The 57,671-nt window shown below is 64.5% G+C and carries 49 protein-coding genes and 3 pseudogenes (2 of these 52 running past the window's edge); 23 read left to right on the top strand and 29 right to left on the bottom strand.

All coding sequences use genetic code 11. From position 1 onward, the window contains the following. Nucleotides 1-265: the 5' portion of a hypothetical protein gene (locus tag NMP03_RS07685; protein ID WP_256507890.1), read on the bottom strand. The gene continues 134 nt to the left of window position 1, outside the view; 265 of the gene's 399 nt are visible here — the first part of the coding sequence; its start codon is at nucleotides 263-265; its stop codon lies off the left edge, out of view. Between the two features lie 542 nt (nucleotides 266-807). Between NMP03_RS07685 and NMP03_RS07680 the strand changes: the two genes are divergently transcribed. After that, entirely contained in the window at nucleotides 808-1,731 is a 924-nt protein-coding gene (locus NMP03_RS07680; protein ID WP_256507889.1) for a LysR family transcriptional regulator, read from the top strand. Between the two features lie 58 nt (nucleotides 1,732-1,789). On the opposite strand, the gene NMP03_RS07675 is transcribed toward NMP03_RS07680, so the two are convergent. Both NMP03_RS07675 and NMP03_RS16200 read right to left on the bottom strand, forming a co-directional pair. Further along, complete coding sequence (locus NMP03_RS07675; RefSeq protein WP_256507888.1) at nucleotides 1,790-2,269, bottom strand: hypothetical protein; 480 nt, start codon at nucleotides 2,267-2,269, stop codon at nucleotides 1,790-1,792. A gap of 9 nt (nucleotides 2,270-2,278) precedes the next feature. Beyond that, nucleotides 2,279-2,419 (bottom strand): annotated as a pseudogene (locus tag NMP03_RS16200) (hypothetical protein); the annotation flags it as partial. 66 nt (nucleotides 2,420-2,485) lie between these two features. Between NMP03_RS16200 and NMP03_RS07670 the strand changes: the two are divergent. From NMP03_RS07670 to ccoS, 14 genes and pseudogenes are all read left to right on the top strand, one after another. After that, on the top strand, nucleotides 2,486-3,232 hold the full coding sequence (locus NMP03_RS07670; RefSeq protein ID WP_256507887.1) for a hypothetical protein: 747 nt from the start codon (nucleotides 2,486-2,488) through the stop codon (nucleotides 3,230-3,232). 13 nt (nucleotides 3,233-3,245) lie between these two features. Beyond that, nucleotides 3,246-4,133 carry an alpha/beta fold hydrolase gene (locus tag NMP03_RS07665; RefSeq protein WP_256508055.1) on the top strand — a complete coding sequence of 296 codons (888 nt, stop codon included), beginning with the start codon at nucleotides 3,246-3,248 and terminating at the stop codon, nucleotides 4,131-4,133. Nucleotides 4,134-4,698: 565 nt separating this feature from the next. Further along, a complete protein-coding gene (locus NMP03_RS07660; protein WP_256507886.1) occupies nucleotides 4,699-5,196 on the top strand; it encodes a BLUF domain-containing protein in 498 nt (165 codons plus the stop codon). Between the two features lie 127 nt (nucleotides 5,197-5,323). Next, nucleotides 5,324-5,956 carry an SOS response-associated peptidase family protein gene (locus tag NMP03_RS07655; RefSeq protein WP_256507885.1) on the top strand — a complete coding sequence of 211 codons (633 nt, stop codon included), beginning with the start codon at nucleotides 5,324-5,326 and terminating at the stop codon, nucleotides 5,954-5,956. A 21-nt stretch (nucleotides 5,957-5,977) separates the two neighbouring features. After that, nucleotides 5,978-6,358 (top strand): hypothetical protein, encoded by a 381-nt coding sequence (locus NMP03_RS07650; RefSeq protein WP_256507884.1) that lies wholly within the window; start codon nucleotides 5,978-5,980, stop codon nucleotides 6,356-6,358. A 235-nt stretch (nucleotides 6,359-6,593) separates the two neighbouring features. Further along, nucleotides 6,594-6,728 (top strand): annotated as a pseudogene (locus NMP03_RS07645) (5-aminolevulinate synthase); the annotation flags it as partial. A gap of 239 nt (nucleotides 6,729-6,967) precedes the next feature. After that, entirely contained in the window at nucleotides 6,968-8,617 is a 1,650-nt protein-coding gene (gene ccoN / locus NMP03_RS07640) for a cytochrome-c oxidase, cbb3-type subunit I (RefSeq protein ID WP_256508054.1), read from the top strand. 10 nt (nucleotides 8,618-8,627) lie between these two features. After that, nucleotides 8,628-9,359 carry a cytochrome-c oxidase, cbb3-type subunit II gene (ccoO, locus tag NMP03_RS07635; RefSeq protein ID WP_256507883.1) on the top strand — a complete coding sequence of 244 codons (732 nt, stop codon included), beginning with the start codon at nucleotides 8,628-8,630 and terminating at the stop codon, nucleotides 9,357-9,359. Next, nucleotides 9,356-9,523, top strand: coding sequence for a cbb3-type cytochrome c oxidase subunit 3 (locus NMP03_RS07630; RefSeq protein ID WP_256507882.1), 168 nt, complete (start codon nucleotides 9,356-9,358; stop codon nucleotides 9,521-9,523). The genes ccoO and NMP03_RS07630 overlap by 4 nt, the downstream gene beginning before the upstream one ends. Next, nucleotides 9,516-10,445 (top strand): cytochrome-c oxidase, cbb3-type subunit III, encoded by a 930-nt coding sequence (gene ccoP / locus NMP03_RS07625; RefSeq protein WP_256507881.1) that lies wholly within the window; start codon nucleotides 9,516-9,518, stop codon nucleotides 10,443-10,445. Before NMP03_RS07630 ends, ccoP begins: the two co-directional genes overlap by 8 nt. A gap of 98 nt (nucleotides 10,446-10,543) precedes the next feature. Beyond that, nucleotides 10,544-11,962 carry a cytochrome c oxidase accessory protein CcoG gene (gene ccoG, locus NMP03_RS07620; RefSeq protein ID WP_256507880.1) on the top strand — a complete coding sequence of 473 codons (1,419 nt, stop codon included), beginning with the start codon at nucleotides 10,544-10,546 and terminating at the stop codon, nucleotides 11,960-11,962. Beyond that, a complete protein-coding gene (locus NMP03_RS07615; protein ID WP_256507879.1) occupies nucleotides 11,959-12,417 on the top strand; it encodes a FixH family protein in 459 nt (152 codons plus the stop codon). The genes ccoG and NMP03_RS07615 overlap by 4 nt, the downstream gene beginning before the upstream one ends. Further along, on the top strand, nucleotides 12,414-14,555 hold the full coding sequence (locus NMP03_RS07610) for a heavy metal translocating P-type ATPase (protein ID WP_256507878.1): 2,142 nt from the start codon (nucleotides 12,414-12,416) through the stop codon (nucleotides 14,553-14,555). Before NMP03_RS07615 ends, NMP03_RS07610 begins: the two co-directional genes overlap by 4 nt. Then, a pseudogene (gene ccoS, locus NMP03_RS07605) lies at nucleotides 14,552-14,701 on the top strand (cbb3-type cytochrome oxidase assembly protein CcoS); the annotation flags it as partial. The gene NMP03_RS07610 and the pseudogene ccoS, both read left to right, overlap by 4 nt. Nucleotides 14,702-14,832: 131 nt before the next feature. On the opposite strand, the gene NMP03_RS07600 reads toward ccoS, so the two are convergent. The 6 genes from NMP03_RS07600 to NMP03_RS07575 form a co-directional block, all read right to left on the bottom strand. Beyond that, nucleotides 14,833-16,050, bottom strand: a complete 1,218-nt coding sequence (locus tag NMP03_RS07600) for an NnrS family protein (protein WP_256507877.1) — start codon at nucleotides 16,048-16,050, stop codon at nucleotides 14,833-14,835. Between the two features lie 293 nt (nucleotides 16,051-16,343). Beyond that, nucleotides 16,344-18,560 carry an EAL domain-containing response regulator gene (locus NMP03_RS07595; protein WP_256507876.1) on the bottom strand — a complete coding sequence of 739 codons (2,217 nt, stop codon included), beginning with the start codon at nucleotides 18,558-18,560 and terminating at the stop codon, nucleotides 16,344-16,346. Further along, a complete protein-coding gene (locus NMP03_RS07590; RefSeq protein ID WP_256508053.1) occupies nucleotides 18,557-20,743 on the bottom strand; it encodes an ATP-binding protein in 2,187 nt (728 codons plus the stop codon). The genes NMP03_RS07595 and NMP03_RS07590 overlap by 4 nt, the downstream gene beginning before the upstream one ends. Nucleotides 20,744-20,862: 119 nt before the next feature. Next, nucleotides 20,863-22,974, bottom strand: coding sequence for a TonB-dependent receptor plug domain-containing protein (locus NMP03_RS07585; RefSeq protein WP_256507875.1), 2,112 nt, complete (start codon nucleotides 22,972-22,974; stop codon nucleotides 20,863-20,865). After that, on the bottom strand, nucleotides 22,971-23,504 hold the full coding sequence (locus tag NMP03_RS07580; RefSeq protein WP_256507874.1) for a YfiR/HmsC family protein: 534 nt from the start codon (nucleotides 23,502-23,504) through the stop codon (nucleotides 22,971-22,973). The genes NMP03_RS07585 and NMP03_RS07580 overlap by 4 nt, the downstream gene beginning before the upstream one ends. A gap of 298 nt (nucleotides 23,505-23,802) precedes the next feature. Continuing rightward, entirely contained in the window at nucleotides 23,803-24,225 is a 423-nt protein-coding gene (locus NMP03_RS07575; protein ID WP_256507873.1) for a hypothetical protein, read from the bottom strand. Between the two features lie 369 nt (nucleotides 24,226-24,594). On the opposite strand from NMP03_RS07575, the gene NMP03_RS07570 reads away from it, so the two are divergent. Next, complete coding sequence (locus NMP03_RS07570; RefSeq protein ID WP_256507872.1) at nucleotides 24,595-25,413, top strand: glycoside hydrolase family 16 protein; 819 nt, start codon at nucleotides 24,595-24,597, stop codon at nucleotides 25,411-25,413. A gap of 355 nt (nucleotides 25,414-25,768) precedes the next feature. Here NMP03_RS07570 and NMP03_RS07565 read toward each other — a convergent pair whose 3' ends face one another. Further along, a complete protein-coding gene (locus tag NMP03_RS07565) occupies nucleotides 25,769-26,416 on the bottom strand; it encodes a VOC family protein (protein ID WP_256507871.1) in 648 nt (215 codons plus the stop codon). Between NMP03_RS07565 and NMP03_RS07560 the strand changes: the two genes are divergently transcribed. Further along, nucleotides 26,415-27,839, top strand: a complete 1,425-nt coding sequence (locus tag NMP03_RS07560) for a DUF4139 domain-containing protein (RefSeq protein ID WP_256507870.1) — start codon at nucleotides 26,415-26,417, stop codon at nucleotides 27,837-27,839. The genes NMP03_RS07565 and NMP03_RS07560 overlap by 2 nt on opposite strands. Beyond that, complete coding sequence (locus NMP03_RS07555) at nucleotides 27,839-29,356, top strand: DUF4139 domain-containing protein (RefSeq protein ID WP_256507869.1); 1,518 nt, start codon at nucleotides 27,839-27,841, stop codon at nucleotides 29,354-29,356. The genes NMP03_RS07560 and NMP03_RS07555 overlap by 1 nt, the downstream gene beginning before the upstream one ends. 447 nt (nucleotides 29,357-29,803) lie before the next feature. Here NMP03_RS07555 and NMP03_RS07550 read toward each other — a convergent pair whose 3' ends face one another. The 10 genes from NMP03_RS07550 to NMP03_RS07505 all read right to left on the bottom strand — a co-directional run bounded on the left by NMP03_RS07550 (nucleotide 29,804) and on the right by NMP03_RS07505 (nucleotide 41,383). Next, on the bottom strand, nucleotides 29,804-31,537 hold the full coding sequence (locus NMP03_RS07550) for a hypothetical protein (RefSeq protein WP_256507868.1): 1,734 nt from the start codon (nucleotides 31,535-31,537) through the stop codon (nucleotides 29,804-29,806). Further along, nucleotides 31,534-33,243 (bottom strand): Hsp70 family protein, encoded by a 1,710-nt coding sequence (locus tag NMP03_RS07545; protein ID WP_256507867.1) that lies wholly within the window; start codon nucleotides 33,241-33,243, stop codon nucleotides 31,534-31,536. Before NMP03_RS07545 ends, NMP03_RS07550 begins: the two co-directional genes overlap by 4 nt. A 189-nt stretch (nucleotides 33,244-33,432) precedes the next feature. Next, the gene (locus NMP03_RS07540; protein ID WP_256507866.1) at nucleotides 33,433-33,945 is read right to left on the bottom strand and encodes an SRPBCC family protein; all 513 of its coding nucleotides are present in this window, start codon (nucleotides 33,943-33,945) and stop codon (nucleotides 33,433-33,435) included. After that, nucleotides 33,929-34,201 carry a hypothetical protein gene (locus NMP03_RS07535; protein ID WP_256507865.1) on the bottom strand — a complete coding sequence of 91 codons (273 nt, stop codon included), beginning with the start codon at nucleotides 34,199-34,201 and terminating at the stop codon, nucleotides 33,929-33,931. The genes NMP03_RS07540 and NMP03_RS07535 overlap by 17 nt, the downstream gene beginning before the upstream one ends. A 79-nt stretch (nucleotides 34,202-34,280) precedes the next feature. Continuing rightward, nucleotides 34,281-34,790, bottom strand: a complete 510-nt coding sequence (locus tag NMP03_RS07530) for a DUF6932 family protein (protein WP_256507864.1) — start codon at nucleotides 34,788-34,790, stop codon at nucleotides 34,281-34,283. Continuing rightward, complete coding sequence (locus NMP03_RS07525) at nucleotides 34,769-36,880, bottom strand: peptidase domain-containing ABC transporter (RefSeq protein ID WP_256507863.1); 2,112 nt, start codon at nucleotides 36,878-36,880, stop codon at nucleotides 34,769-34,771. Before NMP03_RS07525 ends, NMP03_RS07530 begins: the two co-directional genes overlap by 22 nt. Beyond that, complete coding sequence (locus NMP03_RS07520) at nucleotides 36,877-38,205, bottom strand: HlyD family secretion protein (protein ID WP_256507862.1); 1,329 nt, start codon at nucleotides 38,203-38,205, stop codon at nucleotides 36,877-36,879. The genes NMP03_RS07525 and NMP03_RS07520 overlap by 4 nt, the downstream gene beginning before the upstream one ends. Then, a complete protein-coding gene (locus tag NMP03_RS07515; RefSeq protein WP_256507861.1) occupies nucleotides 38,195-38,953 on the bottom strand; it encodes a GNAT family N-acetyltransferase in 759 nt (252 codons plus the stop codon). The genes NMP03_RS07520 and NMP03_RS07515 overlap by 11 nt, the downstream gene beginning before the upstream one ends. A gap of 123 nt (nucleotides 38,954-39,076) precedes the next feature. Next, entirely contained in the window at nucleotides 39,077-40,537 is a 1,461-nt protein-coding gene (locus NMP03_RS07510; RefSeq protein ID WP_256507860.1) for a radical SAM/SPASM domain-containing protein, read from the bottom strand. Between the two features lie 72 nt (nucleotides 40,538-40,609). Beyond that, nucleotides 40,610-41,383: a Cys-every-fifth RiPP peptide CefA gene (locus NMP03_RS07505; protein ID WP_256507859.1), complete on the bottom strand. Its 774-nt coding sequence runs from the start codon at nucleotides 41,381-41,383 to the stop codon at nucleotides 40,610-40,612. A 384-nt stretch (nucleotides 41,384-41,767) separates the two neighbouring features. On the opposite strand from NMP03_RS07505, the gene NMP03_RS07500 reads away from it, so the two are divergent. The 4 genes from NMP03_RS07500 to NMP03_RS07485 are packed head-to-tail and all read left to right on the top strand — an operon-like array spanning nucleotide 41,768 to nucleotide 43,935. Continuing rightward, nucleotides 41,768-42,169 carry a hypothetical protein gene (locus NMP03_RS07500; protein WP_256507858.1) on the top strand — a complete coding sequence of 134 codons (402 nt, stop codon included), beginning with the start codon at nucleotides 41,768-41,770 and terminating at the stop codon, nucleotides 42,167-42,169. Beyond that, the gene (locus tag NMP03_RS07495; protein ID WP_256507857.1) at nucleotides 42,166-42,588 is read left to right on the top strand and encodes an Ig-like domain-containing protein; all 423 of its coding nucleotides are present in this window, start codon (nucleotides 42,166-42,168) and stop codon (nucleotides 42,586-42,588) included. The genes NMP03_RS07500 and NMP03_RS07495 overlap by 4 nt, the downstream gene beginning before the upstream one ends. After that, entirely contained in the window at nucleotides 42,585-42,887 is a 303-nt protein-coding gene (locus NMP03_RS07490; RefSeq protein WP_256507856.1) for a hypothetical protein, read from the top strand. The genes NMP03_RS07495 and NMP03_RS07490 overlap by 4 nt, the downstream gene beginning before the upstream one ends. Further along, a complete protein-coding gene (locus NMP03_RS07485; protein ID WP_256507855.1) occupies nucleotides 42,856-43,935 on the top strand; it encodes a S41 family peptidase in 1,080 nt (359 codons plus the stop codon). Before NMP03_RS07490 ends, NMP03_RS07485 begins: the two co-directional genes overlap by 32 nt. Nucleotides 43,936-44,099: 164 nt before the next feature. Here the strand turns inward: NMP03_RS07485 and NMP03_RS07480 are convergent, their stop codons facing one another. The 9 genes from NMP03_RS07480 to NMP03_RS07440 all read right to left on the bottom strand — a co-directional run bounded on the left by NMP03_RS07480 (nucleotide 44,100) and on the right by NMP03_RS07440 (nucleotide 56,790). Beyond that, the gene (locus NMP03_RS07480; RefSeq protein ID WP_256507854.1) at nucleotides 44,100-46,100 is read right to left on the bottom strand and encodes a glycoside hydrolase domain-containing protein; all 2,001 of its coding nucleotides are present in this window, start codon (nucleotides 46,098-46,100) and stop codon (nucleotides 44,100-44,102) included. Beyond that, nucleotides 46,097-47,356, bottom strand: a complete 1,260-nt coding sequence (locus NMP03_RS07475) for a YdcF family protein (protein WP_406698361.1) — start codon at nucleotides 47,354-47,356, stop codon at nucleotides 46,097-46,099. Before NMP03_RS07475 ends, NMP03_RS07480 begins: the two co-directional genes overlap by 4 nt. Continuing rightward, nucleotides 47,350-49,806 carry a TonB-dependent receptor gene (locus NMP03_RS07470; RefSeq protein WP_406698433.1) on the bottom strand — a complete coding sequence of 819 codons (2,457 nt, stop codon included), beginning with the start codon at nucleotides 49,804-49,806 and terminating at the stop codon, nucleotides 47,350-47,352. The genes NMP03_RS07475 and NMP03_RS07470 overlap by 7 nt, the downstream gene beginning before the upstream one ends. Nucleotides 49,807-50,012: 206 nt before the next feature. Next, nucleotides 50,013-50,660: a hypothetical protein gene (locus tag NMP03_RS07465; protein ID WP_256507851.1), complete on the bottom strand. Its 648-nt coding sequence runs from the start codon at nucleotides 50,658-50,660 to the stop codon at nucleotides 50,013-50,015. A gap of 86 nt (nucleotides 50,661-50,746) precedes the next feature. Continuing rightward, nucleotides 50,747-51,925: a Gfo/Idh/MocA family protein gene (locus tag NMP03_RS07460; protein ID WP_256507850.1), complete on the bottom strand. Its 1,179-nt coding sequence runs from the start codon at nucleotides 51,923-51,925 to the stop codon at nucleotides 50,747-50,749. Between the two features lie 12 nt (nucleotides 51,926-51,937). Continuing rightward, nucleotides 51,938-53,203, bottom strand: coding sequence for a Gfo/Idh/MocA family protein (locus NMP03_RS07455; RefSeq protein ID WP_256507849.1), 1,266 nt, complete (start codon nucleotides 53,201-53,203; stop codon nucleotides 51,938-51,940). Then, nucleotides 53,190-54,017 (bottom strand): FAD:protein FMN transferase, encoded by an 828-nt coding sequence (locus NMP03_RS07450; RefSeq protein ID WP_256507848.1) that lies wholly within the window; start codon nucleotides 54,015-54,017, stop codon nucleotides 53,190-53,192. Before NMP03_RS07450 ends, NMP03_RS07455 begins: the two co-directional genes overlap by 14 nt. A gap of 41 nt (nucleotides 54,018-54,058) precedes the next feature. Next, the gene (locus NMP03_RS07445) at nucleotides 54,059-55,369 is read right to left on the bottom strand and encodes a Gfo/Idh/MocA family protein (protein ID WP_256507847.1); all 1,311 of its coding nucleotides are present in this window, start codon (nucleotides 55,367-55,369) and stop codon (nucleotides 54,059-54,061) included. Nucleotides 55,370-55,386: 17 nt separating this feature from the next. Then, on the bottom strand, nucleotides 55,387-56,790 hold the full coding sequence (locus NMP03_RS07440) for a 3-keto-disaccharide hydrolase (protein WP_256507846.1): 1,404 nt from the start codon (nucleotides 56,788-56,790) through the stop codon (nucleotides 55,387-55,389). Nucleotides 56,791-57,131: 341 nt separating this feature from the next. Here NMP03_RS07440 and NMP03_RS07435 point away from each other — a divergent pair, with 341 nt between their 5' ends. Then, nucleotides 57,132-57,671: the 5' portion of a FadR/GntR family transcriptional regulator gene (locus NMP03_RS07435; RefSeq protein WP_256507845.1), read on the top strand. Its footprint extends 165 nt past the window's final position; 540 of the gene's 705 nt are visible here — the first part of the coding sequence; the start codon lies at nucleotides 57,132-57,134; the stop codon falls past the right edge of the window.

Raw genomic sequence — 57,671 nt, 5'->3', positions numbered from 1 at the left:
CGCAACCATTGCCAATATCATCGGCGTAATGGATCCGAACCGCCTCCGTTTTGCTATGGTCGTGCGGTACAAATATCTTGCCCCTTCGGCTCGCCGTCCGGATCGACGCGGTGGGCAGCAGGGGCGTTTGCGGCAGCGGGGCGTAATGGCTCGGAATCTCTGCCGCGATGAGCGTCAACGCCCGCGCCGAGCTATTTTCGATGACGATGGTGGGTCCGTGACCGTCTCCAACAAAAAGGGCCAACGCGCTCAGGATAGGGCTCATCGCGGTCCTCCTTCAGCAAAGACCGGGGGCGATCGGTGCGCCTGGGCACCTTCTGAGACTAATGCTTCGATATGTCGCGCGGATCGCTGACATGGCTCCCCATCGAGGATCAATGCGTTCGTCCAGCCGATGCCGCCACGCAAAGCATCCAGGCGGATCAGCCAGTGCCCGATCCATTTGGATGGTGACCCCTGCCGCCCTTCAAGGACCAAATCTCGTACGAACTGCGACCCGCGTTCCTTACGAAACACCAGCATTGACGGGGGATCACCGGTCAGCGCCATGCACGCGGCGATCGAAAAGCCGCGCCCTGCGGGCAGCACGAGCGTAACATGCGCTAAAGGTGAATGAAGCCCCGCGGCGATGCGCGACTGCCTCGCCGGCTTGGTACGGGAAGGCATGCAAAGCATCGCGGGGCTCCACCGAGTGTCAGCCCGTAGAGGGGTCGCCGAGCTGGTGTCGATTACGTACCGGAGCGATTGCGATAGCTCCAATAGAAAGGTATCGTAGCGATCGATAGAGCTGTTCTATGGGAGCGCCGTGTGAAGCTCAGACAGCTGGAGTATTTGGTAGCGATCGCGGACACGCAGTCGTTCGCCAAAGCAGCCTTGCTCCTCAATGTGTCGCAGCCGACGCTCAGCCAGCAGATTCGGACTTTGGAAGACGATCTCGGCCTACCTTTGTTGGAGCGGTCGCCCAACGGTGTTTGGCCAACGCCAGCGGGGCGAGAGGTTATCGACCGAGCGCGTGCCATCCTGCGTGACCTGCGAGAACTCGACCATGTCGCCCGGCGTGCGGGAAGCCGAGTATCGGGAACCATCCGCTTTGGAACGACGCCTACGCTCGGACCATATCTTTTGTCGCCGGTGATAGCCGAACTGCATCAGTCGCTGCCCGACCTACGCATCCATGTCCGCGAAGGCATCCCGATCTACCAGACCGACGATCTGGCTAAAGGGCAGATCGACCTTTATCTAGGTCCGCTGCCCATCTCGAACCATCTATTTCAGGTTGAGCCGCTGTTCCGCGAGCGTCTATACTTGGTCGTTGCCAAGGACCATCTCCTTGCCGGTTGTCGCGCGGTGACGGCCGATCAGTTGGCCGGCTTGCCCGTCCTGTCCATCGATCAACGCCACCAGTATCACCGTCAGATAGCGAACATTGCTGATCAGTTCGGGATGCGACTGGCACCGGATTACGAGGGTACGAGTCTCGACAGCCTGCATCAAATGGCGGCAAGCGGCTTGGGGGCGGCAATCCTGCCCCAGCTCTATCTTGCGTCAGAGGTGGGAGGGTTTGCTGGACTGACCGTGGTCGACGTCGCGGGCTGGGATGCTTACCGTTCGATAGCGCTGGCATGGCGCAAGTCCAACGTCTTGGGCGAGCACTTTGCAATGATCGGCGAAAGCATTGCTCGTCTGGCGCGGTCGTTGACGCTAGAAAAGCTTGAAACGCCTCAAGCTTGATCACCAAGAAGTTTGAATCGCACGCTGGGAGATGCTTTCGATCCGCTGAGCGATGCTTTTAGTCGGCCGAGCTAACGCCCCAAGCCCGTACGAACGCGGCTGTGTGTTCCTGGCATAATGCGTCCAGGTCGAGTGGGCGCACGTCGCTGCCGCCCAACTCATGCTGGTGGAGGAACGCGATCAGAAGCGGCGATACTAGCGCGATCGCCGGTCCGCGCGGATCGACGGCGCGCATGTCACCGGCATTGATATGAGCCGTCAAACGGGCCTCTATCGCAGCAAGGGTCGGCTCCAAGGCTGACCCGAGAAATACCGGCCCAAGCTCTGCATGACGTAGCCCCTCGGTCAGCCCGACCGAAAACATCGTGCCCACACCATGGCGCAGGCCCGTCGCGACATGTGAAACGGCGTCCGCGATCGAAGTCGAGAAAGGCCCTGTCGGTCGCGCCAACGTGGCAAGGGGTTCGGCCCCCTGCCGCAGATCGTCCTCCATGACTGCGCGCACCACGTCGTCGCGGCGCCCGAAATAGTGACTCATCGTCGACAGGCTGACCCCGGCGGCCGCCGCGAGCTCGCGCCAAGACGCAAGCGACGCACCCCGCTCCGACAAGCGCGCACGCAGCCGCCCTAGCAGTGCGGCGCGGCGCTGGGCGTAAGCGGCGTTGCGGCTTCCGACTGCCCTAGACATGGATCAGTTGAACCAATCTATCTTCTCGTGTATTGTATCGTCCGATCCAACATATAGGCATCATCGATGCTCAGCCTCTACCTTTCCTCGGACGGCTTCCGGGCTATCACCGTTCTGCTGCTCGCGATTGGCCAAGCCGTGATGTCGCAATGGCCTGACTGGCGGAAGTGGCCGGAGACGATTGCTAGCAGGTCGGCCCGTCAGTCGACGCCGGCGGTGCCGATCGACTGGGCGTTCGCGGTGTGGGGATTGATCTTTTTAGAGTGCTTCGGATTCGGGATCTGGCAGCTATTGCCCGGGCAGCTCGACGACCCGCTACTCCGCTCGATCGGTTGGCTTGCCGCCGGGGTTTTCGCGCTGAACATCGCTTGGGAATATTACGTACCTCGTCGCGACATTGACTGGGGCAGCGTCGCGATCATCGTCGCCGCGCTCGCGGTTTTGCTTACTATCGTATGGCGGATCGAAGCCGCAGAACCGCACAATGCAGCAACATTCTGGCTGGTAGCGGCGCCGTTTCAGCTCTTCTCCGGGTGGATTTCTGCGGCGACGTTCGTCAACCTGTCCTCCACATTAAGGTTCAGCGGCGTGGCGATCGGGACGGGACGTAGCGTCGCTTTAATCGCCGCGGCTGCGCTGCTCGGTAGCGTAATCGCAGCGAAGACAGGCGCGCTGATCTATGGCGGGGCCATCGCTTGGGCGCTATTTGGCATCGTGGTCGCCAATCGGGGGCGGGTGCCCAATTCTCGCGTTGCGATCGCAGCCGGGTTGCTTGCCCCGGCCGTGCCGCTTGCTGCACTGCTCGGGAGCTGAGGCGGTGAACGAGATGATGATCGATACGCCGACCGGGAGTTTCGGGGTCCGCAGCGCCGGAGCGGACGATGCGCCGATAGCGCTGCTGCTGCACGGCTTTCCTGACGATGCCTCGACCTTCGACCAAATCGGCCCCGACCTAGCCGCCAAAGGCTATCGCGCCGTCGCGCCATATCTGCGCGGCTATGCGCCATCGCCGTTGGCCGGGCCGCTTACGCTCGATGCTTTGGTCGCCGATCTGCTCTCGCTTGCCCGTACGCTGTCCCCGAATCGGCCGGTCTGTTTTGTCGGGCACGATTATGGCGCGCAGATCGGATATCTCGCGACGACCCGCGCGCCGGAGCTTTTCGCGGCGGCCGTGATGCTCTCGGGCGCGCATCCGGCGGCGATCAACCGCCGCATGAAGCGCCTGCCACGGCAATGGTGGATGAGCCGCTACATCATTTTTTTTCAGTTCGGCGGTGTCGCCGATCGCGCGGTGGCGCATAACGATTTTGCCTATGTGGAGCGACTGTGGCGGCGGTGGTCCCCCGCCTTCACCCCGCCGCCCGCGCACCTCGCGCGCGTCAAGGCGACGCTCCGCCGCTCCATGCCTGCGCCGGTCGCCATGTACCGGGAAGGCGGCTTCGAGGTGCCGGCCAACCCGATTGCGGTGCCGACGCTGTTCATTGCCGGTGAGAAGGACGGTTGCCTCCTGCCTAAACTCTCGGACGGGCAGGACGCCATCTTCACCAAAGGATACGCGCGGGAGCTGTGGCCCGAGGTTGGCCACTTTCCTCACCTGGAACAACCCGTGCGAGTGGCCGAAGCAATCGTTGCGTGGTTTTCCCGATATGGGGCCGACGTACATACCTCGCCACCTTCGACAGGTGCTGGTGTCAAAACCGAACGGGGCTGTTGAACAGGCCGGATGCTTTGCCTGATTGCCTGGTAGTACCAAACCGACCAGCAAAGGCGCATATTCGGCGGGCCGTGAACGCGATACAGGCCCACATCAGACGGGGAATATAGGGCGCTTACAAGCGCTCGAATTTGCCCGCGACGCGATAATGCTCGGCCACTTTGTGAACGACGTTGCCCGAAGATTGCGGTTTGGGTCGACCTGACCACGGTAGCAGCAGCTGCTGAACCCCGTTCGTGGGCTTGCGCGTCATCCAGCTGCTTCTGTTTGATTTCTGCAGACCGTAGGCCTCCGCTACGCCCGGCAGCAGAGCGCTACCAGCGACTGCAACACCCCCGCCATCACGCGCTTAAGCCCCAGTGATATTGCGAACATTCTCGCACGAGCAAATCCGAACGATCTAGGGGCCCTGGTCCGGGTACGGCGATTGACAGCTAAGCTACTATCTCGGCTCATCTGAGTTTCGACAGTTCGATCATTCCTTACGAAAACCGGACAGATGCGCTAACCGGGATCACCCATCGGGTACTATGGCCTACCCACTATAGACAGGGCGAGCGAATTCATGTTCGACGAATACGGTTTTCCAGGCGACCCCGACTTCGACTACGCCGCGCCCACACTTTATACTTTTGTATACTGCAGTCGTGCCGCCGAAGGCGTCGATGATATGGAGGTCAATCGCATCATCGAATCAGCGCAACGCTACAATCTCGCCAAAGGCATCACCGGGGTGCTGGTTTTCGGCAGCGGCGTCTTTTTCCAATGGATCGAGGGACCTCCCGCCGAGGTGCAGAAGCTGATCGCGAGCCTGCATAGCGATCCCCGCCATTACGACATCGTCCCGCTGGACCGGGGTGAAGAAAAGCGCGAGCGCCTGTATCCGAATTGGGAGATGGAGCGGGTTGAAGCCGACGACATCCGCACGGTGCTGCAGGACGCGCTTGAAAGCGCAGAGGACGACAATAACGTTGCGGCGCTGCGGCGTATCCTCGAACACTTGGCTTCGGGTTCGCTCAATTCGCTTGGGCGAGGTTCGTTTGGCTCAAGTGCGGCAACATAGCCGCACGTCAGCCTGACCCGCATGCGGACAGACCGCAATCCCCCCTTCGCACCGTCCAAACCGCGTAGGGTGCTTTCGGTTACCTGCGGGCGATTGCTACGCCTCTGCGCGATGATACCATGGGGTGATGTGCAACAGAGCAAGATATGCAGGCGAACCCGACACGATTTTCGCCGCTGCCAACAAGCTGTTCGGCGAAAGGCCGCGGGACAACCGGTTTGATGCAAAAGAGTTGCGGCCGAAGGGTCGCGCCTATGTGATCCGCGAGCACGACGGCGAGCGCGCGTGGGACGTGATGCTCTGGGACGTGCTGGGCGGTCAGGCGTCTTGGCCGATGACGAATGTCCGCAACCTGAAGCTGCCGCAGTGGCGCAAGCTGGCAGAGAAGCCTGAGAACCGCTGTCTGGTTCCCCTTACCGAATTCTGCGAATGGACGCCCGACAAGCACGACCTTGGCGACGGGAAGCCGCCGCTGAAGGGTGAGATGTGGTTCCAGGTGACCGACCAGCCGGTGTTCGCAGTGGCGGGCTTTTGGCAGCAGACCAAAGAGGGCGCAGGCTTCACCATGGTGACCTGCGATCCTAACGAGCTCGTGGCTCCGATCCATCCTAAGGCGATGATCACGATCCTCGAAGCCAAAGACGTCGATACCTGGCTGCGCGGCTCGTACGACGCGGTGGTCGAGCTCCAGCGACCCTATGACAGCTCCAGAATGACGGTTCGGGGGCCGGTGTTCCCGACGCGGCAAATGGAGCGGTGACGGAGTTGGGGCGGGTTGCTCATGAAGGCCCGGCAGCGGCTAGGATGTCCTCAGCCACGCAAGCCCGCCGGCCCGTTCCGCTACTTCAACTCGTCGCGCGCGGTGATCGGGCTGGTGGTGCTCATGAAGATGCCCTTTCCGGTGTCGTCGCCGAATGCCGGGAACCTGCTCACACATCCGACGGCCGCGGGCGCGGCGGATGCACGCCTTCCGGCACTGGCGCCGGCACTTCGAGGAGATAGCGGTGAGGCTCAACGGCGGATTGATCTACCGCTGGCGAGCCGTCGACCAGTAAGGCGTCCACTCAATTTCGACGTGAAATACATCGAGACCGACACCACCGCGCGGCTCAGCACGACTGCGATCGGCGACCAGTCGCTGCGCGTGCATCTCGTCCGCTAGTGGTCGGTGCTGGCTTCGGCCTGCGGCTTTAGATCCCGGGCGCTGCAGTAAAGGAGGCCGGATGTCTTTGGAGATTTCGGGCGCGGCGAGGGCGGGGGCATCGCTGCGCCACCCCGCCGCCGCCGCGCCGCCGAGTAAGGCGCGCGACCGTACGTAGCCGCTACGTATATTTGCGAATGGGGGCCATCCCCCGCTCGCCGCTAGCAGCAGCGGACCAGGGGCGGGGCTTCATCACATGTACGCAACGATATTTGAACGCGCGATCGATCGGTTGCAGGCCGAGGGGCGTTATCGCGTGTTCATAGGCTTATCGCGCATCAAGGGGGCGTTCCCCGATGCGCGATGCTTCGCCGGGCGCAATGGCTCGAAGCTCAACCTGATCCGCAGCTATGCGCCGGGGTTCATCTTCACGGCCGGCCCATCGCACGGTGCTGCGATGCTGCGGGCGCTGACCGATGCGCTGACCGATGTGCTGGTCGAGATCTGGTGCCGCCCCGCATTTCGAAAGACCGCATGATGCACGGTTCCAGAACCCCAACCGTAACCACCGCGCAAGCGCCCTACATCGACGATGTGCTGCTTCGCGCCGCCCTGTGGCTGTTCGCGGGCATGGCGGCGGTCGTGCTGGCGGCAGTTGCGGTCGATACCGCGTTCAGCGTCCACATGATGATCGTCGCGCTGGCGGGCTTTGCTGCGGCGGCCATGACGATCCGCCAGGTCGGCACCCCCGCGCTGAGCGTTGCCGCACAGGCGGCGCAAGCGACCGAATATTATGACGATGTCATCCGCTGGGGGGTGATCGCCACCGTATTCTGGGGGGTGGTGGGCTTCCTGGTCGGCATCGTCATCGCCTCGCAGCTCGCCTATCCGCTGCTCAACCTCAGCAGCGAATATACGACCTTCGGGCGGTTGCGGCCGCTGCATACCTCGGCGGTGATCTTCGCCTTTGGCGGCAACGCCTTGTTGTGCACCAGCTTCTATGTCGTCCAGCGCACCTGCCGCGCGCGACTGGCCTTCCCCGCGCTCTCGCGGTTCGTTTTCTGGGGATACCAGCTGTTCATCGTCCTAGCGGCGACGGGCTATCTGATGGGGGTGACCGAAGGCCGCGAATATGCCGAGCCCGAATGGTATGTCGATATCTGGCTGACGATCGTCTGGGTAAGCTATCTGGCGATCTTCATCGGCACGATCGTCCGCCGGTCAGAGCCGCATATCTATGTCGCCAACTGGTTCTACCTCGCCTTCATCATCACCGTGGCGATGCTGCATCTGGTCAACAACCTGTCGTTGCCGGTGTCGTGGGTGGGATCGAAATCCTATTCGCTGTTCGCCGGCGTCCAGGATGCGCTGACCCAGTGGTGGTACGGGCATAACGCGGTCGGTTTCTTCCTGACCGCCGGCTTCCTGGGCATGATGTATTATTTCGTGCCCAAACAGGCCGAACGCCCGGTCTATAGCTATCGCCTGTCGATCATCCATTTCTGGTCGCTGATCTTCCTCTATATCTGGGCCGGCCCGCACCACCTTCACTACACCGCGCTGCCCGATTGGGCGCAGACATTGGGCATGGTGTTCTCGGTCATGCTGTGGATGCCGAGCTGGGGCGGCATGATCAACGGCCTGATGACGCTCAACGGCGCATGGGACAAGATCCGCACCGATCCGATCATCCGCATGATGGTGTTCGCGCTCGCCTTCTACGGCATGAGCACCTTCGAAGGCCCGCTGATGTCGATCAAGAGCGTCAATTCGCTCTCGCACTACACCAACTGGACGATCGGCCATGTCCATTCGGGTGCGCTCGGCTGGAACGGCATGATCACCTTCGGCGCGATCTATTACATGGTCCCGCGCCTATGGGGTCGCACGCGGCTCTATTCGCTGCGGATGGTCAACTGGCACTTCTGGTGCGCGACCTTGGGCATCGTCCTCTACGCCTCGGCGATGTGGGTCGCCGGCATCACCCAGGGGCTGATGTGGCGCGAATATGGGGATGACGGCTATCTCGTCTACGCCTTCGCCGAAGTCGTCGCCGCGATGCATCCCTATTACGTGATCCGCACCGCCGGCGGCCTGCTCTACTTCGCCGGCGCGCTGTTCATGGTCTGGAACGTCTGGATGACGTGTCGGGGCAAGCTGCGCGACGAGGCGCCGATGTCGTCGCCGGTGTTCGATCCGGCGAAGGATCGCCCGGCCTCGGCTGCCGCCATCGCCCCCCCTGCCACGCTCGACGGCACCGCCGTCGCCGCCGCCCGATAGGAAGTTCGACATGGCAACCTTCGTCCAGCGTCACAAGAAGATCGAACGCAACGTCACGCTGCTGGCCGCGCTCGCGCTCATCACCGTCGCGATCGGCGGCATCGTCGAGATCGCGCCATTGTTCTGGATCCAGTCGACGGTGACCAAGGTCGAGGGGGTTCGACCCTATACCCCGCTCGAGCTGGTCGGACGGAACATCTATATCCGCGAGGGCTGCTATGGCTGCCATAGCCAGATGATCCGCCCGTTCCGCGACGAAACCGAACGCTATGGCCATTACAGCCTGGCTGCTGAGAGCATGTACGATCATCCGTTCCAATGGGGATCGCAGCGGACCGGCCCCGATCTGGCGCGCGTGGGCACCCGCTATTCGGACGAATGGCATGTCCAGCACATGAAAGACCCCCGATCGGTGGTGCCTGAATCGATCATGCCGCCCTATGCCTTCCTGGCCAACCGTGCGGTCGATGCCAAGGACATGGCGAGCCATCTGAAGGTGCTGCGCGCTGAAGGCGTACCCTATACCGACGAGGACATCCGCAACGCCGTCAGCGACGTGTGGACACAGGCGCGCGGCGACACCGATTCGACCGATCTGGTGCGGCGCTATCCCGGGGCGCAGGCGCGCGATTTCGACGGGAACCCGGTAGTCACCGAGATGGATGCGATGATCGCGTATCTCCAGGGGCTGGGCGTCCAGGTCGATTTCAAGGCGGCGGCGCCGCGCGAGCTCGCGAAATGAGCACCTATGACGCCTTCCGCCATTTCGCCGACAGCTGGGGCCTCGTGATGATGGCCGCAGTGTTCGTCACCTTTACCGGCTGGACCTTCCTGCCCTCGGTCCGCGATGCGCACCGGACGGCGGCGACCAGCATCTTCGAACCAGAGGACGCGATCGATGGCTGAGCGCAGTCGCATCGACGACAAGACCGGCACCCCCACCGTCGGCCATGAATGGGACGGGATCGAGGAACTCGACACGCCGATGCCGCGCTGGTGGCTTTGGACGCTGTATGCCAGCATCGTCTTCGCGATCGGCTATGTCATCGCCTATCCGGCGATACCGATGCTGAACAGCGCGACCAAGGGCGTGCTCGGCTGGTCGAGCCAAGGCGAGCTCGATCGCGACATCGCCGGCGAACAGAAGCGTCGCGCGCCGATCATGACCGCGCTTGCGGCCACCCCGCTCGATCAGCTGGCGGCCAACCCCAAATTGCTGGCGGCGGCCGAAGAGGGCGGACGTTCGGTCTTCAAGGTGCATTGCGCGGCCTGCCACGGTGCGGGTGCCGCGGGCAGCAAGGGCTATCCCAATCTGAACGACGATGATTGGCTGTGGGGCGGCGACATGGCGGCGATCGAGCAGACGCTGATCCACGGCATCCGCCATCCCGGCGACGTCCAGACCCGCATCTCGCAAATGCCCGCCTTCGGTCGCGACGGTATCCTGCAACCGGCGGAAATCGACGATTTGGTGTCGTTCGTGCGCGTCCGGTCGGGGCAGGACCAACCGAGCGCAGCGGCGGCGCGCGGCGGCGCACTCTACACCAATAACTGCGCGGCCTGCCATGGCGAGGAAGGGCGCGGCAATCGCACGCTTGGCGCGCCGAACCTGACCGACAGCATCTGGCTGTTCGGCGGTGACCGCGGTTCGCTGACCACGACGCTCATCAATGGCCGTGGCGGCATCATGCCCGCCTGGGAAAAGCAGCTCGATCCGGTGACGATCAAGATGCTCGCCGCTTATGTCCATTCGCTCGGCGGCGGTGAGGCATCGCCGGCACCCACCCGCGTCGCAGCCGCGCCGCAGCGCGTTGCCGCGAAGCAGTGACCAAAACCTCGCCCCTTTCTCCGCCCGGCACTCGCGCCGGGTCGGATAAGACCAAGCAGGGCAAGAGCAAGCCGCCCGGGCTGTTCGAGGCGCGGCGCATGATCTTTCCCAAGGCGGTCGATGGGGCGTTTCGTCGCTTCAAATGGGTGGTGATGATCGTCACGCTGGCGATTTATTACATCACGCCGTGGCTGCGCTGGGATCGCGGTCCCTATGCGCCCGATCAGGCGGTGCTGATCGATCTGGCGAACCGGCGCTTCTACATGTTCGCGATCGAGATCTGGCCGCACGAATTCTATTATGTCGCCGGGCTGCTGGTGATGGCGGCGATCGGGCTGTTCTTCGTCACCTCGGCGGTGGGGCGTGCCTGGTGCGGCTATGCCTGTCCGCAGACGGTGTGGACCGATCTGTTCCAGCATGTCGAGCGGTGGATCGACGGCGATCGCAACGCTCAGATCCGCCTGCAGCGGGCACCCTGGTCGCTCGGCAAGATCGCGCGGCGCGTTGCCAAGCACAGCGTGTGGATCGCAATCGGCGTGCTGACCGGGGGTGCGTGGATATTCTACTTCGCCGACGCCCCGACGCTTGCCCCTGCATTGTTCAGCGGCGAGGCGCCGATGGTGGCCTACAGCACCGTCGCGCTGCTGACCGCCACCACCTATGTGCTGGGCGGGCTGATGCGCGAGCAGGTCTGCCAGTTCATGTGCCCATGGCCGCGGATCCAGGCGGCGATGATGGACGAACAATCGCTCACCGTCACGTACAAGGAATGGCGCGGCGAACCGCGCTCGCACGGGCTGAAGCGCGCGCAGGCCGATGCGGCGGACGGCCCCGATCCGCTGCGGATCGGCGACTGTATCGATTGCAACGCCTGTGTCGCCGTCTGCCCCACCGGCATCGACATTCGCGGCGGGCCGCAGATCGGCTGCATCACCTGCGGGCTGTGCATCGATGCCTGCGACGATGCGATGCTGCGCGTCGGGCGCGAGCCCAAGCTGATCGGTTATTCCACCCAGGCCGATGACGATGCCGCGCGCGCCGGCAAGCCTTCGGTCGCGCCGCTGCGCCGGATGCTGCGTCCGCGCACGCTGATCTATCTCGGCAGCTGGAGCGCGATCGGTGCCGTGATGCTGTTCGCGCTCGAAACGCGATCGCATCTCGACATCAGCGTGACCCAGACGCGCAACCCGCAATGGGTGCAACTGTCCGACGGGTCGATCCGCAACACCTACACCGTGAAAATCCGCAACATGGAAACGCGCCCGCGCCGTGTGGAGATCGCGATCGACGGCGAGCCCGCCTTGCTATGGGACGAGCGCGGCAGCCGCGAGACGGCGGGGCGCGCGGTGCAGCTTGCGATCGACCCCGACCAGGTCACCAAGACGCAGTTGTTCGTTGCCGCGCCGGGCGACGGCCCGCAGCATAGCGACCTGCGCTTCACCGTCCGCGCGCTCGACGGCGACCATGCGAGCGCCAGCGACGACAGCCGCTTCGAACGGCCGGAGGAAACGCAATGACCAAGCCATTTACCGGTTGGCACATGACCGCGATCATGGTCGCGTTCTTCGCCGTCGTCGTCACCGTGAACGTCATCATGGCGACGCAGGCGAGCCATACCTTCGGCGGCGTCGTGGTCGAAAACAGCTATGTCGCCAGCCAGCGGTTCAACGGCTGGCTGGGTGAAGCCCGCGCGCAGGCCCGATTGGGGTGGAGCGTCGAGGCATCGGGCGAGCCCGGCGGGGTGATGGCGGTCGATCTGCGCGGGCCGGACGGGCCGGTGGATGGTGCGGCGGTGGTGGTGATGGCCGAACATCCGCTGGGACGGGTTCCCGCCACCCGGCTTGCCTTGGCGCCGGGGCGCGACGGGCGCTATGCCGCGCGCCACGCGCTGCTGCCCGGACGATGGATCCTGCGCATCGCGGTCCAGCGCGGCGAAACCCAGGCGCGGTTCAAGCAGGAAATCATGCTGTGAACGCGGCCACCGCGATCCGTGCCGCCGATCACCGCACCACGACCTTGGTCGTCGAGGGCCTGAGCTGCGCCGGTTGCATCGCCAAGGTCGAGCGCGGGTTGCTGGGGATCGAGGCGGTGTCGTCGGCGCGGATCAACTTCACCACCAAGCGGCTGGCGGTCGCGCATGCGCCGGCGATCGATGCCGATGCGCTGATCGAAACGATCAAGCGGATCGGCTATGCGGCGCATCCGCTGGTTGAGCAGCCAGGCTCGGCAGAGGTGCGCGAAAGCCGCGCCCTGGCCAAGGCGCTGGGGGTGGCGGCGTTCGCGGCGATGAACGTGATGCTGTTGTCGGTATCGGTCTGGTCGGGCGCCGATGGTGCGGCGCGCGAGCTGTTCCACTGGCTGTCGGCGCTGATCGCGCTGCCCGCGATCGCTTATGCCGGGCGGCCTTTCTTCGTCAGTGCGTGGCGCGCGGTGCGCGTCGGGCGGACCAATATGGACGTGCCGATCACGATCGGCGTCGTCGTCACCTGCGCGATGAGCCTGTATGAAACCGCCGTCGGCGGCGCGCACGCCTATTTCGACGGCGCGGTGATGCTGGTGGCGTTTCTGCTGGCGGGGCGGTTGCTCGACACGGTGATGCGCGAACGCGCGCAGGACGGGGTGACGGCGCTGCTGCGCCGTCTGCCCGACCAGGTGATGGTGATGGCGCAGGATGGCTCGGTCGAACGGATGCCGATCGCCGATGTCGGCATCGGCGCGCGCATCCTCATCGCCGCGGGCGAACGCATCGGCGTCGACGGCATCGTCGACCAAGGGGTTAGCGACGTCGATCGCAGCCTGGTAACCGGCGAAAGCGCCCCCGAACCCGTCGAGCCACGCGGGCAGGTGCTGGCGGGCACGATGAACCTGACCTCGCCATTGGTGGTGACCGCGACCGCGCTGGCCGACAGCACCTTCATCGCCGACATTGCGCGACTGATGGAGGCGGCGGGGCAAAGCAAGTCGCGCTATGTCCGCATCGCCGATCGCGCCTCGCGCCTATACGCGCCCGCGGTCCACACGCTGGCGGCGCTGAGCCTGGCGGGATGGATGATCGCGGGTGCCGGCTGGCATGAATCGCTGTTGATCGCGGTGGCGGTGTTGATCATCACCTGTCCCTGCGCGCTCGGCCTCGCAGTGCCGGTGGCGCAGGTGGTCGCCGCCGGCGCGCTGATGCGGCGCGGCGTGCTGGTGCGCGACGGCGCGGCGCTCGAAAAGCTCGCGACGATCGACACGGTGCTGCTCGACAAGACCGGCACGGTGACGTTGGGGCGGCTCGAGCCGGTGTCGGGCCTCCCAGACGACCCACAGGCGCGGCGGATATTGCTGGCGCTGGCGCAGACCAGCCGTCATCCGCTGGCAAAGGCGATTGCCCAGACCCTGGAAGACGCCGGCGTCGCGCCCGCGCTGGCGACGCAGTTTCGCGAGGAAGTCGGCAATGGGGTCCAGGGGGTGATCGACGGCGTGACCGCGCGGCTGGGGCGCGCCGCCTGGGTTTCGCCGACGACCGACCCCAACCAATCGACCACGACCACCTGGTTCCGCATCGGCGACGGTGCGGTGCATCCGATCCTGTTCACCGATGCGATCCGCCCCGACGCGGCGGCGGCGGTCGATCGGCTGCGCGCGCTGCACCTCGACGCGCAGTTCGTGTCGGGCGACGGTCACGCGGTGGTCGATGCACTGGCGCAGCAGCTAGGGCTGCCGGCGCGCGCGCAAATGTCGCCGGCGGAGAAGCATGACCGCGTCGTCGCGCTCGAGGCGGCGGGCCATCGCGTCCTGATGGTGGGCGACGGGCTGAACGACGGCCCGGCGCTCAAGCGCGCGAGCGTGGGCATGGCCCCGGCGGCGGCAACCGACGTCGGGCGGCAGGCCGCCGACCTCGTCTTCTTCGGCGACCGCCTGATGCCGGTGCCGATCGCCATCGCGGCGGCGCGGCGGACCGCGCGGGTGGTGAAGCAGAATTTCGCGATGGCGATTGGCTACAATGTGCTGGCGGTGCCGCTGGCGATGGCCGGGCTGGTCACACCGTTGGTCGCGGCGTTGGCGATGTCGGGGTCATCGATCCTGGTGGTGGGCAACGCGCTTCGGCTGCGATCGGCGGCGCGATGAACATCGTCGCGATCCTGATCCCGATCGCGCTGTTGCTGGGGCTGATGGGGCTGGCGGCGTTTTTCTGGGCATCGTCGTCGGGCCAGTTCGATGATCTTGATGGCGCGGCGCTGAGGATATTGATCGACGACGAGAAGCCGGGAGACATCGAGGGAAGGGCGGACGTATGCGCAGCAGTCGCTTCACCAACCATCGATAGCCAGCCACGTTCATTGCGCAGTGCCGACCCCGAATAAGTCGCGTCGATGGGCAGCCGGCAGTTCACCGGTCGGGCGCTTCAGGTCTGAGGTTTCAAGCTATTCCCCAAAAGCTTGGGCCCATAAGCGACCGCGAAGAGGAGGAATGCGCCGCCCCACAGGAACCCCGCCAGTCCAACCGTGCGATTGTAGTCGAACGGCAATACCGGTGCCGCTACCCGCACTGCCGCTCCCACCGTAACCAGTACGAAGATTGCGACGGTCGAGCCGTCCGCACGCAGCGCCCGGCCAGTATGGCCCAGCGTGGCGCGGATCATCACTGCTAACGTCATCGACGCCATCGCGCCCGCAGAGAGCGCATGCAGTGCCGAGGTTAGCGGCACGCCAGGGTGCAGCATGCTTGTTCCCATAAGAAGGAGGCCGATCGGCAGCCATGCATAAGCGATGTGAAGACATAGAACGAGCGGTTCGCGTAGCGTCTTGTTGCCGCACCAACGGCTCAGCCGCACTGCCTGAAATCCGCCGGCAGCAACAAGAGAAGCTCCGACCGCGAGCGGATCGAAGGCAGCAACCCAACCCGCCAGTGAAATAGCAGTGATGGCAAGGCAGACGCTGTCGAACCGATCAGGCGGGGCTGGCGAGGCTGCGGTCGGTCGGTGCTTCACAAGCCAGTTTCGTGTGAACGTCGGGATGATACGCCCGCCGATCACGGCAATCAGCATCACGATCAGCGTAAAGCCTGCTCGCCAGCCGGACCCGGATAGCTGAACCAAGCCAAATGCGTCGGCATGGTCGAGGCCATTAGCGACGGCGAGCAGGAGGACGATCAAAACGATCGGAAAGTTGCGGTTCTTGGCAGCTATGATCTCTCTGGCGCAGACCGCAGCGAGCACCAGCACGAAGCCGACGTCGAACACCGCAGCAACACCGGCTCCCACAAGCAACGAAAACAAAACGGCAAGCCGCGCCACAAGCCACAGGCCAACGAGCATCGCTAGCCGCCAACCCGTGATGGGGGGTCGGCCCGTCCAGTTAGGAATGGCGGTCAACAAGAACCCCGCGATGACGGCGCCAAGATAGCCGAACAACATCTCGTGACGGTGCCAAACCAGCGGATCGAACATGGTCGCCAGCTTCGCGCCACTGGTGAGCACGCTGACCCAGAGGACGACTACGACAAGCGCCCATACCGCCCCGCCAAGGAAAAAGGGCCGAAACCCGCCCTGCAGGATTGGGGGAAACCGCTGACTGCGATTTTTGCGCTTCGTGATGGTGGCTATGCCTGCTCGACTGCTCATTACGCCAACTAGCGGGACCGGGGGGTATGCGCATCGGGGGTTATACTTACTCGCCGTCGGTCGCTATCGCTTGGAAGGGCTCTGTCAGGCCAAGTGCGCCGGCTGGTAACCATGAGCGGGTGGGGGGCTAGAATGTCCCGCCCGGACAAGCCGATCAGCCGATTTGGCCACTTCAACTCGTCGCCCGAAAGCTGCTCGCATCAGACCGGCAGCACCGACATCTCCGTCTGTTGTCGGTGAACCGGAATCCCGGTTCTCGATCGCAGATGGGAAAGCTCGTCGGACTGGACTGGCTATCTTGCCGGGAGCTGTTGCTCGTTTGGGGTGGTAAAGGACGGCTTGCGATCGGCCGCGGTCTCTATCAGATGGCGAGACGGGTCCAGGAGAACGGAAACCTGATCCGCAGGAATGGGCTTGCTGAATAGAAACCCCTGGCTCTCTGCGCATAGATGTTGCTGCAAATACTCAAACTGCGCGAGGTTCTCGACTCCTTCGGCAATGCAATCCATTCCCAGGCTCTGAGCAAGTCGGAGGATGCTTTCCACCACGGCGGCAGCATCGGGATGGATTGCAACGTCGCGCACGAACGATCGGTTGATCTTGATCCGATCGAGGGGAAATCGCCGTAGATGCGAGAGTGATGACCAGCCGGTGCCGAAATCGTCGAGCGACAGGCCGACGCCCAACTTCTTGAGCTCGGCCAGGACGCTCAAGGTCTCGTCGCTGTCGTCGAGCATCAGACTTTCGGTCAGCTCGAGTTCTAGCCAGCGGGACGCAAGCCCGGACTCCTCTAGCGCCTCGCTGACGGCGCGCACGATATCGCCTCGGTAGAATTGTTGCGCCGAAAGATTCACCGCAATGCGCATCGGCGGCAGCCCTTCTTGCTGCCACCGGGCGTTCTGAAGGCATGCGGTGCGCAGCGCCCATGCACCGACTTCCTCGATAAGCTCCAGTTCCTCCAGCAGCGGGACGAATACCGAGGGCGAGATCATACCCTCGGTCGGGTGGCACCACCGCAGCAGCGTCTCGAGGCCAGCGATTTTTCCGTTCTCGATCGTCACCTGCGGCTGATAATGCAGGATGAACTGGTGTTGTGCGCCCGCCTGCTGGAGGTCGCGGATGAGATTGTGGCGCTGGCTTGTCGCCTCGTTGAGTTCGGGGGTGAAGAAGTGGCAGGTGCCGCGCCCCTTGCGCTTGGCGGCGTACATCGCCGCATCGGCCGCACGCAGCAAGGCTTCGGCATCTTCGCCGTCCTTGGGATAGAGCCCGATGCCGACGCTGCCCCCGATGCGGATCTGGTGCTCCTCGATCAGGAAGGGCTCGCCCAGCGTGAGCAGTATGCGCCGCGCCGCCGACTCCGCGGTCTCGTCCTCGACAATGCCGGGCAGTACCAGGACGAACTCGTCGCCGCCCAGGCGCGCCGCGGTGTCGCCCTCGCGCAGACAGCCGCGCAGACGCATCGCCACTTCCTCGAGCAACAGGTCGCCGACATAGTGGCCGAGCGAATCGTTGACGTGCTTGAAGCGGTCGAGATCGAGCATCAGCACCGCCATGTGGTCGCCGTTGCGCCGGGCGTTGGCGATGTCGTGCCCCAGGCGATCCTCGAGCAGCGTCCGGTTGGGCAGGCCGGTCAGCCCGTCATGCAGCGCCATGTAGCGGATGCGCGCCTCGGCCTGTTTGCGCTCGGTGATGTTGCGGATGTTGCACTGGATCACATGCGCACCCTCGGCCTCGTAATGGCCGCCGACGATCTCGACGTCGATCGCCGAACCGTCGCCCCGTTTGAGGACCCAATGCTTGGCGTGGAAGCGGTCGCGCTGGTGCTGCTCGGACAGGATGGTTTGGCACTCCGGCACGTCGCCGAACGATTCGAGTTCCCATAGCTTGCGCCCGACCAGTTGGGCACGGTGGAAGCTCAACATATCGATGAGCGCGGGATTGACGTCGGTTACCTCGCCGGTCTCCCAATCGAGCAGCAACGTGCCGTCGATCGCGGTCTCGAAGAGCCGGCGATAGCGTGCTTCGGACGCCTGGAGCGCCGTCTCCGCCTGGCGCCGGGCAGCGACTTCCTCGCGCAGCGCGACGTTCTGCAGGCTGATCCGCCGTTGGATGGCACGCAGCGCCAGGTGCGTCTCCACCCGCGCGGCCAGTTCCTCGATCTGGAACGGCTTGCTGACATAATCGACGCCACCCGCAGCAAACGCCGTGACCTTGTCGTGGATATCGGCCAGCGCGGTCATGAAGATCACCGGAATCGCCTGGGTGGCGGGGTTCGCCTTGAGGCGGCGGCACACTTCGAAGCCGTCGATACCGGGCATCATCACATCGAGTAGGATCAGATCGGGTTGCACGAATTCGGCGCGTTTCAACGCCTCCTCGCCGCCCTGGGCCACCGCGACGCGATAGCCCTGATCTTCGAGATGCTCGACCAGGACTCCCAGATTTACGGGATTGTCGTCGACGATGAGGACCGTTTGCGCAACGACGTCGATCGATGAAAGGGCGTTCATGACAGTTCGACCTGCTTTCTATCCATGTTGCGTTCGATGAGGTTGAGAATGGCACTCGACTGATAGGCGCGCGCCAGCGTCTGCAGCCGATCGGCAAAGGCGCGGTAATCGTCGCCCAGTCGTTCGGCCTGCGCGCGAAGCCCGCGCATGTCGCCGGCCAGCGCCAGGCGGTGCAGGGCTTCCATCTCCGCCTGGGGCGGTATCGCCTCCAGGGTCATGCCGTCGCCGCCTTCGGCATCGGCATCGCCGGGCTGGTCCCTTTCCTCGATCACCCAGTCGATCGGCAGATGCAACGTGATCGTCGAGACGAGCTCGTCGAAATCGACCGGTTTGGTCAGAAAGGCATTCGCCCCGGCGTCGAGGCTGCGCGTCCGTTCTTCCACAGACACGCCGGCCGATACCGCGATGACCGGCAAGGCGGCGAGCCCGGCGATGACGCGGAGGCGCCTGGTCGCTTCCAGGCCGTCCATCACCGGCATGCGCACATCCATCAGGACCAGGTCGGGAACCGCGGCGGAGACCCGATCGAGTGCCTCCTGTCCGTTGGCCGCTTCGCGAACCTCGAACCCCAGTCCGCGCAAGCCGTCGCTCAGCATCGCGCGGTTTTCGGGAATATCGTCGACGACGAGCACGCTGCGCGGCGGGCCGCGAAAGCCCTTCACCGCGATCCGCGGCGCGGTTTCGGCGGCCTGGCCGCGGGCGAGCGGCATCGTCAGGGCGAACGAGAAGCAACTGCCGACGCCGAGCGCGCTTTGCACCTGGATCGTGCCGCCCATCAGTTCGACGAGCTTGCGGCTGATGCTCAGGCCCAGCCCGGTTCCGCCGCCGCGGCGTTCGATTTCGCCCACCTGCTCGAATGGGTGGAAGATCGCATCCAGCTGCTGGGGGGCAATGCCCACGCCGCTGTCGCGGACCTCGAACCGGATCCGGGCCTCGGTTTCGGTCTGCTCCTCGACGATGACGTGCAGGCCGACCTGGCCGCTGTCGGTGAACTTGACCGCATTGCCGATCAGATTGAGCAGCACCTGGCGCAGCCGTTTCTGGTCGGCGAGGACATAAGCCGGCAAGGCCGAGGGGATTTCCGAGACGAACGCGAGCGCTTTCTCCTCGCTGCGCACCCGGATGATGTCGCCGACGTCGCGCAAGGCGGTCGGGAGATTGAACGCGACGGGGTCGAGATCGAACTTGCCCGCCTCGATTTTCGACAGGTCGAGGATATCGGTGATCAGCGTCAGCAAATGCATGCCGCTCTGATGGATGGTACGGACGGCGCTGCCCTGCCGCTCGTTCAGGCTGGAATCGCGGCGAAGGAGCTGGGCATAGCCCAGTACGGCGTTGAGCGGGGTGCGCAGCTCGTGGCTCATATTGGCGAGAAAAGCGCTCTTCGCCGCGCTGGCGCTTTCCGCCGCGGTCTTGGCCAGCTGCAGCCAGCGGCTGTTTTCCTCGATTTCCGCGAGGCGTTTGGTTTCGATTGCCTGCCGGCGGAAGGTTTCGAGCGCGACCACGACCGCGCCCAGCTCGTCTTTGCGCCCCAGCGCAGCGATATCGAGATCGTAATCGGCGGCGGCGAGGCGGGTCGTTGCGTTGGCGATCTGGCGGATCGAGCGCACCGTTGCGCGGCCGACGATCCAGGTAACGAGAGCGATCGCGGGCACCACTAGCAGCGCCAGTACCGAGAAGATCATCGTCGTCGTGGCGACATGGGCGCCGACCGCCTCGGCGCGCCGGTTCGAAGCCGCGATTACGCTGCTCGCGACGAGGTTGATGTTGGACGTGACCTTGTCGGCATGTTCGCGAAACGGCTCGAGCATCGCGGCGGCGCTGGCGAAGTCGACGCCGAGCATCGACGTGACGACATCCACCGCCTGGGCATATTCATCGACCTCGCGCAGCGCGGTGGCGATGCGGGCGCGATGTTCCACGCCCGCCTCGGTCTTGCGGAAGGCCTCGAGATCGCGCCGGACGCCCGCGACCGCGGCTCTGATCTCGTCGGCTCGGGCTTCGATGGAATTCTCGCCGGGGTTGGTGGCCTCCATGTTGAGCAGCCGGTAGAGGTTGGCGTCCGCGCGTTCGAAACGCGCCGCGATGTCCGCCAGCTGCGCCGAATTGCGCATGTCGACCGCGACGATGCGCTGGGTGTCGTCGCGCACGCTGTTCAGCGCCGCCACTTCGATCACCCCCATTGCCAGCACGAGCACCAGCGCCAGCACCGGAGCAAGGCCGAACTTGGCGATCAGCGGCCAGTCGGAGAGGCGCATGAAACGGTCGATCCACGTCCGCAAGGGAAGCGCGCGCGCCATGGTCAGAACTGCAACTGCAGGCCGGCGCGCAGCCGCCGTTCGGCCGCCGCGGGAGAAAGATCGACACCGCCGGCCCCGGTCAAATTCTCGCCCGCCACGGTCGCCGTCAGGTGGCGGTTGATCCGGAAGGCGAGCTTGGCGTCGAGCGCCAGCGTAGGGTCGATGGGCACCAGCGACAGCGCCCCATTCAGGACCCCGCCGGCGGAAACCAGCTGGCGGGTGGCCGACGTGTAGCGCGCGGCGCCGGTCGCGAGCCACGGTCCGGCCTCGTAGCTCAGCTGGGCCTTGAGCTTGTGCGCGGGCGTCGTCCGTTCCAGCGCGAGCGCATGGACGAACACGCCGCCGCTATTGGCGGGAATATTCTCGTCGGTGCGGGTCCAGCTGTAATTGAGCATCCACGTCCAGGACGGTGCGGCACGACCAGCAAGCGAGGCGGTCACGCCGAAGGCGTTGAAGATGCCGACGTTGCTGGTGCTGCTGATCACGTCGGTAGTGCGGTTGAAAAAGGCGGTCAGCTCCGCCTTTCCTTCGATCGGTTCGATCTCGTGCGTCAGCCCGGCTTCGGCGCTCTGGATGATGGCAGGCCTGATCCCGCCCCCCGTCTGGCCGGGGAACGCGACGCCGAAGGAGAATAAGGAAGGCGCCTGGACTCCACGGCTCGCCGCGATCCGCAGCGTGTCCGCCGGGCCCAGCTTCAACAACAAAGCCGCGTTTGCGCCCCATTCGGTGATCGACGCGTCGTAGTCAGCACCCCCGGGTGGTCCCAAACCTGGCGGCGGGCCAGCGCCTCCCGGTGGAGCAGGGCCTCCTGGTGGACCGACCCCAGGCGGACCGACTCCCGGCGGACCGCCCCCCGGTGGACCGCCCCCCGGCGGGCCGGCACCCCCGGGCGGATCCGATGTCTCGTGCGAAAGCCGCATCGAATCGACCCGGATCGCAGCGGTGAAGGTGGCCGCGTCGCCGAACTGGTGCTCCCACATGCCACTGCCGGCGTAGAGGTCATAGCGCGTTGCCGAATTGCCGAACGTCGTCTGCCGCAGCACGTTGCGCCGATATTCGAGTCCGGCGCGCAGGGTGTCGACGCTTCCGGCGCGTACCAGCGCCTCGAATGAGCCCGAGAATACGCGGTTGTCGAAGTTGAGATTTGCGAATGGCGTGGCGACCTCGATTTCCGAATCGTTGCGGAACATGCGAAGCGACAAGAGGCCCCAGCCGGTATCGTGCGAGGCGCGCGCCGAGAGCGCGGTGAATCGATAGCGCGTATCGATCGCGCTGGGCATTTCCGCGATCTCGATATGGTGGCTTTCGGTATGGGTCGCGCTGAGACTGGCCTGGCTCTGGTCGCTGGGATTGAGATAGACTTCGCCGGAAACCTCCTGGTGATCGGGATCGAACACCACGCCCCCCGGGAATGCCAGCTGCGAGGATGCCAGCCCCGCCAGCTCGTTCGACCGTTCGTAGCCGCCCGAAACGCGCAGTCCGACCCAGTCGGCCAGTTTGAGCGCGGCGCTTTGCGACAGGCGCAGATAGCCGCGCGTGCCGACTTCGACTGCCGTCGCCAACTGCTGCCTGTGCAGCGGATTGACGGTGATGATGTTGATCACGCCCGATACGGCGTTGATCCCGAACAGCGCGCTGTTCGGTCCCGGAACGACTTCGATCTGCTGGATTTCGGAGAGCTGGACGCCGATCCCGGCCCAGTTGGTCATGCCATAATGGTCGAGATAGACCTGCCGCCCGTTGACCATCACCAGCAGACGCGAATCGAAGGGGCGGACCCCGCCGCGGATCACGACGTCGGCCTGGCCTGCGGTCCAGCGTGCGACATCGATGCCGGCATAGGCCTTGAGCACGCCCGGGATGTCGTGCGCCGGCGACCGGCGGATATCGTCGCGCGTGATGATGGTGATTGCCGCGGGCGCATCCGAGACGCGCTGCGGCTTGCCCGTGACGCTGGTCGTGACCGGCTCGCCGAATAGCTCCTCGAGCTCGCCATAGTTGATGCTCTGCGCATACACCGTGGGCGACCAGCACAGGAGCGCTGCGGACGCCGCCGCCCGCACTGCGGGGCGGGCAATGGGTTTGCGCCGAAAGACGCCCGAACCCGACATCATATTTCCTTAACGAGCATGAGAAAGCCCGAATTGAATCGCAACTGCGCCGCCCGACTGGCCGCCTTGCTGACGACGATCCGCACCTTCGGTTTCGAAATGATCGTCACCACGCAATGCCCGGCTTGGGTGCACCCCGCATCGGAGCTGATGGTCAGGATGGATCGCGATGCCGTCGCCCGCGCAACGGCCTGATAGTTGACCCCGGTGGTGACGAAGGCAACCCTCGCTCCGGCGAGCCCCGCAAGTGAGGTGCTGGGTACCCGCCGCGGCCGCAACGTGAGCGCGCCGACGACAAGACCGCCGCGGAGCGCCCGCTCGATCGCGCGCGCCTGACTTTCGGACGCGGCTGCGCCGGGCAAATAGATAATCGCGGCGATCACCTCGCCGGACAGCGTCGGCTGCAGGAAAGTGGCCACCCGTCCGGCGACAAGAACCGAGCTGTCGGTCATTTGTGCAAACGCGGTCGTCGGCACCGCGCACGCCACGGTCGAAGCGAACAGCAGCGCTACGGGAAGACGGGCGGGCGTCATTATCACTCCGGAACGGTTGCCGATCGCCGTCGATATCGAATACGCTCGTCGGATTAAGAAAGTACTCCAGCGGGCTCTGTCAGAACAAATGCAGGCGCTGGTAATCAGGCGCGGGTAAGGGCCAGGATGCCTTGTCCGCAAAGGCCGACCGTCTTCGACACATTCCGGCTTAAAGGGCAGTTCGCGCCTGCGTCGAGCCGTGTCCGGCGTTGCAGTACTCGATAGCTCGGATCTCTTGGCGGCTGATGCCGTTGGCGTTTGGACCAAGCGCGGCACCAAGGCGCCAAATCGCGCGACATCAGTCGGGCGTGAAAGCCGGCCCGCAACGGTTCCGGTTACCCGCCGCGCAAGCGGCAACGTCGCGTTCCCAACGCTGGCGCGCCACGCGCGCCGCTTCGACCTGAGCGTTGTAGTCAGCCATCGTGGCTGCATGAGCAGCCTCCGCTTCACGATATCTAGCTAGTCGGTCGCGCTCGGCTCGCTTGTCGGTGGCGATCCGGTCGAGCTGGCGCCGAGCGGCGGCAAGTTGTTCGGCATTGGCGGTACGCAGCCGGGCAGACTCGGCTGCGGCTATCGCACCCGCCACCGCTTCGGCATCCACTTTGGCAGCGCTCTCGATCGGTTCGGGCCGACGCGCTTGGGCGGCGTCGCGCGCGCGTGCTTCTTCGATCGTTGGCAGCTCCAGCTGCAGCCTATCGGATGGCTCGATCTCGGGGATCACAGCAGCGGCCGGTTCGGGCCCCGGAGTAATTGGTTCTGGCTGTGATGGGGGGATTTCGACCGTTCGTATCTGTGCGGGATCGACACCGGCGGCGGCAAGCGCTCCAGATTGCAGCAGAAGAAAAGCCAAGAATGCGGGTCTTGTCCGTCGGTGCAGCATGATGAACCGGTAGCTGGCTCAACCTGTCGACGCAATGAACGCGACGGTGTGGACCTCGGTTCATGGGAGCGAGCTTGGAGCCAACCCGATCAGCGTAGTGCGCCGCACAGCCAGGGTGTGGCTTGGACCACGTCGCGGCTCGCAAGGCGGTGGCAATCTGCGTTGCTATAACTATGATCACACCACGGTAACCGCATTGCGAGAAGCATCATGTTCTGGTTCGCGATTGCGCTGCAGGCGGCAACGCTCGGCGCTACCAATTACGCCGCAGACGCGCCGATGGCGGCGCCGAAGACCCCGCCGACCCTGGCCGATGAGTTCGCGGTGACGACAATCGACCCGAGTGTCTGGCGCTACGACACCCATCGCAACGCCGAGGGGTGGCATAATAACGAGCTGCAATATTATTCCGCGGGTCGTCGCGAAAATGCGCGCGTCGAAAATGGCGTGCTGATTATCGAGGCGCGGCGCGAACCAATGTCCAAGGCGATGTTCGCGGATTGGGGAGGACAGCACTATAGTTCGGCCAAGCTGGTGACAAACGCGCCACTGGGATACGGCTTCTATCAGATCCGCGCAAAGCTGCCTTGCGAACGCGGCGGATGGCCAGCCATCTGGATGCTGCCCGAAGGCGGGACCTGGCCCGACATGGGCGAGATCGACATCATGGAAATGGTGGGCTGGGACGCAAAGGTCGTTCATGCCACGCTGCATTCGGGCAGCTTCAATCACGCGAAAGGCACGCAACGCGGCGCACAGAAGCGCATCGAGAATGCCTGCACTACGTTTCACGACTATCAACTCGACTGGAAGCCCGATTCGATCACCATCGGTGTCGATGGGCGATCCTATATGCGCGTGACCAACGACACGCCGGGTGACCCCGGCGCGTGGCCCTTCGATCGGCCCTACCACCTAATTCTCAACCTGGCGGTCGGGGGGGATTGGGGCGGCAAGCACGGGGTCGACGACTCGGCGTTGCCGATGCAACTGGCGATCGATCACGTGCGCTATTGGAAGACCGGCTGATCCGAAAGGTGATCGTAGCGAGCGTACCGCGGGATTGCTCCTGACCACCGAAGCGAAGCACTGACCGAACGTCGTGTTTCCGGAAGCTCCGACAGTGAAGCGAACGCAGGATCCGCTTCGTCGGAGCGGGAGTTGCGAGCGTCTCTCTATTCGAGCACCTCGACCTGACCTGCGATAGCTGCGTCCGGCAGCTTCTGCGCCAGCACGACAGCGTCCGGCGTGCTCGAGACCTGGCTGTTCGATCGACCATTCCATCGCAATCGTGCGCGCTGCGGACGGTGTAAAAGCCGAATTCGGTGAAGATACCCGAGTCGGTCAGGGCGATCTGGCATCCAGGGCGATGTGGCGGCTTGCCTCACCCCGCGGGAGTGCCGAGTGAATCGCTGATCTCCAGCCAATAACCGTCGGGATCCTGGACGTAGATTTGGCGGACGCCGTCGAACCGCGTTTGCATCGTGCGCGGTTTGCCGGCGAGGTCGGTCCAGACAAGACGGTGCCGGTCCAGCCAAGCTGTGACCGTGGCGAGATCAGCGACGTGAAGCGCCAGGTGCTCGTTCCGGTTCGACGGCTTCGGCGCGGTGCGTCCGTCGAGGATGTGCAGCGCCAGCCCATTGCCGAGGTCGAGCCAGCGGCGGTTCTTGAGCGGCGTCGGGATCATCCGCAACCCGAACGCCTCATGGTAAAAGGTGGCGCTACGATCGATGTCCGCCGCTTGGATCGCGACATGCTCGGCCTGCGCGGCGGGAGCGGTCGCCGCCTGCTGCGCCGCGACAAGGAACAGCAGAACCGGATATGCGATCATGCGCGACTCTCCTGAAACTAGCGCTGCGAAGCCTAGCCAATTGGCAGCCGATCGCCAGCGCCGCGATTGGCACGTGGGGTAAGCAACCGTCGGCCTAATTTCGCCAATCTCAATACTTTCCACCCCGTACGCAAGCGACGCCGATTGCGCGGCACCGTGTTGCTGCGCATGGTGCCAGCAGAACGACAGGGGATGCAGCATGCAAGCAACTTGGGCTTTGGCGGCGGCGTTGACCGTGCCGGTCGCGGCAACAGCGCAGCAGGCGCCGCCGCCCTCTGCGGCTTCGCCCGGCGCGGGCAGCACGCAGGGCGACGTATCGGTGACGATCTACAACAACGACGTCGCGCTGGTGCAGGACGTACGATCGCTCGAGCTGGCGAGCGGGCGGGTGCGGCAGAGCTTCCCCGATGTCAGCGCGCAGATCCGCCCCGAAACGGTGTCGCTCGCGGTGCCCGATGCCGCGATTGTCGAACAGAATTTCGACTATGACCTGCTCAGCCCGTCGAGCCTGATGGAAAAGGCGGTGGGCGAGACGATCACTTTGGTGCGCACCAATCCCGCGACCGGCACCGAGACGCGCGAGCGCGCCAAGGTGCTCGCGGTCAATGGCGGGGTGGTGCTCGATATCGGCGGGCGGATCGAGGTGCTGCGCGACGACGGGCTGCCGGTGCGCGCCGTGTTCGATCGCGTTCCCGATTCGCTGCGCGCGCGCCCGACGCTGTCGGTGACGCTCGCCAGCACGCGCAGCGGCACCCGGCCGGCGCGGCTTTCCTATCTCAGCCGCGGGCTCGGCTGGAGCGCCGATTATGTCGCGCTGTTCGACGAGAAGAGCGGCACCGTCGACGTCCAGGGCTGGGTGACGCTGCGCAACACCAGCGGCACGACCTTCAACAACGCGCGCACGCTCCTGGTCGCGGGCGATGTCGGCGGCAGCGATGGCGGGCAGAACTATTCCCCGAGCTCGCGCGGCTCGTACCAGGTGCAGATGCAACCCGGCACCGAAAGCGCCGACCGCGAACAGCTCGGCGATTTCTACCTTTATCCGCTCGCCGAACGCACGACGATCGCCGACAAGCAGACCAAGCAGGTCAGCTTCCTCGACGCCAAGGGCGTCACCGCGAGCTCGGGCTATCGCTTCGAGAATGGCTGGCTCGGCACCGCCGACGAACCGCGAAGCGCGCAGACCATCCTGCGCTTCGCCAATGCGGGCGATGCGGGGCTGGGCGATGCGCTGCCCGCGGGGGTGGTGCGCGTCTATATCCGCGATGCGCGCGGCCAGCCGCAATTCACCGGCGAAAACCAGATCGGCCACACCCCGCAGGGATCGACGATCGCGCTGCCCACCGGCGACGCCTTCGACGTGAAGGTCCAGCCGACCACCCTGTCGCGGACGCGGCTGGGCGGCGACCGCTGGCGCACCGAAGTGCGCTACCGCCTCACCAACGCGCGTGCGCGCGCCGTGACGGTGGAACTGGTGCAATCGGGGCTCGGCTCGGGCGACACGCGGATCATCGCGCAGAGCCGCGAGAGCGAACGCCGCAACGTCGCCAGCGCGGTATGGCAGGTGCCGGTGCCCGCCAATGGGGAGAGCGTGGTCACCGCCACTTTCGACACCCGCTACTGATGCGCGCTGCCGCCCTGTTCCGCGCGGCGTCGCTCGTGCTGGCGGCGACTGCTGCCAGCCCAGCCGCCGCGCAGCCGGTGGTCACCTCGGCGGCGCCGCAACGCATCGCGCTGACGGTGTACCGCGCGCCCGGCGGCAACGGCGCGATCGACCTGCGCTTCCTCGGCGGCTTCGCGTTGGTTACCGAGACCCGCCGCGTCGCGCTGCCGCGCGGGGCGGCGGTGCTGCGCTTCGAAGGTGTCGCCGAAGGGATCGTCCCCGTCAGCGCGGTGGTCGACGGTCTGCCCGGCGGGGTGGTCGAAAAGAACCGCGACGCGCGCTTGCTCTCGCCGGCGTCGCTCGTCGACGGCAGCCTCGGCCGGCAGGTGACGCTCACGCGCACCAACCGCGCCACCGGACGCAAGACCAGCGAGGAAGCGACGATCGTTGCCGGGCCTACCCCCGGCGTGGTGCTGCGCACCGCGACGGGTATCGAGACGTTGCGCTGCTCGGGACTGCCCGAGGGGCTGTCGTACGGCGGCGTGCCCGCCGGGCTGTCGAGCAAGCCGGTGCTGAGCATCGCCACGGTCAGCCCGGTCGCGCGCACGGTCACCGTGCGCCTGAGCTATCTCGCCTCGGGCTTCGACTGGCGCGCAAGCTATGTCGCCACGCTCGCCGCCGACCAGCGCTCGCTCGACCTGTTCGCCTGGCTGACGCTGGCGAACGGCAACGCCGGGATATTCCCGAATGCCGAGGTCGCCGCGGTCGCGGGCCGGCTCAACCGGATCTACACCCCGTCGCTGCGCGCCGCGGTGGGGGCGCTGTCGCTGACCTGCTACCCACTCGGCACGACGACCTCAAATCTGCGCAAGCGCGAGTTCGAGCCTGCCGAGGAAATCATCGTCACCGGGGGCCGTGTGATGGCGGCACCCGCCTTCGGCCCGCCACCGCCGCCACCCCCGGCGCCGCCGCCTCCGCCGCCGCCCGAGGATCTCGGCGACCTGAAGCTCTATCGCGTCCCCGAACGCGTGACCGTCGCCGCGCGCGGCCAGAAGCAGGTCGCGCTGCTGGCGCGCAGCGCGGTGCCGTTCGAGCGCCGCTATCGCCGCCAGCTCTATCCGGGCCAGACGATGCCGCCGTCGCCGACCGTCGCGGTGCTAGTGCTGCGCAACCGTGCCGAGGCCGGGCTCGGGCTCGCACTGCCCTCGGGCAGCACCGCCACCTATGCCCGCCGCGGCGACGAGCGCCTGCTGCTGGGCCTTGGCGCGCTCGATGACCGCGCCGAGGGCGAGACCTTCCGCCTTTCGGCGGGCACCAGCACGCAGATACTGGTTGGCCAGACCCAGATCAGCCAGCACGAGACGCTGATCACTGCCAGCAATGCGTCGAGGCTACCTGCCAGGCTGGAGGTGCCGATTGGTCAGGCGGGACAGAAGATCGAAAGCGACGATCCGACGCTCGAAATCATCGACGGCATCGCGACCTGGTCGATCCTGATCGAGCCAAATTCTCGCGCTGAATTGCGCATCCGCTACTAGCTTCGGCGGATTTGGAGTCGTTCGGTTGCGGCGTTGGGCAGCCATGGACACAGCGTGTGACGGTTCTGCCCGAGCAAACACGCCGGCTGGCAATAAGGGGCGGGCAGGGGGCTTAGGATTCCCCGTCAGACGGGCACATGGGGAACAAGGCTGCCGATGTGCGCGACAATCGGGCCAATCAGTGCCACCCCAAATTACCACGCCGACAGCCGACCCTCCTCAACTAAAAACGCGCTTGTCGTTCAATCCGACTCGTCTCGTTCAACCGCTCGAATTGAACGCGAGAATTGGCCGCCGGGATGGAACGGGTGGCAATATTTAGGATGGTGAAAACGCTGTCGCACCGGCGATTCTACCGGAACATGGAAAGGTAGGGAACGCCCATAGCCAAACTTTCCACTCGCCTTCCAACGGACTGAAGGCCGAGCTTGAGGACAGCGGTGACTTTCAAACCCCCGTCAGCCGTATTCTGCGCAGTAAGATCGCGCCGATCTTCACAAAGCTGAAAGCCAGGAGATACAACATCGCCGACAATGTAAGCCTGCCGAGCCCTTCGCCGGCGTGAGCGCGAAACGCCGGCAAGCAGATGAAGAAGAATGTTGCTGCCGAACGCAATGGCCACTCGAGCCAAGCGAGGTAGATTGGGGTGGAAGCGAGGACAAGATGTTGGGAAAGAACCGCGAGTGGTACGCTGACGAGCAGCACAGGTCGTGGATCGGCGAATAGGCCCAGGATAGCGGCGGTGGTGCCGCCGATCATCAACCCGATAGACACCCCGTATAGCGTCAGGCGCTGCCGCTCGGGGGTGTCTCCCAGGTAGAGCGCCCATGAGTGCCAACCGCGGCTACCGAACCAGCAGCATAGTACCAGCGGAGCAGTCAGCTGGAGCGCAATGGCCCAGGGCACCTCGACGAGGATGCAGGCAGAAACGATTGCCGCGCCGATTGGAAAAGACCTTCGGTCCCATCGGCTTACTTCGTCCTCCCATTGCGGCGGTGCGCAACGCAGATAGGCTGTGATTGCCAGCGTGGCCGAGAGTAGCACGGAAGCGACCGCGTGAACCCTGCCCGGACCGACAGCAGCGAATAGCAGCGGAGAACCGAATATGGCAGCGCTGAGCAGCGGCAGGTGCACATAGACGCCCAGGGGCGCGTCCTGTTCGTGCAAGCGATGCGCGGTCCGCTGAAGCACCACAGCGGCCCGGAGGAGAGTGTAACTAAGCGCTATCGAGCCGAGCAGGGCCACGATACCCAACGCGTCGCTTGTGCCAGGGGGCAGCAGGGCGACGGCAATTGTCGTGAACAGCAAGGATCCTACCAGCAGCAATTTCCAAAAGTGCGGGGGTAGCAGTCGGGACGAGATGTAATTCTGCCACCAGTCCAGATGAGGCCCCTCCAGATCCTTCTCGATGGTAGGATGCCAAGTCTCGATAAAGGATAGCAGGTCGGAGACGTCCTTCACGAGCTGTTGTTGAAACGGACCAACGCGCGTGCGGGCTGGGCCGCGAAGCTCGCGCAACGCCCGATGATGTGCATGCGATGGGTCGCCCATGGCAGCCAACTTTTCTCGGTCCGCGGCCCGATCGAACACCGACTGCACGGCATAGCTTTGCGTTGCGCTTTGTTTGCAGTCCCAGCCGAAGTGCTTGATGGCGGGCGCGAGCAACGGGTCCGAAGCAGGGATCGAAGCAATGATCGTGTCGGCCAACCATTGCTCGGTCGCCGACGCCGTATCGATGTGCTCCAGCTCGCGGGCACCCAGAATTTCACATCCCAGCCGTGCGACCTTAGCGGGATCCGCGCCTTCCTCGAACAGCAGCAGGTCAAGCTGCAGCATTGCGGTTCCTAGCGAGCCCTCGATGATCGGTGGCGGCATGCGCCCAAAGTCATATGGCTCTTCCCACTGCTCCTGCACAACCCAATCCGTAGGCTCCGCTGCATCCTCCTGTTCGCGCCCATCGCCGGTCAGCGGCGTGGTCGCATCATCATCGTTATCTTCCCACCAGGGCACCTCCACGCCCCATTCGAGCGCATTGTCGAGCGCCTCACGAAGGCGGATGAATGCCGCAGGGTCAGCATCTACATCGATCCCCTTGAGGACGTGGCCATAGGCTCGCTTGATCTCGCGCCGGTCGTCGGTCGCGGCAATGCCAAGCAATTGCCAATCGTCGGCAACACTCACAGGAACTGCTCACCCTCGAGCTCGTCCAGTGCACGGCCGATGTCTTCCCTCACGGTGGCGATGGTATGCGCGTCCTGGCCGTGCAATGCGGCTTCGAAGCGGAGCAGCAATGAACCTACATAAGCCCGCTGCTCGCCCAGGAAGCTTTCGTAGGAGCGTCGCGCACGCGCCAGCAAAACCGCATTCTGGCCGTTCTCGCGCGGATGTACCTTGAGCGCGGCAAGCCTCTGGCGGCGCTTGGCGAAGGCCTCTTCATCTTCATTCTGGTCGTCCCCCAGGATAACGATCTGCCGGGTAGCACCGGTCTTGGGAACCGTGACGTCGACTTCCAAAAGACCGCTCGCATCGTAGCTGAAGCGGCACTCCACGCTGACTTCCCCCGCGCGATGCTGCGGAACTGGCACATCCAGTTTGCCGAGAAGGATGTTCTCCTCCACGGCGCGAGCCTCGCCCTGATAGATTTCGAGTTCGACACGACGTTGTCCGTTCTGCAAGGTCGAAAAAGTTTCGACGCGGCTCGCGGGAACGACGGTGTTTCGCTCGATAATGGGTGCAAAGATACCTGACCTGAGGGTCCCGTTTGGAAGCCGTTCCGAAGTAGCTACGCCGAGCGTGAACGGGCAAACATCGGTGAGGCGGATCTCTTCGAGTTCGGCCATCTTGCCCCTGAGGGCACCTTGGATGGCAGCGCCGAGTGCCACGGCGTGGTCGGGGTGCACGCGACTCGCTGGGAAGCGCCCGAACATGCGCGTTGCCGCCTTTCTGACGACCGGCATGCGCGTCGCACCGCCCACCATCACGATTTCACTGAGTTCCTCCACCTTGGTCCGGCCGTCCCGCAGCGACCGAATGACCGGTTCGCGCAGGCGAGCCAGCAACGGCTCGCAGCGTTGCTCGAAGTCGGCAGCTGTGATCTTCACATGGTGGCTCGCGCCCTCCCAGACCAACGAAATGGTCGCGACGTCACTCTCGCTGAGCTTGCGGCGTGCGCGCTCGGCAGCGTCCCTCAACACAGCCTGAAGCACCATGTTCCCGCTTGCTTCCCAGTCGAGCTCGCGAATCCGTTCTGCCGCCATGACCATCAGTACGGCGTTGAAATCTTCACCCCCTAGCCGGTTGTCTCCAGCCGATGATCGGACCTCAATCACCCCCTCGAATATTTCGACCAGCGATACGTCGAAAGTGCCGCCCCCAAGGTCAAAGACTAGGAAGGGTTCCTCGACTCCAAGCTCATGTATGCCATAGGCCAACGCCGCAGCAGTCGGCTCGTTGATCAGGCGTTCCACCGAGAATCCGGCCAACTCACCCGCGCGCCGCGTCGCCTTGCGCTGCTTGTCGTTGAAATATGCAGGAACGGTAATAACTGCCTTGTCGGCCTTCTCGCCCGTGAAATTCTCCACGTCTGCCTTCAGGCTACGCAAGATGATGGCGGATAGCTCTTCGGCTCTGAATTCTATCGAACCAAGGCTGAGTGGCGCCGCCGTTCCTATCGCCCGCTTGAACAGGGTTCGCGCGGTGGACGGCTCGTTCACCTGGCGCTCACGCGCCGCCAGACCCGTGACAATGCTGCCGTCCTCCGCCAACGCGACGGCGGAAGGCGTGAGAAAGTCTCCCAAGCTGTTTGGAACGAGGACCGCGGCGCCATCCTTCCAGATCGCGGCAGCGCTGTTGGTAGTTCCAAGATCAATACCGACGATCACCGGCACCGACCCAACCGTGGCTCAGGGATGTATGCCAAGAATATTCCTCCGCTATGCGGGGGGTATCAAAACGAAATCGTGCAACCATTACAAGGGAGCGCGCGATGCTGGCTGCGAACTGATGGGTCGAGAGATGCGCGGACGTCGGCGAGACGCGCCTAATTCTCCAAACGCAGACGCCCCCGGCGAGCCTCTCTACCCGCGCCACTCGCGCATGCTGGAAAGCAATTCGTCGAGCTGCTCCAGCTGTTCCGGCAATGCTGCCGCCGAGCCCTGTAATGCTTCCTCGAGCCCCTGCTGGGAGGGATAGATTTCGTGGAACGTCATCAGCGTCTTCTCGCCCTGGTCCTCGAAGGTCACGGTCGTGATCGCGCCTTCGTCGCCCTCGTCGTTGGTCCAGGCGATGCGCTCCCCCGGCACCACCTCGAGATACTTGCCGTAGAAGGCGATGCTGTCCGAACCCCCAGCGCCGAATTCGAGCCGATATTTGCCGCCGGCACGGACGTCCATATCACACGCTGTGAGCGCGACGCCGGTAACCGATTTCGGCATCCACCAACGCCGGAACAGCTCGGGCTGACTCCATGCTCTGTAGACGATGCCGGGTAGCGCATCGAACGTTCGCGTTATGACGAGTTCGCGATCTCCTATGCGCTCGATCGACGTGGCGCCCGGCGCCTCGCCTGCACGGCTAACTTGGCTGTCCATCGCCTTGCTCCTGTTTCATTTCGCTGGTGATTTCATCCGATGCATCGAAGCGAGCCTCAGACAGCTTGCGGTGCGTGCGTCTCGATTCATGCCGCCTCCGCAGCGAGGCCGCGATCGCCGAGCTTGCAGATACGCTCGCGTCCGAACTTTTGCGTGACGACGAGCCCGGCCCGAGCTCATCGATGATCCCGCGGCGGGTCGCATCGGACAGCGCGGCAAAGGAGAGGGCGAAGCGAGAATTTGCATACTGAGCCATATGGTTCGATATCTATGCCGCTCGTACGAAGCCCAAGCACACCGGCAATAATTGGCGCTTCAGTAGAGTGGCTTGGCGGCTATATCACCCAGATGTAGGCCCGGTGCAGGCCATCGCGACGGCTTGAAAAATAGTTACCGATCCTCAGCAGTGCTAGCGCGTTGCCGAGCGCGTCATCCGATAGACACACGGTGATGGCGTCGATTTCATAGGTCGCTTTCGTGAAATCGGGATCGAACAGCAGAGGCATGGCTTCTTCATCGATGGAATCGACGATGTTGGCGAGATCGATATCGCCGGGTTCCTCCGTGTCGTCGACGAAGCTGCCGGATATGATCTGCAATAGCGGCGGATGCGAAAGCGCGCGCGCGGCAGTGATGTAGCGCTGCAAATTGTCGAAGAGTTCGCATCGTCGGGCGGAAAAGGTGAAGCGCTCCCGGATCCCGGACAGTGTCAACGGGTACGGCGCCAAAAGCATCTTGTGGCGGCCGGTATGGCTCTGAACACCGATCACCCTCCCCTCGACGAAGTGCAGATCGGGAGCGACTCGGGCGGGCGCCCGGGCACTTATGCGGCGAGGCGCAGGCATCGTCCGGTCAACTCCAAAACGCGATCGGCGGCGCGGATAGTCTCGGGTCTGTGAGCAACGACGATCCGCGTAACGTCGAGCTTGCGGATGGCGGCGTTGATGGCGGCTTCGCGCGCAATATCGAGATGCGAGGTCCCCTCGTCCATGATGAGTATGCGTGGTTGTCGATACAGCGCGCGAGCGATCAATATTCGCTGCTTCTGGCCGCCGGAAAGCAAAGAGCCCATATCGCCGATCAGGCTGCCTAACCCCATCGGCATCGCGGCGACCTCTTCCTCGATTGCCGCGGCGCACACGGCGGCTCGCACGCGTTCCATATCGGGGTCGCTGGCAAACAAGGTGATATTGTCGAGCAACGTACCGGCGAAGAGCTGGTCGTCCTGCATCACGAAACTCACTTGCGCCCGGATCGGTCGCGGACCCCAGGTCGCCAGCGGTTTCCCATCGATCAGAACCATTCCGGATGTCGGCTGCGATAGCCCGATCAACAGGCGCAGCAAGGTGGATTTGCCTCCACCCGATGGCCCGGTGATCGCGACGAACTCGCCCGCCGCGACGCTGAGATTAACATTGTCTAGGATCAGCGGGTCGAACCCGGAATAGCGGAAGCTTACGTCGCGCAGCTCGACGTCGCCGCGGATAACTTCGCCTTCCAGCGCGTGTTCGTCGATTTTCGCTTCGCGCGGCGAAGTCACGATATCCGCGACGCGCTCGAGCTGTACGTCCAGCAGCGTGAAGGTGATTACCTGCTCGGTGAACGCGGTGACGCGCGAAGCAAATAGTTGCTTATAGGCGATGAAAGCAGTGAGGACGCCGATAGTTAGCTCTCCAGCCAGCACCATACGCGCGCCCAGGAAGATGATGATCGCATCGCCAAGGCCGGCGATGAGCTGGTTGATCGCGCCGGTCACCTGAAGGATGTTTCCGCGCTTGACCTGCGCGTTGATGTTGGACGCCGCGCTCGACCGCCAGAAATCCTCCCGCGGAGTTTCGGCGGCGTTCACCTTGATCGTGGCGATCGCTCGCAGCGTTTCCAAAAACCGGGTCTGCTCGCGCGCCTCTGCGGCGAGCGCCATACCCGCAGCGTTCCGGCTGGCACTGAGCGACAATAGCCGGATCAATACGGGTAGCGTCACGAACATCAGGACGCATAGCGCCAAGGGCAAGCTGTAAACCATCATCAGCGCCGCTGTTGCCAACGACAGAACGCCGTCGATTATACCTGTCACCGCGCCGGACCCCAACGCCTGTTGTATCGGCAGCAGCGAGCGAAATCGTTGCTGTAGATCGCCCACCTGCCGCTTCTGAAAATAGCTGAGTGGCAACCGGACAAGATGGTGAAAGACCGCGGAATTCATGTCGAACGCAAGCAACTGGGTGATGAACTGCACCGTCAGGCCACGGATGAACGAGGCGATTGCGACGAAGCAAGTGACTGCGATGACCGCCAGAAGCAGCAGCACCAAGATATCGCGGTCGCCCCGCTGCAGCCCCTCGTCGATGACGAGCTGCATGTAGACCGGAACCGCGAGGAGCGCCGCCTGCATCAGCAGCGACAACAGCAGCGCCTGCGCGAAAGAAAAGGCCAGCGTCGGGCTTATCCGCAGCAGTTTGCGCAGGCTCAGCGCTGGCTCGGATTGCTGGCGCTGAAAGTGCGGTGCGGGGGCCATCTCGATCGCCACGCCCGAAAAATGGGGGGATGCCTCCAGCATATCGTAGGACCGTAAACCCGACGACGGATCGGCGATGAACAGCTTGCGTCCGCGGACCCGGTGAAGGACCACGAAATGCCCGAGATCCCAGTGGACGATCGCCGGCAACCGAAGCTTAGCAAGGTCCTCCAACTCGCATCGCACGGTGCGGGTGCTCATCCCCAGCCGGTCGGCGGTAAGTGCAAGGTCGCGCGCGGTAGACCCTCGTACCGACATCTCGTGGGTCCGACGCAGCTCGCTGACCTCGACACGCAGGCCATGGTGGTTCGCGATCATGGCGATGCAGGCGAGCCCACATTCGGAGGTCTCCGCCTGCCGAATCAGCCGAAAGGAGTTGAACAGGCCGAAGTCCAACCACGGCGACGGCTCGATCTTCATTGCAGCCGTCGTGAACTGGAAAGGACGGGGTCGATCATCCATTCGAAAATGCTGCGCTTCTCCAAGATAAGATCCGCCTTCAGCATCATTCCGGGCCGTAGCGGGTGCCGCTCGCCAAAGGCGTCGATCGTCTGCTGCGCAAGCGCTACCCGCACGAGATAGACCGGCTCCTTTTCCGATTCCGCGAACACCGGATCGGCCGGTGTGACGGGACCTCGGGAAACGCTGACCACCGTGCCTTGGCCGACACCGAATTTCTGAAAAGGATACGCCTCGTACATCAACCGCGCCGGCTGCCCGGCGAGGACAAAGCCGACGGCCCTAGACGGAATGTACAGGTCAGCCACTAGCGGCACATTCTCGGGCAATAAGGTGAGGACGGGTTGGCCCGGATCGGCCCGCATACCGACGGTCAAGCGTAGGCCGCTGACGCGCCCGCTTACCGCGGCACGCACCCTGAAACCACGGTCCTGCGCCGCTGACAACTGCCGTTCACGCAATTGCGTGGCGGCCATCTCCGACTGCGCCTCCTCGCCCGACGCTCTGGCACGCAGTCTTTGTGCGTCGAGCTGATAGCCGGCGCGCGCCTCCTCGGTCTGCACGAGCTCGCTCGCGAGTTGCGCCTCTTCCAGCCCCGCGAACAGCGCCGCGTCTTCTCGCCGGTAGAGCTCCTGCCGGCTAAGGAAGCCCTTTTCGACCAACGGCCGCGCAGCCTCTACCTGCTTCTCCGCGTTGATGCGGCGTCGAGCGGCCAAGGCATGGCGCACCCGCAGCCCCTGAATCGAGGCTTCACCCGCCTTCGCACGTTGCTGGACGCTGGCTAATTCGGCCATCGTCTGGGCAACCCGCGCGCCGGCCTCGAGGCGAGCGATGCCGTCTTGCGCTTCCAGCACCGCCATCGATTCATTCGCGAGCGTGCGGCCGTCCAGCAAGGTCGACTCGGTACGGACGTCGTAGAGAGGATCCCCGGCACGGACGAGCTGGTTTTCGCGCACGTGGATCTTGGCAATGATTCCCGATCGGTCGGTGGTGGACAAGACCGCGCCTTCCACCGGCCGAAGCGCCCCGGCAACCGTCTCTTTTCGCGCAAAACTGCCGAAAAACAGGAACAACGCCACCACCGCGAAGCCGGTGAGCAGCAGCAGAGAAACCGCCGACCACGCCGGCGGCGCGATCGCCAACGGACGCGGTTGGCTTATTTCATGGCGCCGGCGCAGCGCCTCCGCGCGGAACAGCCCGACCTCGTTCGCTTCGGGCGCGCGCCGGGGGATACGCCGTCGCGCCACCACCGTGTTACCGCTCTGGCCCCCTGGTTCAACCGGCATGGGCGGATTTCGGCATGGTGAGGGAGAAAGGCGCCGAACACCCCCACCATTGCGCAAATTCGGGCGCCCAGCGGTTCAGGAACGCGAAAAAGGGGCCGTGATCCTCGGTCGTCGCGAACGTTACCGTTGCCCAACCCTGCTCGGCGACCATCGCGAAATAGCGCCGCCACAAGTCGAACACCGCTCGCCGGGCACCGCCACCTTGTTTGAGGAAGCTGCTGGAGACCCGTAGCCAGCCTTGGCCCATGTCGTGCGCAACTATCCAGCCCGCCAGTGCGCCGCCATGGCGGATTTCGACGGTCGCTGACGCGCAACACGGGCGGCCATCGGTCGCCAGCGGGATGAATTTCGACGGTGCGAGGTCGGACGGCGCCCACCAGGGGTCGGGCCGGTACGACCACGGCATGAGCGTCCAGTGCGGCACGGTCCGGATGCGGCGCGCGGCGAGCGCCGCAGCGACACGCTCGGGCTCGGCCTTGATCGTCACCGTCGCCAGGCCAGCGCGAGTCCAGTCGCGCCCCCCTCCGCCGGTAAGCAGGCCTATCGGGGTATTTTCAGAAGAGAGTGGCGCGATCACCTCGATCCGCTGGGCTCCCGCATCGTGCACGGCTGCCACGAAGCAATCCAGCAAGCGTCTGCCATGCCCCGCACGCCGCGCGGGCGCTGCGACTGTGAGCGACAGCAAGTGCGCGCCGCTGCCCGCGATGTAGCCCAGCGCCAGCCCTATCGGCGCGTCGGCGCGATCCACTGCTCCGATCGCGATGACATCGCGACGGCCGTTGCAAAGCCGACCGACGAAACTGGGATATGTCAGCGTCGCGAAGTCGGGGCGTTGAGCGGCTGATAGATGGCAGTAGCGCACCACTGCCCGTCAGGCCATTTCGAACGCAGCGATTCCGTCGAGCCGCATCGCTGCATTGCCAACCGATGCGGTACTTTGACGCTCGCCGGTTATGCGGCCGGTGGGGCGGTTCGTGCCCGAGATGCCATCAATCCAGTCGCCGCGTGTGACCAAGCCTTTCTGCTCGGCGCGGAGGAACATCCGCTCGGCGACGTTGAACTTCCAGCTGGGGCAGGGCAGCGACGATTCACCCGACTGCTGATCGCTATGCACCGTCTTGAACGCGCAAGCCCCCGCGCACATCGGCAAGATGCGGCACTCTCGGCAGACATCATTGTCGAACGGTGTCCACGCCGCCCAGCGCGTCGCGACCGCGCTTTTGTTTGCGGCTGCCATGTCGAAGATGTTGCCATGCCTAAGCTCGGGCTGATTGACGGTTTCCCAGCATTTGTGGACGTCGCCGGTCGGTGTCACCACGATGCTGCGTGGCCGCACCGCCTGGCATAGCCCCATGAATTTGCCGCCCGGCGGCGCGAGCGCCAGGCCCAGGCGGGCCGCTTCGCGCGCGACGTCGATCTCGAACGCGGCGTACGCCTCCTTTTGCAACGTCGAGCTGTGACAGCTCGCGCAGTCGATCGTGGTAGCCTCGACCGGCGCGAAATATACCGACAACCGCTTGCCGAGCCCAAGGCCGCGTCGACTCAGGTCGGCGAGCATCTCATACACCGCGTCGCAATTCGTCATGTCGACATTGACGCGGATCGAGACGGGCAGGGTGGAATTATCGGCGACGTCGCACAGATTGTCGAGAATGCGTTCGTAGCTTCCCCTGCCCGACAGCAATGGCCGGCGTTCGTCATGCATCGCCGCCGGGCCATCCAGCGTGACCTGGGCGATGCTCACCCCGGTTTCGGTCAGCTTGCGGGCAAGCTTGCTCGTCAGCAGATATCCATTGGTGATGATGAAGCTCGAGCGGCTGGCGCGCTTTTCCTCGCAGAGATCGTCGAAGCGCGCGGCCAAATCGAACAGCGCCTCCTGGCCCATAAGCGGCTCGCCACCGTACCAACCGACCGACAAGTGGCCACCGGGTAGCACCGTTTGACGGGCATATTCGACAATTGCCTCGCGTACCGGCGCCTTCATCTTGGTGGATGGCTTCACCATGCCCTGGAAACAATAAGAGCATGCAAGATTGCAATAGAGTGTGGTGCACACCGTAATCTGCAACGATTGTTCCGACAGACGCGAGGCCATGTATTCGCGTTCGATTCCGGCAAGTTCGTCCTGTCCGTCGAACACCGCGAAGCGGGACTGGAGGAACTCGCTGGCCGCCGCGTCGGTCACCGCCAATTCGCCGCGATCGATCATTTTCCAGGCGGCGACGTCATCGGCATCCCAGAGCGCGAAATGCTGTGAGGCGCTGTTATAGGCAAGCATCCGATCGCCGCGGAGCGGAATGGTGAGCGTGTAGCGTGATGGTGCTGCTCGCATGATCGCAATTCCCCCTTGCCGATCTCGTGCATTAGCCGAAGCGGCGCATTCCGGTATTCCTGGCGGCCAGCCTCAGACGAACGGCACGCCAGGGATGAAATCGATCAGGCAGGCATCGACCGCGCAGGCATCCGCGCCACAGATCGCTGCGCCGCACGCATCCGCGCCGCAAGCCGCGGCGCCGCATAGATCCTGGTAGCAAGCGTCCGCGGCGCACCCTGCCGCGCCACATCCCGCGGTACCGCAGGCGTCGGCACCGCAAGCCGCGCCAATGCACCCATCGGCGGCACACCCGCCGCCGCCGCCGTAATCGGCCCCGCAGGCCGCGCCGGCGCAGCCGTCGATGCCGCAACCTGCGCTGGCGCAATAATCGCCCGCGCAGCCGTCATAGTTGCTGCGGCAGCCCACCACGAGAATATCGCCGCCGCACCCGGTATCGCTCCAACATCCGTCTCCAGACCTTCCCTTGCCGCCAGCGACGCTGGCGAGTTGGTGATCGGACAATTCGCGCCCGACTTCGGCTCCTAATGTCTGCTGTCGCTGCTGTGCGGCGCTCGACGCGGCCATCACCTTGAACAACGTCATGCCGCCAAAAGTCTCGCGACTTGTTACTAACCGCGCGGTGGGCTCGCCGGTCCAGCCAGCTTCGACCTCGACTTCCTCGCTGTCGAAGCTGACGGTATATTCGCCCGAACCGACGATGTGGAACTGGATGCGTTCGCGGCCCTGCAAGTTGCCGACAAACGCCTCTTCGAGCAGATAGCGGAACACGAACGGGGTAGCTTCGGACACATGCACCGAGGCGCGACCAGTGTCAGCTTCGTAGCGAAGCCGGGCCCGATCCAACGAATCGCAATCGAAGCGGAAGGAAGCATCGAACCGTTCCAGAGCATTGATGTTGTCAGTCTGCAGGTCTCCTCCGGCATAGGCGGCTCGAGGATCGCGAATCTGCGCGGCGACTTTGCGAGGAGCATCGATCATTCGCATAACTTTCCCCTAAATGACATGAATTTGACAATATCATCGCGACGAGTGGAAGGGATTCCTCTCGCTTTCCAGGAAAACGCTACTTACATTGGATTAAATAGTTCACTTAGAAGATCGCTGCGCATAAGAGCCAGTAAATACGAGAGGCCGCGCAATCAATTCAGTACCAATAGATCGCAAGGTTGACAGCGGTCACGGGGTCGTGTCAACTGCTAGTTGTAAAGATTAGGGAGAAGGCGAAAAATGACTGACTCTCTTCAGGCGGGCCTAGACTCGTACGTCAGCGACTGGATTGTGCGTGGCGACAATGATCTAAGCAACAGGCTCCCCCCGGTGGTGACCGCCGTGAGCATCCCTACCGGCACCCGCAACGTCCCCCCGGGGCCGTGCGAGTTGCGGATCACGTTTAGCGAGCCGATGGCCGATCAGTCCTGGAGCGTGATCGAATATGGGCGCGACTCGATTCCGAAGATCGACGGATTGCCGCAATTGAGCGCCGAAGACACCGAACTTAGCCTGTCGTTGGTGCTGGAACCCGGTCGCATCTACGCGTTCTGGCTGAACAACAACGCCCATTTCAATTTCAAAGATCGCAGCGGTACGCCGCTGGTGCCGTATCTCGTCGGGTTCCACACCGCGCCATGATACTGCCGGCGAGCGTTCTTGCCTGCGTCGCGCTCGGGATGGCGCCGGTCGTCGTGAACGGTTTGCCGCCATTCGCCGCGTTGCAGGGGACCGTCGGAACGCCCCCTCGCGTCGTCGAAACGACGCCTCGCGACGGCGCCGTCGCAGTGCGGCCGGGCGATTTGCTCGTGCGCGTCGTGTTCGATCGGCCGGTGCGGCATGGAAGCTATTCCATCACCGACGTCTCCGCCACCACTCCGCTCGAGGTCACGGCGCCGCCGCGCCTGTCGCGCGACGGACGGGTGTTCGAACTGCGCGTGCGTGTCGCGCCTGGCAGGCGCTACGGCTTCTCCGTCAACAACCCGCGGTACCAGAACTTTCGAGGTCTGGACGGATCCTCGGTCGCGCCGCACCGCGTCGTATTCGTGACCCGACAATGAACGACGAGAACATCGAGCGCTCGGGCGAGGACCCGGCGCCCGACACGCCGGGATCGGGCCGCAGGGCCTGGTTTATCTATAGCGTTATCCCGGGCCGGTTCTCCGCCGCGCCGGCCAGCATCGAGGGGTGGCTAGTGCTATTGGGCCTGCCCGCGATCAACTTGCTCTTTCTTCTTGGCATGCGATCGCTGCTCGGTAGCGACTCGGTGTTGTTATTGGTGATCGGCCTTCTATCGCTCGCGGCGACGCTGGTAACGATCTTCACGATTGCGCGAATCCGGGGCCGGCCACATCGTTAAGCGCGGCTTCAGCGCGGCGTGCGGCCTGGGCTTGGCTCTTATTTGTGCTTTCCCACCGGATGCGGATGCGTCGGATCGAACACGGTTTGATTGGCCCAAAGTCGCCCGGGATGATCTCAACGCTGCCTACCGTCTTCTCCGCGACAACCATCCAGCCGCGGTGGTTTTGCTGGGTGACCTCGAGTTTCGGCATACATTGCGATCGGCGCGACAAGAGGGCTTAGCCCAAGCAGCGTCCGTCGTAGACGAAACCGCCTATCGACGGCTACTTTCACGATTTGTAGCCCGGTTCGGCGACCCGCATATCGGCTTTCGGCGCTGGCCGCCGGTTTCGCGGTCGCCCGAAACCTCGTCGCGGGGGGCAGCGCTGACGAACGACGGGGATAGGGTGGTGATCAGGCTGCCGGCCCTAAATGGCGACGGCGCGAGGGTGGTGGACGACGCCGGACGTCGGGTGCAGCGGCTCGCGGGGGCAGGGCAGATCTTGATCGACCTTCGCGGAAACCGTGGCGGCGACTCGGCGATCGGTGATCGATTGGTGCGACTATTGTTTCCGGCGACCGACCCCGCGGCGCTGGTCGCCGTTGCCGAACCCAACTGTCCGATCGCGTGGCGAGCGTCGCCCGGCAACGCCGCCGCCATAGAAGTACTTGCCCACAAGCTCGCCGAGACAAGCGACATGCGCGCCGAAATGCTCGTGATGGAAGCGCGACTGCTGCGGCGCGCGCACGCCCGCGGGCAAGCATTTGCCATGGCCCTGCCCGCCCGCTGCCTCAACCGCCACAAGTCGCCATTACCCCGAGCGCCGATAAGCGATCGCATTCGCGTGCTGACCGACGGCGCATGCTTTAGTTCTTGCCTAATACTGGTCGAGCGGTTGCGCTTTCAGGGCGCCAAGCAGGTCGGCACGGCGACCGCCGCGGGAAACTGGTATATGGATGTCCGCGCCCAGCCGCTTCCGTCGGGGCTCGGCGACATCACGATGCCGCAGAAGGTGGATTTGCGGCGGTCGCAGAGGATCGGGCCCTTTGTCCCTGACCCGAGTTGAGCGGAAGGTGACTGCCTGCGCGCTGCTGGCTGGCTCACGCGCTTCTGGATCGCGTCCAGCACCACGGTGGCGGCGTCGCCGGCGCCGATCCCGGCGGCGCCCATCCGGAGCGTCGCCGCGAAGCGCCCGCGGTCGGCCCTGGCACCGTCGTGCACGTCGCGGTTCTACGGCGCAATGGCTCGATGCGACAGGAACCGTCCCTGAAGCGGCCGCGCGTTGAGTCGCATTTCACCTTTGCCGCCGCGCGTGATCGTCGTCCCCGCGCGCCCAACTGGGTTCGGTGCCCGATTGCGTAGCATGGCCGAGGCCATCGGCGGGGTCGCGACATATTGGGGCTGGCCTGGTATCAAGGGGTATAACCCGATGGTCGCCCAAATGTACCAGGCCGACATCGTGCCCTGGTCATCGTCCATGCCATCGGCAAAGCCCTGGGGAGCCAGCCGGAAGCTGCGTCCGATCCAGGGTTCGGGACGAACCCCGCTGTTGACGTAGCGGTGCGGCACCGGCTCGCTGGCATAGCGCGAGACCAGCCGCGCGGTGGCGGCGGGATCGCCCAGCCAGGCGAAAAGATAGGGCACGTGGATGTCGGGTTGATTGGTCATGTTGAACAGGTTTTCGGCGAAGAACCGGTCGAGCTCCGGACGCATGCGCGGCCCCAGCGCCTCGGCCAGCCATGGCAGGTCGAATACCGGTGCCCAGCGATACTGCGCCAGCGTTCCCTGATACAGCCCGCGCGCCTTCACGATATCGGCATCGGCACCCAGATCGCGAAACGTCGCCAGCCACATCGGGCGGTACGCCAATGCCTTGGCGCGGAACCGCTCGGCGATCGCCGTCTCGCCCAAATCGCCGGCAAGCTCGGCGATCGCCCAATCGTCATAGGCGGCTTCGATCTGTTCGTCGGGGGTCGCGCGTGCCAGCGTCGCGCTTTCGGCGATCATGCCCGCCAGCGCGGCATGCGCATCGAAATCGACGATTCCCTTGCGCCGAAAGTCCAGGAGCACGATCCCGGCATGCTCGGTCCGAACGGTGATGAACGGCTCGTGCTTGGTCGACCAGCGCTGCTTACCGGTGGCATAGAGCCGGACCAGCGACCGCGCGATCTGTGCGGCGCGCGCGGGATCTATCAGCGCCAGCAACGGCATCTGGGTCCTGTAATTGTCCCATAATGCCCAGCCGGTGTAATGTTGCTCGCCCGGCGGAACCGTCGCGATCACCCCGTCGCTGCCGCGGAAACGGCCATCGGGGTCGGTGATGGCGACGGGCGTCTGCATCACCCGGAACAGCGCGGTCTGGAACAACGCCCGCTGCTCGGAACTGCCCTGGATCGTCAGGCGCGACAATTGCCGGTTCCATTCGGCCAAGCCGGCTTTGGCGATCGCGGCGAATTTTCGCCCGTTCAGCTCCCGATCGCGCACCCGCGCCGCGGCGGCCGGGTCGATCGTCGATAAACCGGTTCGCAGTTCGATCACGTCGCCGGCACGCACCCGCAGCGTCGTGCGCGCATCGCCCGCGCCGCCGCGCCACTGCGCGCGCACCGGCTTGCCGGCGTGCAGCACCCGCGTTGCCGAATGGAGATGATAGGCACCGGCATCGCACACCGTACCCGCGGAAAAGCTGGCGCGGACATCGGCATCGCCGCTCTCGCGCCATAGCGCGGCAAGGCGCTTCGAATATCCCTGATCGAAAGCGACCACCAAATCGACATCGCCCCCGCGCGGCAGGGTAAAGCGGATGACGCCGGCGCCGCGCGTGGCGGTCATTTCGGCCAGGATGCCGCTGGCATACGCGACACGATAATAGCCGGCATGCGCCGCCTCGCGCCGCTTGTCGATCACGGCGGGCGCGGGGGCGCCGCTATAATCCAGGCTGACGCGGACGTCTCCGCCGGCCCCGCTGCAGCCCACCCCGACGGCACGGGTGTGCGAAAACCCCACCAGATGCGTCGCGGCGAAATCATAGCCGGCGAAATTGGCGGGGCGCGTGTCGGGGCCGAGCTGGACCATGCCGTGCGGCGCGACCGCAGCGGGGCTGAGTTGACCGAAATCGGCAAGCGTTCCGACGAACGGATCGACGATACGCCCCGGCGCCTGCGCCTCGGCGTCGGAGAGCGCGAGCAGCAGTGCGGCCGCGAACGCCGCCAGCCACGTGCCGAGGCGGATCATGGATCGAGCGGGTCCATCGCCTCAACATGGAAGGCGAGCGGGGAGGGGGTGAAGCGTGCGGTGAAGCGATCCGGCCCCGGCGCGATACGCCCCGGCTGTACGCCCATCTCGTCGAGATTGCGCTGCGCCAGTTGCGGCCCGGTGATATATTGGATGGTCCGGTGATCGGAAACGATCAGCGCCTCGCGATCGGCGGGCAGTCCGGCGGCGAGCATCAGCCGCGCGACGTTCCGCAAATTGGTCGTGGTATGGCGGGCATGCGGCTCTATCAGGATGCGATCGGCGGGCACGCCGTGCTGCGTAACGAGCAGCCGCTTCATCTCGGCGGCTTCGTTGAACGGGGTACGGTTGGGATGCACGTTGCCCCCCGACACGATGACGAACGGCGCAACGCCGCGCGCGAACCGGTCGGCTGCGATACGAAGGCGGACATGCGTCAACGGACCCGTCCGCGACTGCGCATCTTCTGCGCCATGTCCGAACACGAGCAATGCCGAATAGGGGGTCTTCTCCCAATCGGTCCGCGCGACTGCTTGCGCCGCAGCGGCGTTGGGACCGTCGAGCAACGGACGATATTCGCCCGCGTTGGTGCGTTCGTTCAACTGCAACAGCCCGGTGGCGTAGCGAAGCGAGGGATCGAAAAACAGATCGTCGCTGCCGCCCAATGCGGCGGTTGCGACGCCATGAACGTCCAACAATGCCGCAAACTCTGGCGCCGCAACGTCGAAGATCGTCGCATCGATCGCCGGATAGCGCGGTGCCACGCCCTGGGCATAGACCGCGATGACCCGATTGATCGCGGCGGCGGCATTGCGCCATGCGGCTGCAAGCAGATCGGTGTCGCGCAACGCCGCGTGCCGCCCGAAGCGTCCCGATGCGCGCATCTGATCGGCCACGAGCGCGCGCGATAGCGCAGCGTTACGCGCCAGGACGCGCAGTCGTGCTTCGACGGTGGCGATGTCGGCATCGGTCCACGTCCAGGCATCGGCAAGGCATTTGGGGGATGGGGCACAGCCCGAGGCCCCAACCCGCGCCGCGCGCTCGGCAGCGAGCTTTTGCAGGTCCCGGTCCCGGCGTAGCGCGACGGCCCAATCGGGCGACTGCCGCATCATCGCGAACAGCGGGAAGATGCGGGTTGGGAGCGTGTCGCCGAAGGGCGCGCTATACCCCGGCAAATCCTGCGCCCCGACCGAAGTCGGGGCGAGGACCGCAACGATGCCGAGGCTGGCGGCGATGATCGCGCGGCGCACTACCATTCCCGGCTGACGACGAGGCGGAAGTTGCGACCGAACAAGGGGCGCCCGTAGATGGCGTCGCTTGCCCCTTGGCCACCCAGCTGATCGGTACGCGGATTGCCCTCGGTAAGCCCGCGCGCGTTGGTCAAATTGTCCCCGACCACCTGGAAGCGCCATTGATCGAGGGTCAGCGACGCGCTGGCGCCCAGCGTTTGGAACGCGGGCAGCGCGGTAAGGTTGAAAAGATCGACATAGCGTCGTCCCTGCCAATCGAACCGACCCGCGATATCGAGCGTCCCGGTGCCGACGGGAACACGGAAGGTGGGGCGGATGTTGCCGAAGAATTTCGGCTCGCGGATGATCTGGTTGCCGTTGACCGCGCTGGGGTCGGCACCCGAATTGTTCGCCAGGTTGCGATATTGCGGATCGGCCACCGTCACCGCGCCTGCCAGCTCGAACCAGCGCGCGGGTTTCAGCCGACCGTCGATCTCGATACCCTTCGCGACGGCTTCGCCGATGAACGGAACGACCTGATCGTTGCGGCCCGTTTCGGGGTTGAAGGCGACGAACGAGGCGTTGAACGGATCGAACTTGGTGTAGAAGCCCGTGACATAGAGCGAAGCCATGTCGAAGCTTGCCTTCAAGCCGACTTCATATTGGCGCGCGCGGGTCTTGAGGATCGCCGGATTGATGCTCGACACCACGCCGAGCTGCGGCGGCACTTCCAGGTTCGAAATGCGACCATAGGTGCCGAAATTGGCGCCGAAGTCGTAATTGATACCGACCGTCCAGTTGGTCGCGCTGGGCTTTAGCTCGGATGCGACGCTCGCGCCGGTAAAGGCGCGCGTGGCATCATCGGCCAGCGTCGTCGGATCGGCCAGATTGGCATTGCCCGACAGCAGCGCAAAGCCCTGATAATCATACCATTCCTGGCGAATCCCTGCGTCGAGGCGCAGGCCGTCGAAGACATCCCAGGTGTCGTTGGCGTACAGCGCCAGTACCTTGCCGTCGGCTTCACCCTGGTTGAGCGTGGTGGTGTAGCGCAGCACGCCATTTTGCGTGACCGATCCGAGCACCGTGCCGGTTGCCGAATAGGCCACCAGGTCGATCGTGCGCGGCTGGCCGCGCAATTCGATGAGCATGTCCTGATAGGCGATGAAGCTGGTGTTGCCATAGGCCGAGCCATAGGCACCAACGCGCACATCATGCGTGCCGAACCCGGTTTCGAACTTCCTGGTGACGCTGAGGTCAGCCTGGCTCGAATAGAAGTCGGCCTCGACCGCGCGATACTGGCCCGAAAGGATCAGACCCGAATCGGCATAGGGATCATAGGCCGTTGCGCCATTCGTCCCCGCGATCGCATAGCCGAGCCGGGCGACGGGATTGGCTGCGGTGCCGAAGGCCGTACCCGCGGCGCTGGTATAGCGTGCGGCAAAGGTGTTGGCGTCGACCGGATTGGTGGTCGAATAGAATGCGTCGAAGCTGCTCTTGCCCTTGGTGACACCCAGTTTGGCGGCGACGAGCCAGCCGCCGAAATCGCCGTCCCAATCCAGCCCGGCATTGAAGAAGCGCATATGCCGACCATCGGCAAGATCGCGGCTCTGCGACTGCAGCACGCCGGCGCCATCGCGATATTTGATGTTCACGTCGCGCAGCGCGGGCGAGTTCAACGTCCCGCGATGATAGTCGAGGAAGCTATCGAGCGAAGCCGAAGGGTCGCGCGGATCGGCGACGGGAATCGGCAGATAGAAGATGTTGTGGTCGTTCACGTACATGGCCGAAACCTTGATCGAGCCATTGGCAAGGTCGTGCTTCAGATTGGCGCGGATCTGGCCGCCCTTGTCGCTGGGAAAGCCCGAATCGCGGTAGCCGTCGTGCTGGCGCAGGAACCCGCCGATCGCGAAATAGGTATTCTCGCCGATCGGCCCCGATTGCATCAGGTCGAGCCGGTACAGCCCGGTATCGCCGAGCGTAACCTGCGCCTTGCCGCGGGGGACGTCGGAGCCGGTGACGGTGATGTTGTTGGCGATCGCGGCCGCGCTGCTGGCGTAAATAGGCGCCGGACCGCCACGAACGACTTCGACGCGTTCGGTCATCAGATCGAACCGATGCATGCCTTCGCCCGAGTTGAAGAAGACACCGTCGATTTCATGGTACAGCGGAAGGCCGTCCTGCTGGAAGATGAGGTAGCCGCGATCGGTGGGGATGCCGCGCACGCGCGTGATGTTCTGCACCTCGCCGCCGGTCGCCTCGACCTGGATACCCGGCACGGTGCCGAGCAGCTCGGCGAAGTTTTTCGGCGCTATCCGTTGGATTTCGTCCTGTGACAGCGAATTGACGGCGTAGGAGACGTCGAAGCGGCGCTGCGCACGCGCCGCACCGGTCACGATGATGTCGGATTCGACCGCGTCTTCTTCTTCGGCGGTCTGCGCTGCTTCGACAGGAGCATTCGCTACGGGCTGCGCCTCCATCGTCTGCGCCTGCGCACCGTGCAGCCATGCGGCATTCAGCGCCAACCCAGACACGGCCAGCTGCATGCAAATCTTTATCGCCGAGACGCCCATCACCAATTTCCCCCTGACTGTGAGCTGGCGCCACTAGGGGTGGTTCACGACCTATTGATGAAACGCCGAAGGCATTTTGGTTACGCCGGCAAATGAGGCACCAGATGCATCGCCTAACGCGCGACGCAGCTTACCCCTGCCCACATGTCGGTTATGCGCGCTCCGGCTGAATTGCCGTCGAGAACGCCGTGCAGCTCGCCAGCGCTGAACTCGCTTCCGAGCGAGGTTTGGCTGACGGTCGCGCTATAGGCCGCGTCTAGCTCGGCACGGGTGCTGCCGGGGCCGATACCAGCGGCGGTCGCGATGCCGCCAACGCCGCGTGTTCCCAGGCTCCATCCGGCGAAGCGGCCATCCTGGAAGAGGAGGCTGAGCCCGTCGGGCCAGCTTGCGACCTGTACCGGGCCGGCGCCGCAATCGGCGTTGGTGCCTTTGACGGCGGGGCCGCGTACCCGCTCCAAGGAAGCGAGTACCTCGTCTTCCCGACGCCCGAAGGGGAGGGGGCGCGCGCTACCGCTGGGTTGCAGGAACCATCGTAAACCCTCGGCCTCCACCGCGAGGCGCGCTTGGGCGGCGGGCGCGGGGGTCGCTACCGCAGCGGGTGCGGCTCGATTGCCGAGCGGGGGCTGAGCCTGGCCAGCGCCTTCCACCGACTTGGGACCGGGAATCCCGCGCTCGGTATCTGGCTCGGCGGAACATCCCCCGAGACAGGTGATGCCGAGGAGGATCGGCGCGATCCGGCGCGCAAGCTTCGATATCGTCACGCGAGATCTCCTATCCATCAACGCTGGTCCATCGCGGTCTGGCGACATCTACCGCATGTGAGAGCCGTCCGCAGATTTGCTGGCCGTCATTCTATCGCTTGGGAAGGCGCCGGCGGCCGGGCCTGCGTCGCGTGCGCCGTCGCCGTCAGCACCAGTTCGGCGGCGAGTAGCGCACCCTCCTGATCCTGTGCGACCGAGGTTCGCTCGACCAGGTCGTTGACGAACTGCGGACCGAAGGGGAGGGGTACGTTCGAGCAGTCGATATAGCGCGTCCCCTTCCTGTCGGCGATGAACAGGTGGTTGCCGCCCGGACGCCCCGCGATATCGACATATTTGCGCAGTTCGATATAGCCTTCGGTGCCCAGGATGAAGAGCCGGCCGTCACCCCACGTCGACAGCCCGTCGGGTGTGAACCAGTCCACCCGCACATAGCCGGTGCCGCCGTCGCCGGTGATCATCATATCGCCGAAATCGTCGAACCCCGGGTGCTGCGGATTGGCGAAATTGCCGGTCTGCGACGCGAGCACCTGCGCCTTTTTGCTCCCCGTCAGATACACGAACTGGTCGGCTTGGTGGCTGCCGACGTCGGTCAGGATGCCGCCGTTGCGCGCCGGGTCCCAGAACCAGTCGGGGCGCGATGCCGCGGCCAAGCGGTGCGGCGCGAGATTGATGGTCTGGATCACCTTGCCGATCGCACCGTCATGCACCAGCTGGCCGGCCATCACCGCCGCCGGCACTTCGAGCCGTTCGGAATACATGATCGCGTATTTGCGGCCGGTCTCCTCGATCGTGCGGCGCACATCGGCGAGTTGTTGCAGCGTTACGACGGCCGCCTTGTCGCTGAGATAGTCCTTTCCCGCCCGCATCACGCGGATGCCGAGCGGTGCGCGCAGCACCGGGATGGCCGCGCTGCACACCAGCTTGATCGCCTTGTTGGCGAGTATCTCGTCCTCCGCACGCGCCAGCGCTACGCCGGGGAAGCGCTTTTGAAACATCGCGATTTGCCGGGGATCGGTGGCGTGGAACGCAGTGAGCACACCGCCGCCGCGGATGACCGCGTCGGTGATGCCATAGATGTGGTTATGGTCGAGCCCGATCACCGCGAAGGGCACGCGATACCGGGCTTCGGGCGCCGGTTGTGCCTTTGCGCCTTCGGTCGGGACATCGCCCCGCGTGGTCGATTGCGCCAGCGCATCGGCGGCGAAACCCGCAAGCCCCGCAGTCAATCCGATGCCCAGAAGCGCGCGGCGGTTCGTGTCGGTCACGGTTCTTTCTCCTCAGACGGCAACGAGCGACGTCGGCCACTTCACCGCTTCGCCGCTATCCATCGCCTGTTCGCCGATCAGCGAGGCGACGCTGGCATGATATGCCTGCGACAACAGCCCGGGTAGCGGCTTGCCCGAGCGCACTGCTTCGCCAAAGCCTTCGAATTGCAGCATCGTTTCGCTATATTCGCCCCAACCGAGCGACTCGCCGGGCGTCGTTACCGGCAATTCGGGGAACCATGTGGCGCCGCCGATCGGGATTGCGCGCTTTTGGCCGCGCTTCACATCGGCCTGCATGCGTTGCAGCGCCAACGTCTTGGGCGGTACTTCCCTGAAGATGCGGCCGAGTTCGGGCTCGATCGTACCCGTGCTGCCCTGGATCTGCTCCTCGCAGCCATAGCGGGCGTTGTTGAGCAACGACGTGTAGATCAGTTTTCGACCGCCGGCATATTCGTAGATGAGCGCGACATGGTCATAAACCTCGCGGCCATCTTTCCAAAAGCAGATGCTGCCCGATCCGATCACGCGGGTCGGTACGCCATCTAGGAACCAGTTGCCGACCTGTATCTGGTGCGTGGCGAGCTCGGTCATCAGTCCAGCCGAACTGTCGCGATACAGACGCCAGTTGATCTGGCGATCGCTGGCGCCGGCCGGGACCGCGCGGCGCCAGCTATTGTTGCGATGCCAGCTCGCGCGGATCTGGGTAACCGTGCCGATCTCTCCCGCCTTCACCCGCTTCAGCGCGTTCAGATAGGTTGGATGGAACATGCGCTGATGGCCGATCTGCAGGATCTTTCCGCTGCCTTGCGCCTGCTTCACCATCGCGCCGCAATCCTCGATCGTGCGGGCCATCGCCTTTTCGCACCAGACGTGCAGCCCGGCGGCAAAGCCGTCGGCGGCGGGGCGCGCATGCAGGTGAAGCGGCGTCGCGATCACCAGCGCGTCCAGACCGCGGGCATCGAGCATCGCGCGATAATCGGAAAAGGCGCGTACGCCCGAGCCGACCAACGCCCGGCCCTTCGCAAGATTGGGGGCATAATTGTCGCAGATCGCCGCGACGGTACAGTTGCGCGTCTTGGCGATATTCTGGATCAGCGCGCGGCCGCGATCGCCGGTGCCGATGACGCCCAGGCGCACGCGATCACCGACCGCAACCTGCTCGGTGCCCGCTGCCGCCGCCGCCCAGGGCGCCGCGCTGGCGACGCCGGCAAACGCCGTGGCCTTGAGCACGCGATCGATGAAGGATCGCCGCGTCTGGTCGAAATCATAATCGTTCATCGAAAGGCATCCTGGCTGGGTAAGCGGGCATCGCCGCTTCATGGGCGAAATCGAATAGGAAGCGGCGCGCGAACGGGTCGGTCAGCAGCCGGGTGGCATGGTCGCCATCGGCGACGAGCAAGGCAGTACTCATCATCTCGGCACGCGCGCCGGTCGGTTCGATTGCAACCGTGGTGCGGTCGTTGGTGATAATGGCGCCGTCGATGGGACGGATCATCGCTGCACGCTCGGGTGCCGCGACGCCAGCGCCGATCGTCGAGGAGATCGAAAGCGCCTCGTTGGTGAGTTCCAGCTCGACGAGCATGTCGCCCGGTTTCGTCGGATGGGGTACCGTGATCGGCCACGCCCCGCCGAGCGGATGCTCGCCGATCACCGCGATCGAACTTTCGCCCGCCGATAGCAGGGCAGATACAATTCCCGCTTCGCGCAACACCGCACCAGCGCGATCGAGCGCGAACCCCTTGCCGAACCCGCCGAAATCGAGCGCCACGGGGCGCGATGCCGAAACGCGCGCGGTGGCGGGGTCGAACGAGATCGCGTCCCACCCCGCCGATCGTTTCGAAGCGTCGGCGGCGGGATCGAACAGGCCATGGGTCAGCGCATAAGCGGTTTCGATCTCGACCAACGCGTCCAGCAGCACGCGATCGGTGACGACCGCGATTTCGCCCGCCATCAAACCCGCATTCAGCGCCGTCGTCGGCGACGGCCGGTGGATCGTGAGCGCGTCGTCGACCGCCTCGATCGCCCGGCGCGCCGCGAACAACGCATCGTCGTCCGCCGCGCCGAACGCGTGGATTTCGATCCGCGTGCCCATCGCGACGAACCGCTCGACATGGGTCTCGATCGCGGCGACGGTCAGGCCCTGATCTCCCAGCCGGGTTCATAGTCGACCGACCACAGCTTCATCGCCTCAGCGCCGGCCGGCTTGCCCGTCGCGGGATCGACGGTGAGCGTCGCGTCGGTCCGATAGGCGATGTTGCCGAGGTGACAGAGGGTCGTGCTGATGTGCCCCTCGCTGATCGGTGATGCGAGCGCGCTGGCCTTGCCGCGGATGACGTCGACGAAATTGCCGGCGTGATAGACGTCGAGGGCGCCCTCGCCGACGGTTCCGGTAGTCTCCGAACTGGCGGCCGCCTTGACCTCGCGCAGCTTCTTGCCGCCCAGGTCGTACAGCTCGAAGCCGTTGCGATCGACGACCGCCGACCCTTTGGTCCCGAGCAGCAATACGCCGCGGCCGCGGCCATAGCGCTCCATGCCGTTGCAGCTGTTGCCGTCCCAGCGGATGGTGCGGCCATCGTCATAGGCCAGGTCGAGCGCGAGCGTGTCGTACATCTCCCAGTCGTCGTCGCGATAGAATTGCCGCGACCCGCGCGCCGACACCGATTTGGGGTATGTGAGCCCCATCAGCCACCGCGCCACATCGATTTCGTGCATCGCATTGTTGCAGATTTCGCCGGTGCCGTATTTCCAGAACCAGTGCCAGTTATAGTGCACCACATTGGAGCGATATGGCCCGCGCGGGCGCGGCGCTTGCCAAAGATCCCAGTCGAGGTTGGCGGGGGGCGCTACCTCCTGTCCCTTGCCGATCGACTTGCGGCTGTTGGCGTACCATGTCTGCGCCTCGAAGATATCGCCAAGCTCGCCTGCCGCGATCATTTGGCCGAGCTGCCGCGTTTCGGGGCTCGAGCGTTGCTGGTTGCCGACCTGCAGCTGGCGTCCGGTCCGCCGCTGCGCCGCGATCAGCGCTTCGCCCTCGGCGGGCGCGATACCGATCGGCTTTTCGAGATACACGTGGCGCCCGGCGTTCATCGCATCGATGCCGAGCTTGGCATGCGAATGGTCGGGGGTGGCGACGGTCACGATGTCGACGTCCTTGCCGTCGAGCAGGCGGCGATAATCGGCAACGGTCTTGGGGGCGGGATTCCCCTTGCCCGTGAACTCGGCGGCGCGTTTCGCCAGCACCAGCGAATCGACGTCGACCAGATGCGTGACCGCGACGTTCGGCAACTTGGTAAAGGCGCTCAAATGCGCCTGGCCGCGGCCGTTCAAGCCGATCACCGCTACCCGCAGGCGATCGTTCGCACCCTTGATCTGCGCATAGCTACGCGCGCTCATCGCCACGCCCAGCGTTGCCCCCGCGCCCTTTATCATCGTTCGACGGTCCATAGGTCCTGCCCCCTTGTTCATAGTTCGCGCAGTTTGATCGAGCGGAAATCGACCCGGTTGCCGTGATCCTGCAACAGGATCGGGCCCTGTTCCCATTCACCGAACCCGGGCCATTTCGCATATTTGCTTTGCGCGACCAGCGCCCGGAACTCGGGCGACCCGCGTTCATATTCGACCACCTTGAACCCGTTCAGCCAATGCTCGACATGGCTACCGCGGACGACGATGACGGCCCGGTTCCATTCGCCCGGCGGATTGACGCGCTTCCCGGGACTATCGGGGTCGTTCAGGTTGCGCGCGGTGATCAGGTCATAGAGCGAGCCGACCGTGCGGTTGCCATCGCGGCCCATCTTGGCATCGGGATGCCGCGCATCGTCGAGCAGCTGGTATTCGAGCCCGATCGCCGAACCGTCGCCCTTCAACAGGGTCGGATCGACGAAATATTTGATGCCGCTGTTGGCACCCGGGGTCAGCCGGAAATCGATCGACAGTTCGAAATCGCGGTAATCGCGCGTGGTGACGATGTCGCCGCCGTTGGTGGATTCGAGACCGCTGGCACTCTCGACCGTGAGCAAGCCGCCGGCGACCGACCACCCCTTTTTCGGGAAGCTCGCTGCCTTGGCACTGCGCCAGCCATTGCTGCTGCTGCCGTCCCACAACAGCTTCCATCCTGCGTCTCGCTCGCCTTGCGACAGCCGATTGGTCAGCCACCCTTGCTGCTCGAGCCCTGTCGCGGGCAAGGCGTGGCGGGCGGGTGAATCGGTGATGATCCGAACGTTGCGGAAGCGCGCTTCGGGACGCCGCGCCGCCTCGGCATCCGGGATGGCGTGGACCTGGAACGCGATGAAGCCGCGCGCGTCGACATCGTCCACGACATCGGCCGCCGGCACGCCGTTCACCCAGGTGCGCAGACGATTGCCGATCGCCTCGATCCGGTAATGATTCCAATCCCCCGAACGGAACGTGGCGCGCGCGGCGTCGTTGCGACCGAGCGTATACAGCCACTGGCGGCGCTGCTCGTCGTAAAGGCCGCCGCTCCACCCCCGTTTCGAAGGATCGATCTCGGCCTGATAGCCATGGACCACGCCGCCGCGATAATCGGGCCGGCTCTGCCCGCGCACCATCACGCCCGAATTGAGTGCCGGATCGGTCTTGGCCTCGAACTCCATGATATAGTCGGCATATTGCGCGTCCGACACGAGCCAGCTGTTGGTCTTGCCGGGAGCGGCTCGGCCGACCAGTTCGCCGTTCTCGAAACCATAGGTCGCGTTGCCGCCCGTCGTCCGCCAGCCCGCCAGCCCGGGGCGCGGCGTGATGTCACGCCATGGGGCGGGGGTCTGCGCCTGGGTGAGGGCGGGTGCCGGCAGCACCAGCATCAGCGGCGCGGCGACCGCGGCGAGAAAAGCAAATTTGCGAACCATTCAGACTCCCTCTCTTGCATCCTTGCGAGGAGAGTGGGCGCCTGATCGACGTGACGGATACGTCATGGTGCTCTCGCTGTATCACCGCCGGCATGTTTCCACCGATACGGCCTCTCCCAACCTATCCCTAAGTTCTGGTCGGACCACATGCAATAGCATTGTCAGACGTTTTTATCCGACAAGTTGGCTGCAACTGTCGACTCAAGGCTTGACTGCGGTTGCCGCAGGGCGAAGTAAGCGGGCCGTGGCACGACATGTCGGGATCGATATGCCAAGCCGGCGATCGAACGAGGACTGGAATGCAAGCAGTGGAGCGCGGCGGTAAACTCTATCGCAAGATCGTGCAGGCGATCGTCGCCGATATCAAGAGCGGAATGTTCCCGGTCGGCACGCGACTGCCCGCCGAGCGCGACCTGACCGAGCGGTTCAAGGTGAGCCGTCCAACGATCCGCGAGGCGATGATCGCGCTGGAAATGCAAGGCATGGTCGAGGCGCGCAAGGGATCGGGCATGTTCGTGCTCGCTTCATCGGCCAGCGGCGTAGATCGCGAGCTCGATATCGGCGCGTTCGAGATCACCGAAGCGCGGCGACTGCTGGAAGGCGAGGTAGCGGCGGTCGCCGCGACCGAGATCGACGAGCCCCAATTGGTCGAACTACGGGCCTTGCTCGCGCAAATGAGCCAAGAAGACAACGCCGCTGCGGAGGAGGCCGATCGGCGCTTTCACATCGCCATCGCAGAGGCGACGGGCAACGCCGTCATCATCGCCGCCGTCACGGATTTCTGGGACATGCGCTTCCGCTCGCCGCTGGCACGCGAGGTGCTGCTGAAGGCCGGCAGCTTGGGCACCGAAAGCCGGATGGCCGAGCATGGCCGCATCCTG

This window comes from Sphingomonas qomolangmaensis (assembly GCF_024496245.1).
Taxonomy (GTDB): Bacteria; Pseudomonadota; Alphaproteobacteria; order Sphingomonadales; family Sphingomonadaceae; genus Sphingomonas; species Sphingomonas qomolangmaensis.
Note: the sequence above shows the minus strand (reverse complement) of the source record. Positions and strands in the feature narration are given on the sequence as shown.

Bases quoted from the DNA above. Each gene is read 5' to 3' on its own strand.
- NMP03_RS07675 (WP_256507888.1), bottom strand. From the start codon at position 2,269: ATGAGTCACTATTTCGGGCGCCGCGACGACGTGGTGCGCGCAGTCATG.
- NMP03_RS07670 (WP_256507887.1), top strand. From the start codon at position 2,486: ATGCTCAGCCTCTACCTTTCCTCGGACGGCTTCCGGGCTATCACCGTT.
- NMP03_RS07665 (WP_256508055.1), top strand. From the start codon at position 3,246: ATGATGATCGATACGCCGACCGGGAGTTTCGGGGTCCGCAGCGCCGGA.
- NMP03_RS07660 (WP_256507886.1), top strand. From the start codon at position 4,699: ATGTTCGACGAATACGGTTTTCCAGGCGACCCCGACTTCGACTACGCC.
- NMP03_RS07655 (WP_256507885.1), top strand. From the start codon at position 5,324: ATGTGCAACAGAGCAAGATATGCAGGCGAACCCGACACGATTTTCGCC.
- NMP03_RS07650 (WP_256507884.1), top strand. From the start codon at position 5,978: ATGAAGGCCCGGCAGCGGCTAGGATGTCCTCAGCCACGCAAGCCCGCC.
- ccoN (WP_256508054.1), top strand. From the start codon at position 6,968: ATGGCGGCGGTCGTGCTGGCGGCAGTTGCGGTCGATACCGCGTTCAGC.
- ccoO (WP_256507883.1), top strand. From the start codon at position 8,628: ATGGCAACCTTCGTCCAGCGTCACAAGAAGATCGAACGCAACGTCACG.
- NMP03_RS07630 (WP_256507882.1), top strand. From the start codon at position 9,356: ATGAGCACCTATGACGCCTTCCGCCATTTCGCCGACAGCTGGGGCCTC.
- ccoP (WP_256507881.1), top strand. From the start codon at position 9,516: ATGGCTGAGCGCAGTCGCATCGACGACAAGACCGGCACCCCCACCGTC.
- ccoG (WP_256507880.1), top strand. From the start codon at position 10,544: ATGATCTTTCCCAAGGCGGTCGATGGGGCGTTTCGTCGCTTCAAATGG.
- NMP03_RS07615 (WP_256507879.1), top strand. From the start codon at position 11,959: ATGACCAAGCCATTTACCGGTTGGCACATGACCGCGATCATGGTCGCG.
- NMP03_RS07600 (WP_256507877.1), bottom strand. From the start codon at position 16,050: ATGAGCAGTCGAGCAGGCATAGCCACCATCACGAAGCGCAAAAATCGC.
- NMP03_RS07595 (WP_256507876.1), bottom strand. From the start codon at position 18,560: ATGAACGCCCTTTCATCGATCGACGTCGTTGCGCAAACGGTCCTCATC.
- NMP03_RS07590 (WP_256508053.1), bottom strand. From the start codon at position 20,743: ATGGGGGTGATCGAAGTGGCGGCGCTGAACAGCGTGCGCGACGACACC.
- NMP03_RS07585 (WP_256507875.1), bottom strand. From the start codon at position 22,974: ATGATGTCGGGTTCGGGCGTCTTTCGGCGCAAACCCATTGCCCGCCCC.
- NMP03_RS07580 (WP_256507874.1), bottom strand. From the start codon at position 23,504: ATGACGCCCGCCCGTCTTCCCGTAGCGCTGCTGTTCGCTTCGACCGTG.
- NMP03_RS07570 (WP_256507872.1), top strand. From the start codon at position 24,595: ATGTTCTGGTTCGCGATTGCGCTGCAGGCGGCAACGCTCGGCGCTACC.
- NMP03_RS07560 (WP_256507870.1), top strand. From the start codon at position 26,415: ATGCAAGCAACTTGGGCTTTGGCGGCGGCGTTGACCGTGCCGGTCGCG.
- NMP03_RS07565 (WP_256507871.1), bottom strand. From the start codon at position 26,416: ATGCTGCATCCCCTGTCGTTCTGCTGGCACCATGCGCAGCAACACGGT.
- NMP03_RS07555 (WP_256507869.1), top strand. From the start codon at position 27,839: ATGCGCGCTGCCGCCCTGTTCCGCGCGGCGTCGCTCGTGCTGGCGGCG.
- NMP03_RS07540 (WP_256507866.1), bottom strand. From the start codon at position 33,945: ATGGACAGCCAAGTTAGCCGTGCAGGCGAGGCGCCGGGCGCCACGTCG.
- NMP03_RS07535 (WP_256507865.1), bottom strand. From the start codon at position 34,201: ATGGCTCAGTATGCAAATTCTCGCTTCGCCCTCTCCTTTGCCGCGCTG.
- NMP03_RS07530 (WP_256507864.1), bottom strand. From the start codon at position 34,790: ATGCCTGCGCCTCGCCGCATAAGTGCCCGGGCGCCCGCCCGAGTCGCT.
- NMP03_RS07525 (WP_256507863.1), bottom strand. From the start codon at position 36,880: ATGAAGATCGAGCCGTCGCCGTGGTTGGACTTCGGCCTGTTCAACTCC.
- NMP03_RS07520 (WP_256507862.1), bottom strand. From the start codon at position 38,205: ATGCCGGTTGAACCAGGGGGCCAGAGCGGTAACACGGTGGTGGCGCGA.
- NMP03_RS07510 (WP_256507860.1), bottom strand. From the start codon at position 40,537: ATGCGAGCAGCACCATCACGCTACACGCTCACCATTCCGCTCCGCGGC.
- NMP03_RS07500 (WP_256507858.1), top strand. From the start codon at position 41,768: ATGACTGACTCTCTTCAGGCGGGCCTAGACTCGTACGTCAGCGACTGG.
- NMP03_RS07495 (WP_256507857.1), top strand. From the start codon at position 42,166: ATGATACTGCCGGCGAGCGTTCTTGCCTGCGTCGCGCTCGGGATGGCG.
- NMP03_RS07490 (WP_256507856.1), top strand. From the start codon at position 42,585: ATGAACGACGAGAACATCGAGCGCTCGGGCGAGGACCCGGCGCCCGAC.
- NMP03_RS07480 (WP_256507854.1), bottom strand. From the start codon at position 46,100: ATGATCCGCCTCGGCACGTGGCTGGCGGCGTTCGCGGCCGCACTGCTG.
- NMP03_RS07475 (WP_406698361.1), bottom strand. From the start codon at position 47,356: ATGGTAGTGCGCCGCGCGATCATCGCCGCCAGCCTCGGCATCGTTGCG.
- NMP03_RS07470 (WP_406698433.1), bottom strand. From the start codon at position 49,806: ATGGAGGCGCAGCCCGTAGCGAATGCTCCTGTCGAAGCAGCGCAGACC.
- NMP03_RS07455 (WP_256507849.1), bottom strand. From the start codon at position 53,203: ATGAACGATTATGATTTCGACCAGACGCGGCGATCCTTCATCGATCGC.
- NMP03_RS07450 (WP_256507848.1), bottom strand. From the start codon at position 54,017: ATGGGCACGCGGATCGAAATCCACGCGTTCGGCGCGGCGGACGACGAT.
- NMP03_RS07445 (WP_256507847.1), bottom strand. From the start codon at position 55,369: ATGGACCGTCGAACGATGATAAAGGGCGCGGGGGCAACGCTGGGCGTG.
- NMP03_RS07440 (WP_256507846.1), bottom strand. From the start codon at position 56,790: ATGGTTCGCAAATTTGCTTTTCTCGCCGCGGTCGCCGCGCCGCTGATG.